56 protein-coding genes and 7 pseudogenes (1 of these 63 cut by a window edge) are annotated in these 55,120 nt (G+C 66.6%); 33 read left to right on the top strand and 30 right to left on the bottom strand.

The annotated features are described in order from the left end of the window. The 7 genes from JHW48_RS00315 to dsbD form a co-directional block, all read right to left on the bottom strand. On the bottom strand, nt 1-726 hold the 5' end (the start) of the coding sequence (locus JHW48_RS00315; protein WP_119886503.1) for an alkaline phosphatase. It extends 735 nt beyond the left edge of the window; 726 of the gene's 1,461 nt are visible here — the first part of the coding sequence; the start codon lies at nt 724-726; the stop codon falls past the left edge of the window. A gap of 108 nt (nt 727-834) precedes the next feature. Continuing rightward, a complete protein-coding gene (locus JHW48_RS00310) occupies nt 835-1,479 on the bottom strand; it encodes a DUF1007 family protein (RefSeq protein ID WP_170152307.1) in 645 nt (214 codons plus the stop codon). 55 nt (nt 1,480-1,534) lie between these two features. Beyond that, nucleotides 1,535-2,074: a L,D-transpeptidase gene (locus tag JHW48_RS00305; protein ID WP_119886501.1), complete on the bottom strand. Its 540-nt coding sequence runs from the start codon at nt 2,072-2,074 to the stop codon at nt 1,535-1,537. Between the two features lie 62 nt (nt 2,075-2,136). Continuing rightward, nucleotides 2,137-2,769, bottom strand: a complete 633-nt coding sequence (locus JHW48_RS00300; RefSeq protein WP_119886500.1) for a DsbA family protein — start codon at nt 2,767-2,769, stop codon at nt 2,137-2,139. After that, on the bottom strand, nt 2,766-3,368 hold the full coding sequence (locus JHW48_RS00295) for a L,D-transpeptidase (protein WP_272835668.1): 603 nt from the start codon (nt 3,366-3,368) through the stop codon (nt 2,766-2,768). Before JHW48_RS00295 ends, JHW48_RS00300 begins: the two co-directional genes overlap by 4 nt. A gap of 153 nt (nt 3,369-3,521) precedes the next feature. After that, entirely contained in the window at nt 3,522-4,316 is a 795-nt protein-coding gene (locus JHW48_RS00290) for a TlpA family protein disulfide reductase (RefSeq protein WP_119887933.1), read from the bottom strand. Then, nucleotides 4,313-6,016, bottom strand: a complete 1,704-nt coding sequence (gene dsbD / locus JHW48_RS00285; protein ID WP_272835667.1) for a protein-disulfide reductase DsbD — start codon at nt 6,014-6,016, stop codon at nt 4,313-4,315. Before dsbD ends, JHW48_RS00290 begins: the two co-directional genes overlap by 4 nt. 85 nt (nt 6,017-6,101) lie before the next feature. On the opposite strand from dsbD, the gene JHW48_RS00280 reads away from it, so the two are divergent. The 3 genes from JHW48_RS00280 to JHW48_RS00270 are packed head-to-tail and all read left to right on the top strand — an operon-like array spanning nt 6,102 to nt 8,756. Then, entirely contained in the window at nt 6,102-6,764 is a 663-nt protein-coding gene (locus JHW48_RS00280) for a winged helix-turn-helix domain-containing protein (protein WP_119887734.1), read from the top strand. Further along, complete coding sequence (locus JHW48_RS00275; RefSeq protein WP_240637975.1) at nt 6,764-8,086, top strand: ATP-binding protein; 1,323 nt, start codon at nt 6,764-6,766, stop codon at nt 8,084-8,086. The genes JHW48_RS00280 and JHW48_RS00275 overlap by 1 nt, the downstream gene beginning before the upstream one ends. Nucleotides 8,087-8,129: 43 nt before the next feature. Next, nucleotides 8,130-8,756, top strand: coding sequence for a DsbA family protein (locus JHW48_RS00270; RefSeq protein ID WP_119887732.1), 627 nt, complete (start codon nt 8,130-8,132; stop codon nt 8,754-8,756). On the opposite strand, the gene JHW48_RS00265 is transcribed toward JHW48_RS00270, so the two are convergent. From JHW48_RS00265 to JHW48_RS00245, 5 genes and pseudogenes are all read right to left on the bottom strand, one after another. Then, complete coding sequence (locus JHW48_RS00265) at nt 8,753-10,402, bottom strand: BCCT family transporter (protein ID WP_119887731.1); 1,650 nt, start codon at nt 10,400-10,402, stop codon at nt 8,753-8,755. The two genes, JHW48_RS00270 and JHW48_RS00265, sit on opposite strands and share 4 nt — an antisense overlap. An 80-nt stretch (nt 10,403-10,482) precedes the next feature. Continuing rightward, the gene (locus JHW48_RS00260) at nt 10,483-11,373 is read right to left on the bottom strand and encodes a YihY/virulence factor BrkB family protein (protein WP_240637974.1); all 891 of its coding nucleotides are present in this window, start codon (nt 11,371-11,373) and stop codon (nt 10,483-10,485) included. A 60-nt stretch (nt 11,374-11,433) separates the two neighbouring features. Then, nucleotides 11,434-12,137 (bottom strand): annotated as a pseudogene (gene dnaQ / locus JHW48_RS00255) (DNA polymerase III subunit epsilon). Beyond that, nucleotides 12,130-12,717, bottom strand: a complete 588-nt coding sequence (gene coaE, locus JHW48_RS00250) for a dephospho-CoA kinase (RefSeq protein ID WP_119886111.1) — start codon at nt 12,715-12,717, stop codon at nt 12,130-12,132. Before coaE ends, dnaQ begins: the two are co-directional and overlap by 8 nt. Next, complete coding sequence (locus JHW48_RS00245) at nt 12,714-13,568, bottom strand: shikimate dehydrogenase (RefSeq protein WP_119886112.1); 855 nt, start codon at nt 13,566-13,568, stop codon at nt 12,714-12,716. The genes coaE and JHW48_RS00245 overlap by 4 nt, the downstream gene beginning before the upstream one ends. 473 nt (nt 13,569-14,041) lie before the next feature. Between JHW48_RS00245 and JHW48_RS00240 the strand changes: the two genes are divergently transcribed. The 7 genes from JHW48_RS00240 (at nt 14,042) to JHW48_RS00210 (ending at nt 21,289) form a co-directional block, all read left to right on the top strand. After that, nucleotides 14,042-14,488 carry a CopD family protein gene (locus JHW48_RS00240; protein ID WP_119886113.1) on the top strand — a complete coding sequence of 149 codons (447 nt, stop codon included), beginning with the start codon at nt 14,042-14,044 and terminating at the stop codon, nt 14,486-14,488. A 129-nt stretch (nt 14,489-14,617) separates the two neighbouring features. After that, nucleotides 14,618-15,889: a transcription termination factor Rho gene (gene rho, locus JHW48_RS00235; protein ID WP_119886114.1), complete on the top strand. Its 1,272-nt coding sequence runs from the start codon at nt 14,618-14,620 to the stop codon at nt 15,887-15,889. A 10-nt stretch (nt 15,890-15,899) separates the two neighbouring features. After that, nucleotides 15,900-17,168 (top strand): tRNA uridine-5-carboxymethylaminomethyl(34) synthesis GTPase MnmE, encoded by a 1,269-nt coding sequence (gene mnmE, locus JHW48_RS00230; protein WP_119886115.1) that lies wholly within the window; start codon nt 15,900-15,902, stop codon nt 17,166-17,168. A 3-nt stretch (nt 17,169-17,171) separates the two neighbouring features. After that, complete coding sequence (gene mnmG / locus JHW48_RS00225) at nt 17,172-19,028, top strand: tRNA uridine-5-carboxymethylaminomethyl(34) synthesis enzyme MnmG (RefSeq protein ID WP_205961899.1); 1,857 nt, start codon at nt 17,172-17,174, stop codon at nt 19,026-19,028. After that, a complete protein-coding gene (gene rsmG, locus JHW48_RS00220; RefSeq protein ID WP_119886116.1) occupies nt 19,025-19,627 on the top strand; it encodes a 16S rRNA (guanine(527)-N(7))-methyltransferase RsmG in 603 nt (200 codons plus the stop codon). Before mnmG ends, rsmG begins: the two co-directional genes overlap by 4 nt. Beyond that, nucleotides 19,608-20,402 carry a ParA family protein gene (locus JHW48_RS00215; RefSeq protein WP_240637827.1) on the top strand — a complete coding sequence of 265 codons (795 nt, stop codon included), beginning with the start codon at nt 19,608-19,610 and terminating at the stop codon, nt 20,400-20,402. Before rsmG ends, JHW48_RS00215 begins: the two co-directional genes overlap by 20 nt. After that, a complete protein-coding gene (locus JHW48_RS00210; protein ID WP_119886118.1) occupies nt 20,402-21,289 on the top strand; it encodes a ParB/RepB/Spo0J family partition protein in 888 nt (295 codons plus the stop codon). The genes JHW48_RS00215 and JHW48_RS00210 overlap by 1 nt, the downstream gene beginning before the upstream one ends. Nucleotides 21,290-21,523: 234 nt before the next feature. Here JHW48_RS00210 and JHW48_RS00205 read toward each other — a convergent pair. From JHW48_RS00205 to JHW48_RS00195, 3 genes and pseudogenes are all read right to left on the bottom strand, one after another. Continuing rightward, nucleotides 21,524-21,856, bottom strand: a pseudogene (locus tag JHW48_RS00205) (DDE-type integrase/transposase/recombinase); the annotation flags it as partial. A gap of 79 nt (nt 21,857-21,935) precedes the next feature. After that, a complete protein-coding gene (locus JHW48_RS00200; RefSeq protein WP_170152280.1) occupies nt 21,936-22,364 on the bottom strand; it encodes a helix-turn-helix domain-containing protein in 429 nt (142 codons plus the stop codon). Beyond that, nucleotides 22,361-22,987, bottom strand: a pseudogene (locus tag JHW48_RS00195) (integrase core domain-containing protein); the annotation flags it as partial. The gene JHW48_RS00200 and the pseudogene JHW48_RS00195, both read right to left, overlap by 4 nt. A gap of 64 nt (nt 22,988-23,051) precedes the next feature. On the opposite strand from JHW48_RS00195, the gene JHW48_RS00190 reads away from it, so the two are divergent. Then, nucleotides 23,052-23,809, top strand: a protein-coding gene (locus JHW48_RS00190) for an IS5-like element ISPaes2 family transposase (RefSeq protein ID WP_119886121.1) whose coding sequence is annotated in 2 segments (ribosomal slippage) — nt 23,052-23,376 and nt 23,376-23,809 — 759 coding nt in all. Because the reading frame shifts where the segments join, the coding sequence is not laid out codon by codon here. An 18-nt stretch (nt 23,810-23,827) separates the two neighbouring features. Here JHW48_RS00190 and JHW48_RS00185 read toward each other — a convergent pair. The 5 genes and pseudogenes from JHW48_RS00185 to rph all read right to left on the bottom strand — a co-directional run. Continuing rightward, nucleotides 23,828-24,001, bottom strand: a pseudogene (locus JHW48_RS00185) (IS5/IS1182 family transposase); the annotation flags it as partial. A 105-nt stretch (nt 24,002-24,106) separates the two neighbouring features. Then, nucleotides 24,107-24,460 carry a YbaN family protein gene (locus JHW48_RS00180; protein ID WP_119886139.1) on the bottom strand — a complete coding sequence of 118 codons (354 nt, stop codon included), beginning with the start codon at nt 24,458-24,460 and terminating at the stop codon, nt 24,107-24,109. Between the two features lie 4 nt (nt 24,461-24,464). After that, nucleotides 24,465-25,619, bottom strand: a complete 1,155-nt coding sequence (gene hemW / locus JHW48_RS00175) for a radical SAM family heme chaperone HemW (protein ID WP_119886122.1) — start codon at nt 25,617-25,619, stop codon at nt 24,465-24,467. Beyond that, on the bottom strand, nt 25,619-26,236 hold the full coding sequence (gene rdgB / locus JHW48_RS00170; RefSeq protein ID WP_119886123.1) for an RdgB/HAM1 family non-canonical purine NTP pyrophosphatase: 618 nt from the start codon (nt 26,234-26,236) through the stop codon (nt 25,619-25,621). Before rdgB ends, hemW begins: the two co-directional genes overlap by 1 nt. Beyond that, complete coding sequence (gene rph, locus JHW48_RS00165; RefSeq protein ID WP_119886124.1) at nt 26,233-26,946, bottom strand: ribonuclease PH; 714 nt, start codon at nt 26,944-26,946, stop codon at nt 26,233-26,235. Before rph ends, rdgB begins: the two co-directional genes overlap by 4 nt. 87 nt (nt 26,947-27,033) lie before the next feature. On the opposite strand from rph, the gene hrcA reads away from it, so the two are divergent. From hrcA to JHW48_RS00110, 11 genes are all read left to right on the top strand, one after another. Continuing rightward, nucleotides 27,034-28,089, top strand: coding sequence for a heat-inducible transcriptional repressor HrcA (gene hrcA, locus JHW48_RS00160; protein ID WP_119886125.1), 1,056 nt, complete (start codon nt 27,034-27,036; stop codon nt 28,087-28,089). Nucleotides 28,090-28,095: 6 nt separating this feature from the next. Further along, nucleotides 28,096-28,626 carry a nucleotide exchange factor GrpE gene (locus JHW48_RS00155; RefSeq protein ID WP_119886126.1) on the top strand — a complete coding sequence of 177 codons (531 nt, stop codon included), beginning with the start codon at nt 28,096-28,098 and terminating at the stop codon, nt 28,624-28,626. A 125-nt stretch (nt 28,627-28,751) separates the two neighbouring features. Next, complete coding sequence (gene gfa / locus JHW48_RS00150) at nt 28,752-29,336, top strand: S-(hydroxymethyl)glutathione synthase (protein WP_119886127.1); 585 nt, start codon at nt 28,752-28,754, stop codon at nt 29,334-29,336. 96 nt (nt 29,337-29,432) lie between these two features. Further along, complete coding sequence (locus tag JHW48_RS00145; protein ID WP_119886128.1) at nt 29,433-30,563, top strand: S-(hydroxymethyl)glutathione dehydrogenase/class III alcohol dehydrogenase; 1,131 nt, start codon at nt 29,433-29,435, stop codon at nt 30,561-30,563. An 82-nt stretch (nt 30,564-30,645) separates the two neighbouring features. Next, a complete protein-coding gene (locus JHW48_RS00140) occupies nt 30,646-31,284 on the top strand; it encodes an ATP-dependent Clp protease proteolytic subunit (RefSeq protein ID WP_119886129.1) in 639 nt (212 codons plus the stop codon). Then, on the top strand, nt 31,281-31,802 hold the full coding sequence (locus JHW48_RS00135) for a GNAT family N-acetyltransferase (RefSeq protein ID WP_119886130.1): 522 nt from the start codon (nt 31,281-31,283) through the stop codon (nt 31,800-31,802). Before JHW48_RS00140 ends, JHW48_RS00135 begins: the two co-directional genes overlap by 4 nt. Continuing rightward, a complete protein-coding gene (gene fghA / locus JHW48_RS00130) occupies nt 31,792-32,625 on the top strand; it encodes an S-formylglutathione hydrolase (protein ID WP_119886131.1) in 834 nt (277 codons plus the stop codon). Before JHW48_RS00135 ends, fghA begins: the two co-directional genes overlap by 11 nt. A 169-nt stretch (nt 32,626-32,794) precedes the next feature. Next, on the top strand, nt 32,795-34,597 hold the full coding sequence (locus JHW48_RS00125) for a methanol/ethanol family PQQ-dependent dehydrogenase (protein WP_119886132.1): 1,803 nt from the start codon (nt 32,795-32,797) through the stop codon (nt 34,595-34,597). 116 nt (nt 34,598-34,713) lie between these two features. Beyond that, a complete protein-coding gene (locus tag JHW48_RS00120; RefSeq protein ID WP_272835664.1) occupies nt 34,714-35,343 on the top strand; it encodes a c-type cytochrome, methanol metabolism-related in 630 nt (209 codons plus the stop codon). Then, nucleotides 35,343-36,167 (top strand): quinoprotein dehydrogenase-associated putative ABC transporter substrate-binding protein, encoded by an 825-nt coding sequence (locus JHW48_RS00115; RefSeq protein WP_119886133.1) that lies wholly within the window; start codon nt 35,343-35,345, stop codon nt 36,165-36,167. Before JHW48_RS00120 ends, JHW48_RS00115 begins: the two co-directional genes overlap by 1 nt. Beyond that, nucleotides 36,053-36,670: a PQQ-dependent catabolism-associated CXXCW motif protein gene (locus JHW48_RS00110; protein ID WP_119886134.1), complete on the top strand. Its 618-nt coding sequence runs from the start codon at nt 36,053-36,055 to the stop codon at nt 36,668-36,670. Before JHW48_RS00115 ends, JHW48_RS00110 begins: the two co-directional genes overlap by 115 nt. A gap of 21 nt (nt 36,671-36,691) precedes the next feature. On the opposite strand, the gene JHW48_RS00105 is transcribed toward JHW48_RS00110, so the two are convergent. Together JHW48_RS00105 and JHW48_RS00100 are read right to left on the bottom strand one after the other, a co-directional pair. Beyond that, entirely contained in the window at nt 36,692-37,243 is a 552-nt protein-coding gene (locus JHW48_RS00105; protein ID WP_119886135.1) for an SRPBCC family protein, read from the bottom strand. Beyond that, complete coding sequence (locus JHW48_RS00100) at nt 37,240-37,749, bottom strand: DUF3280 domain-containing protein (protein WP_240637829.1); 510 nt, start codon at nt 37,747-37,749, stop codon at nt 37,240-37,242. The genes JHW48_RS00105 and JHW48_RS00100 overlap by 4 nt, the downstream gene beginning before the upstream one ends. A 161-nt stretch (nt 37,750-37,910) precedes the next feature. Between JHW48_RS00100 and JHW48_RS00095 the strand changes: the two genes are divergently transcribed. The 10 genes and pseudogenes from JHW48_RS00095 to JHW48_RS00050 form a co-directional block, all read left to right on the top strand. After that, nucleotides 37,911-39,110: an ABC transporter substrate-binding protein gene (locus JHW48_RS00095; protein ID WP_119886136.1), complete on the top strand. Its 1,200-nt coding sequence runs from the start codon at nt 37,911-37,913 to the stop codon at nt 39,108-39,110. Further along, nucleotides 39,107-40,081, top strand: coding sequence for a YVTN family beta-propeller repeat protein (locus JHW48_RS00090; protein ID WP_240637830.1), 975 nt, complete (start codon nt 39,107-39,109; stop codon nt 40,079-40,081). The genes JHW48_RS00095 and JHW48_RS00090 overlap by 4 nt, the downstream gene beginning before the upstream one ends. A 180-nt stretch (nt 40,082-40,261) precedes the next feature. Next, on the top strand, nt 40,262-40,738 hold the full coding sequence (locus tag JHW48_RS00085) for a cupredoxin domain-containing protein (protein WP_419182421.1): 477 nt from the start codon (nt 40,262-40,264) through the stop codon (nt 40,736-40,738). Then, entirely contained in the window at nt 40,735-41,457 is a 723-nt protein-coding gene (locus tag JHW48_RS00080) for an ABC transporter ATP-binding protein (RefSeq protein ID WP_119886137.1), read from the top strand. Before JHW48_RS00085 ends, JHW48_RS00080 begins: the two co-directional genes overlap by 4 nt. Beyond that, complete coding sequence (locus JHW48_RS00075) at nt 41,454-42,290, top strand: ABC transporter permease (protein WP_272835663.1); 837 nt, start codon at nt 41,454-41,456, stop codon at nt 42,288-42,290. The genes JHW48_RS00080 and JHW48_RS00075 overlap by 4 nt, the downstream gene beginning before the upstream one ends. Continuing rightward, nucleotides 42,287-42,877: a hypothetical protein gene (locus tag JHW48_RS00070; RefSeq protein ID WP_119887807.1), complete on the top strand. Its 591-nt coding sequence runs from the start codon at nt 42,287-42,289 to the stop codon at nt 42,875-42,877. Before JHW48_RS00075 ends, JHW48_RS00070 begins: the two co-directional genes overlap by 4 nt. A gap of 84 nt (nt 42,878-42,961) precedes the next feature. Further along, a complete protein-coding gene (gene rfbC, locus JHW48_RS00065; protein WP_119887809.1) occupies nt 42,962-43,516 on the top strand; it encodes a dTDP-4-dehydrorhamnose 3,5-epimerase in 555 nt (184 codons plus the stop codon). Next, the gene (gene rfbB, locus JHW48_RS00060; protein ID WP_119887806.1) at nt 43,513-44,550 is read left to right on the top strand and encodes a dTDP-glucose 4,6-dehydratase; all 1,038 of its coding nucleotides are present in this window, start codon (nt 43,513-43,515) and stop codon (nt 44,548-44,550) included. Before rfbC ends, rfbB begins: the two co-directional genes overlap by 4 nt. Further along, entirely contained in the window at nt 44,550-44,735 is a 186-nt protein-coding gene (locus JHW48_RS00055; protein ID WP_119887805.1) for an SDR family oxidoreductase, read from the top strand. The genes rfbB and JHW48_RS00055 overlap by 1 nt, the downstream gene beginning before the upstream one ends. A 13-nt stretch (nt 44,736-44,748) precedes the next feature. Beyond that, nucleotides 44,749-45,036 (top strand): annotated as a pseudogene (locus JHW48_RS00050) (sugar phosphate nucleotidyltransferase); the annotation flags it as partial. Here JHW48_RS00050 and JHW48_RS00045 read toward each other — a convergent pair. From JHW48_RS00045 to JHW48_RS00035, 3 genes and pseudogenes are all read right to left on the bottom strand, one after another. Then, a pseudogene (locus JHW48_RS00045) lies at nt 44,981-45,795 on the bottom strand (integrase core domain-containing protein). The pseudogenes JHW48_RS00050 and JHW48_RS00045 sit on opposite strands and share 56 nt — an antisense overlap. Nucleotides 45,796-45,918: 123 nt before the next feature. Further along, complete coding sequence (glf, locus tag JHW48_RS00040) at nt 45,919-47,067, bottom strand: UDP-galactopyranose mutase (RefSeq protein ID WP_272835661.1); 1,149 nt, start codon at nt 47,065-47,067, stop codon at nt 45,919-45,921. Continuing rightward, on the bottom strand, nt 47,060-48,040 hold the full coding sequence (locus tag JHW48_RS00035) for a glycosyltransferase (protein WP_272835659.1): 981 nt from the start codon (nt 48,038-48,040) through the stop codon (nt 47,060-47,062). Before JHW48_RS00035 ends, glf begins: the two co-directional genes overlap by 8 nt. 226 nt (nt 48,041-48,266) lie before the next feature. Between JHW48_RS00035 and JHW48_RS00030 the strand changes: the two are divergent. Beyond that, nucleotides 48,267-48,561, top strand: a pseudogene (locus tag JHW48_RS00030) (transposase); the annotation flags it as partial. Between the two features lie 129 nt (nt 48,562-48,690). On the opposite strand, the gene JHW48_RS00025 reads toward JHW48_RS00030, so the two are convergent. The 5 genes from JHW48_RS00025 to dnaA form a co-directional block, all read right to left on the bottom strand. Beyond that, nucleotides 48,691-48,960 carry a hypothetical protein gene (locus JHW48_RS00025; RefSeq protein WP_272835658.1) on the bottom strand — a complete coding sequence of 90 codons (270 nt, stop codon included), beginning with the start codon at nt 48,958-48,960 and terminating at the stop codon, nt 48,691-48,693. Beyond that, complete coding sequence (gyrB, locus tag JHW48_RS00020; RefSeq protein ID WP_119885687.1) at nt 48,957-51,392, bottom strand: DNA topoisomerase (ATP-hydrolyzing) subunit B; 2,436 nt, start codon at nt 51,390-51,392, stop codon at nt 48,957-48,959. The genes JHW48_RS00025 and gyrB overlap by 4 nt, the downstream gene beginning before the upstream one ends. An 87-nt stretch (nt 51,393-51,479) precedes the next feature. Next, nucleotides 51,480-52,556 carry a DNA replication/repair protein RecF gene (gene recF / locus JHW48_RS00015; protein ID WP_119885686.1) on the bottom strand — a complete coding sequence of 359 codons (1,077 nt, stop codon included), beginning with the start codon at nt 52,554-52,556 and terminating at the stop codon, nt 51,480-51,482. Further along, nucleotides 52,553-53,671 carry a DNA polymerase III subunit beta gene (gene dnaN / locus JHW48_RS00010; RefSeq protein ID WP_119885685.1) on the bottom strand — a complete coding sequence of 373 codons (1,119 nt, stop codon included), beginning with the start codon at nt 53,669-53,671 and terminating at the stop codon, nt 52,553-52,555. The genes recF and dnaN overlap by 4 nt, the downstream gene beginning before the upstream one ends. Nucleotides 53,672-53,755: 84 nt before the next feature. Continuing rightward, nucleotides 53,756-55,120 carry a chromosomal replication initiator protein DnaA gene (dnaA, locus tag JHW48_RS00005; RefSeq protein WP_170152254.1) on the bottom strand — a complete coding sequence of 455 codons (1,365 nt, stop codon included), beginning with the start codon at nt 55,118-55,120 and terminating at the stop codon, nt 53,756-53,758.

Genomic DNA, 55,120 nt, shown 5'->3' with positions numbered 1-55,120 from the left:
GTCCTGGCTGCCGATGAAGCGATAGGCGTCCTCGGCCACCTCCTCGATGCGCTGGCCGTTCACGTCGTAATGCGGATGGCCCGCGCCCATGACGACGGTGGCCAGCTCGCTGTCGACGATCTGCGCGCCGATGCCCGCGTAATCGTTGCGCGAGGCGTTCTGCGCCAGGAAGGTCGCGGGCGTCGCATGCGAGACCTGCACCGAGGTCACCACCCCGAGCGCGCGGCCGCTGTCGACCACGTAATCGCCGATATGCCGGATCGGCTGGTCGTCATTCGACCAGTTCACCGCGTTGTTGTAGGTCTTCTGCCCCGAGGCCAGGGCCGTGCCGGCCGCCGCGCTGTCGGTATAGTCGCGGCGCGCATAGTCATAGCCCGCGAAGAACCCCGGATAGCTGGTCAGGTTGCCCTGATGGCCGCCATCCTCGCCGGATTCGGCATCGTCGAACAGGTCGGCCACATCAAATTCCACCCGTCCGTCATCCGACAGGGTCGGCGTGCTGGAGGTGTTCAGCGGATGGGTCGCGATGAAGGTCTGGACCTCGAAATCGTCATAGACCTCGTGACCCGTCGCACCGTGGCGGAAATAGCTGGCGGCGCGGAAGGTCTCGATTCCCGCGCCGTCGGTGATCATCAGGATGACGTTGCGCGCCTCCTGGGCCATGGCCGGGGCGGTCAGGGCGGAACTGGCCAGCAGGGCCAGGACGGCCGGTTTCACGATGCGCATGTCTCAATCCTTCTGTCTTGATCGGTTGCCGCCCCAATAGAGCGCGCAAAAGACAGCGGAACAACGAAAAGGCGACAATTCGGTGACGTTCGCAACCGCGGGGGCGGGTCAGGGCCCGCAGGTCAGGGTGATGCGGTCCGCGCCCACCGCGCCGATGCTGACGGCGGGGGTGGTGCCCATCTCGCGCGCAAGTGCGTCGCGCAGGGCGCTGTCATAGGCGCTCTGCTGGGCTGTGCCGTCGCCGGGCTGGCGGGTCACGCGACAGTCCCGGCGACCGCGCAGGGTAACCTGGGCCGGCATGGTCACGTCCACATACCAGGTCGGATCATAGAGCCGGATGCCGATGGGCGCATCGGCCGCGACCGGCGCTGCCGGGACATGGCGGCGGCGCGAGACCAGCCTGTGACCCTCGAACCCGGTCGAGAGATGCTGGGACCGCAGGGCCACGGGCCGGCCCGCGCGGTCCAGCGACAGGGCCGCCCCCGCGACCGGGTCCCAGTTCGGATCCGCCCCCGCCAGCGCGATCAGCGCGCCGCCCTGCAGGCCGCCCGGGCCGGGATCGCCCGTCTCGGTCAGGACCAGCAGGGAATAGAGCTCGTCATGGACCAGCGCCTCGTCGATGGCGGCCAGCCGGCCCTGGTCGTCGAAGACAACGGTCAGCGCGGCATCGGCGAAGACATGCGGATGCGCCCGCGCCATCCCCGGCAGGGCCAGCGCGGTCGCGATCATCAGGGCGGGCAGGGTCCGGGTCATGCGCCCAGTCTGGGGCCTGCGGGGGCGGTTGCGCAAATCACCTCTGCGGCAGGGATCAGATGATCCGGACCTGGGTGCCGATGGGGCATTTGCCGAACAGCTCCTCGATGCCCTCGTTATAGAGGCCGATGCAGCCATCCGACGACAGCCGCCCGATCTTGCGCGTGTCATGCGTGCCGTGGATCAGATAGGCGGGCCAAGTCAGATACATGGCATGGGTGCCCAGGGGGTTGTCCGGGCCGGGGCCCATGGGGCGGTAATGGGGAAAGCGTTCCATCATGGACTGGGTGGGGGTCCAGCTGGGGCCCTCGACCTTGCGGACGATCTCGGTGCGGCCGCGCTTGGTCAGCTCCTCCGAGATGGGGACCGAGGTGGGATAGACCTTGTAGGTCTGCCCGTCGCCCGACCAGAAATGCAGCGCGCGCGAGGTCACGTCGCAGACGATCACGCCCTTCCCCAAGCTGTCGAAATGATCCTGCCAATGCTGCATGGTGAAGCTGCTGGCATTGCGGTCCTGCGCGCGCAGGATGGTCGGCGTCACCAGCCCTGCGGCGGCGATCAGGCCAAGCGTGCTGCGACGTGTCAAACGGGTCATGTCCCTGCTCCTGTTCCGGTTTTTCCTTGGGCCGATGCTGGGCCGTGCGGCTTAAGCCAGCCTTAAGCGGCGGCGCGGGCCTGGGCAATCGCCCCACGCAGACGTGACCGGTCCAAGGCGCCGGCATGGATGGAACGGCCGATGATGAAGGCGGGCGTTCCCTGCAGGCCCAATGCGGCGGCCTGCGCGCCGTTCCTGGCCATCAGCCCGTCCCATCTGGCCCGGTCCGCGCGATAGGACAGGATCAGCGCATCCGGGTCCAGCCCCGCGCCCGTCAGGGCGGCGCGGACCTGATCCTCGGTCAGGCGGGCGGGGGTGGCCATCAGCGCCTTTTGCGCCGCCGCGTATTCGCCGCGCGCATGCCCGCCCAGCACCATCTGGGCCGCAAGCGCCGAGGCGCCGCCGAAGATGGGCCAGTCCTTCATGATCAGCCGCACGCCGCCATCGGCCGCGACCTCCTCCAGCAGGGCGTCATGGCCGCGCTTGCAGAAGGGGCATTGGTAATCGAAGAACTCGGCCACGGTCACGTCGCCCTCCGGGTTGCCGAGGACCGGCTGGTCGGGGTCGAACAGCACCTCGGCAGGGTCCGGTCCGTCCCCGGCGGGGCGGGTGGCCATCAGGGTCAGGCCGATGCCGCCGAAGGCCAGGATGCCGAGGCCCGCGCCTCCGGCCAGGATCGCGCGTCGATTGGTCATGCGGGGCCTCCGGTGATGCTCGCGGTCTCGTAGGCGGTGGATGCGGGGGCATCCGCCGGGCGCGCGGTGCCGGGCGGGGTGGTGCCCATGCCGCGCTGCGCCTGCGTCAGGACGACGACCTTGGCCATGCTGCGGGTGTTCTCGGCCAGGTGGATGATGTCCTGGTTGAACAGCCGGATGCAGCCCGCCGATGACGCGGTGCCGATGGATTCCGGGTCCGGCGTGCCATGGATGCGATAGAAGGTGTCGCCCCCGGAATTGTGGATATAGAGCGCGCGCGCCCCCATTGGGTTCATCAGCCCGCCATCCACGCCCCCGGCCGAGGGGCCGTACATGTCGGGGTTCTCGGCCAGCATGGTGTCGGTGGGGGTCCAGCGGGGCCAGTCGCGCTGATAAGGGGTATGGGCCTCGCCCGCGAAACCGTAGCCCGCAGCGCCCACGCCGACCGTATAGCGCATCGCGGTGTCGCCCGCGCGCACATGATAGAGCCGCCGGTCATAGGGATCGACGATGATCGTGCCCACCGGGTGATCGGTCCAGTAGGGCACGATCTGGCGGGCCTTGTCCTCGGACAGCATGTTCAGCGGGATGCCCGGCACGGTCAGATCGCCGTCGGGCTGCGCGGCATAGATCGCGGCGGTCTCGGCGCTGACCGGGGGCGGGGCGGGTGCGGTGGGGGTCTCGGTCTGCGGGGGCTGGGCTGGCAGGCGGCCAAGGCCAGCGCGGCCAGCAGGGGGATCAGGGGGTTCATGTCATTCCTCGGCTGTGTCGATCATGGCGCGCAATGCGGCGCGGGAAATCTCGCCCGTATGGCTGCCGCTGAGGTTGCCCTCGGGGTCGAAAACCATGGTGGTCGGCATGCCGACGGCCCGCAGGCGGCCCATCAGATGGCTGGATGGATCGCGCAGCATCCCCGCGAAGGGCAGGCCCTCGGCGGTCAGAAAGGCGAATATCCGCTCGGCCCCTTCGCCTTGGTTGGCGAAGATGAAATCGACCTCGGGCAGTTCGGCGGCCAGTTCGGTCATCATCGGCATCTCGCGCCGGCAGGGCGGGCACCATGTGGCCCACAGGTTCAGCACGACGACCTTCTCGCGTCCGGCAAGCTGGACCGCAGAGCCATCCATCGCCATAAGCTGCACCGTCGGCAGTGCCATGGCGGGACGCGGCAGGGCCGAGACCGCGGCCTGATGGGCGACGCCGGTGATCGCCGCGGCAACGAGCAGGGGGCGAAGGACGTGGTGATGACCGCGCAGCGCGGCGATCAGCAGCACCGCGCCGCCGGCAAACCATCCCGTCCGGGCATGAAAGCCGCCCTGCCAGACCCGCAGCGCGTCCAGCGGCTGGCCCGCGAAATCGGCCCAGTTCAGCGCGATAAATCCGATCCGCGCGCCGATCAGCCAGCCGAGGACCGCCCAGCTGGCCCAGGCCTCGATTCCCGCGCGCTTGCGGGCCATCACCCCGGCCACGACCGAAAACACCAGGAGCGCGACGACCGCCGCCAGCCGTCCGGCTTCGAAAACGAATGGTCCGATCGCCACCGCAGTCATTGCGCCACCTGCCGGGCGGATGCGACCATGGCCTCGGCGCTGGCCTCGCCGATCAGGCGGCTGCCGGGGGCCTCGGCCCTTGCGGCATCGACAAAGACCATGGTGGGCGGACCCGCGGCCCCCAGATCGGCCAGCAGGGCCTGGGATTCGGCGCCGAACTCGGTGACATCGACCTTGATGCGGATCAGGTCGTCCAGCGCGGCGGTGACCTCCGGGGTGGCCATGGGGCCACGCTCGATGGCGCGGCAGATGGTGCACCAATCGGCGGTGACATAGATCAGCGCCGGGCCGTCCTGCTGCAGCGCCTGCGTCAGCCCGGCCTGGGTCGAGACGGTGTGGAAATCGGCCGCCTCAACCGGCGCGCCCGCCAGGGGCGCCAGCGGGCGCAGCGGATCGTCGCCGCCCAGTGCCGCGCCGACCCCCTGGATCACCCCGCCGGTGATCAGGACCAGCCCCGCCGCGGCGGCGGGCCTGCGCCCTGCGCCGATGATGGCGCCCGTCCCGATCAGCAGCACCGCCCAGAGCGCCAGCACCACAGGCCCCGGCAGGATCCGCCCCGCCAGCCAGATCGCCAGCCCCAGAAACAGGATGCCGAAGGCGATGCGCACACGCTCCATCCAGGCGCCGCGCTTGGGCAGGATGCGCGGCCCGAAGGCGCCCACCGCCAGCAGCGGCACCCCCTGTCCCAGCCCGAGCGCGAACAGCGCCGCTGCCCCCAGCACCACGTCGCCGGTCTGGGCGATGTAGATCAGCGCCCCGGCCAGCGGCGCGGTTACGCAAGGCCCCACGATCAGCGCCGATCCGAAGCCGAGCGCCGCCGCACCCCCCACCGTGCCGCGCCCGGCCTGCGCCGCGCCGAGGCGCACCTGCCAGGCGGCTGGCATCTGGATCTGGAACAGGCCGAACATCGACAGGGCCAGCAGCACGAAGACCCCCGCGATCAGCCCGATCGCCAGCGGCGATTGCAGCGCCACCTGCAGGTTCGCCCCCGACCAGGCCGCGACCACCCCCAGCATCCCGAAGGCCGAGGCCATCGCCGCCACATAGGCCCCGGTCAGCACCAGCCCCCGCCGCGCGGTCAGCCCCGCCCCCTGCCGTGTCAGCATGCCCGCGACGATGGGCACCATCGGCAGCACGCAGGGCGTCAGCGACAAAAGCAGCCCGAAGCCGAAAAAGCCCAGCACCACCAGCGCCGCCCCTCCGCGCCCGGCGAGGCCCGCGACCATTCCCTCATCCTGGGCCAGGGCCAGGCCGGAGCCCGCGCTGGACCAGTCGGGCAGGGCGGTGTCGCGCGCGGGCTCGGGCAGGGGCATGCCATCGGTATCCAGCCGGACCTCTTGCGGCGCGTAGCAGATGCCGTCCTGCTGGCAGCCCTGCCAATGCAGCGTCACCGGGCCTGCGGGCGCGGGGATCGCGGTGCCGACGGGCTGGCGATAGATCACGTCCTCGCCCATCCAGGGGTCGTCATAGACCTCGCCCTCGGGCAGAGTCAGGGGGATGGGGGCGCCTTCCCCCTCGGCCGCGATCTTGCTGCCATAGAGGTAATAGCCCGGCTGGACATCCCACAGAACGGCCAGATCGCCCGAGGGATCGGGCGTAACGGTCAGCGCAAAGGCCTGATCCGGGTGCAGGGGCGCCGCCGCCACAGGGGCGGAAAACAGGGTCATCGCGGTCGCGGCCGCGGCAAGAATCCGTATCATCATGAAGGGCCTGCTAGGACGGTCAGCTTAAGCGGGGCTTAAGCTTGGCCTGTCACTTTGCCCCGGTCAGGGATAAGGAACCGCCATGCGCCTGCTGATCGTCGAGGATGACCCGGTCCTGTCCGATGGCCTTGCCGTGGGGCTGGGCCTGTCGGGATTCACCTGCGATGCGGTGGGCACGCTGGCCGATGCCCGCGCGGCACTGCGCGATCACGAATTTTCCGCCATGGTGCTGGACATCATGCTGCCCGACGGGGCGGGGACGGATCTGCTGGCCCAGATGCGGGCGGCGGGGAACCGGCTGCCGGTCCTGCTGCTGACGGCGCGGGACCGGGTGCGCGACCGGGTCGAGGGGCTGGATGCGGGGGCCGACGATTATCTGGGCAAGCCCTGCGATCTGGACGAGCTGGCCGCCCGGCTGCGCGCCATGCTGCGCCGGGGCGCGGGGCGGGCCACGGCGACCGTCGCTTGGCGCGACATCGTGATGGACCCCGCGGCGATGACCGCCACGCGCGGCGCCGATGTCCTGCGCCTGTCGCGGCGCGAATTCGCCATCCTGCAAGCGCTCTTGGACCGCCCCGGCCGCATCCTGTCGCGCGCCCAGCTGGAGGAACGCCTCTATGGCTGGCAGGAGGATGTCGAAAGCAACGCGGTCGAGGTCCATATCCACCACCTGCGCGCCAAGCTGGGCCGGGACGCGATCCAGACGGTGCGCGGCGTCGGTTACCGCGTGGCGGAGGGCGGGTGATGTCGATCCGCCTGCGCCTGATCGTCGTGCTGACCTTGGCCGCCTGCATCCTGTGGCTGTCGGCGGTGCTGTGGATCGCGGGATCGACGCGGGCGCAGGTCCAGCGCGTGCTGGATGCGCGGCTGGCGGAATCGGCGAACATGGTCAGCTCGCTGATCTCGGACCAGCGGATCGCGGTGGGGACCGAGGGGCCGGTGACGGTGCCGATGCCTGCCACGACCGACCTGTCGCGGCAGCTGTCCTGCCAGATCTGGTCGCTGCGGGGCGATCTGATCGGTGCCTCCTCGGGGGCGCCGGACGAACGCATGGCGCTGGCCGAGGGGTTTTCCGACACGATGATCGACGGGGTGCCGTGGCGGGTCTTTGCGGTCCATAACGACGATCTGGGCGTGCGGGTGATGGTCGGCGACCGGGCGGATGTGCGGGGCGGGCTGGTCGCGGGCGTGGTCCGGGGCCTTCTGTGGCCGGCGGCGGTGCTGTTTCCGCTGTTGGCGGGGCTGATCTGGCTGTGCGTGGGGCGCGGCCTTGCGCCGCTGGAACAGCTGGCCGCCCATCTGCGCGCCCGCCGGCCCGGCGATCTGCGGCCCTTGCCCGACGCCCCCGCCCCGCGCGAGATCCGCCCCGTGCGCCGGGCGCTGGACAGCCTGTTCCAGCAGCTGGACCATGTGCGGCGGACCGAACGCGACTTCACCGCCTTCGCCGCGCATGAGCTGAAGACCCCGCTGGCCGGGCTGCGCATCCAGGCGCAGGTAGCGCGGCGGGCGGGCGACGCGGCCACGCGCGACCGGGCGCTGGACGCCATCGCCCTGTCGGTCGATCGCAGCGACCGGATGGTGCGGCAGCTGCTGGACCTGGCCGCCATCGACAGCGACGGGGCCAGCCCCGAGGCGCTGGACCCCGCCGCCCTGATCGCCGAGATCGCCCAGGACATTGCCCCCCAGGCCCGCGCCGCCGGGGTGGAGCTGGCGGTGCAGGCCCGCGACCTGCCGCCCCTGCGCGCGCCGCGTGTCCTGATCCACAGCACGCTGCGCAATCTGGTCGAAAACGCCATCCAGCATTCGCCCCAAGGCGGCACGGTGACCATCGCCGCGCGTCACGACGCCCAAGGCCTGACCCTGACGGTCAGCGATCAGGGCCCGGGCATCGCCGATCTGGGCCGCGCCACCGACCGCTTCTGGCGCGGCGGCGCGGGCGGGCAGGGCAGCGGGCTGGGCCTGGCCATCGTCGCGGCGGCGGTCGACCATCTGGGCGGCAGCCTGCATCTGGACCCGCCGGACGGCGGGCAGGTGGTGCGCATCACCCTGCCCTTAAGCCCCGCTTAAGCCGGGCCGGGCAAAGCGGGCGCAAACAATGATCGGAGACGCCATGCAACGCCGCCTTTTCCTGACCGCCGGGTCCGCCATGCTGACCCTGCCGATGATCGCCGGCGCCCAGCCCGCCCGCGACAACGCCATGCCAGAGGAGCTGCGCCAGGCCTTGGAACGCGACCCGACCGCGCCGGTCCTAGGCAATCCCGACGGCAACATCACCCTGACCGAGTTCTTTGATTACAACTGCCCCTTCTGCGCGCAGATGGTCGAGCCGATGCACCGCCTGATCCTGGAGGATCCGCAGCTGCGCGTGGTGTTCCGAGAATGGCCAACCTTCGGCCCCGACAGCGAGGCCGCGGCGCGGGTCTCGCTGGCATCGCTGCAGCAGGGCCGCTACTGGCAGGTCCATACCGGCCTGTTCCGCATGCGCGGCCGCGCCACGGGCGAGACCGCGCGCCGCGCCGCGCGCGAGGCCGGATTGGACATGGATCGGCTGGAACGCGACATCCTGTCCGATCCCGTCGAGCGCCACATCACCATGAGCTTTCTGCTGTCCGACCATGTGGGCCTGGTCGGCACGCCCAGCTTCATCGCGGGCGACGAGGGCGCCTTCGGCGGCCTGACCCTGGAAGAATTGCGCGGGCTGGTCGCCCGCGCAAGACAAACCATGGGCGTCGGCTAGGGCGCCGACGGCGGCTGGTCCGGGTCCGGATCGGAATGGAATTCCGACAGGGCCGGCCGCTTGCCGATGGTGATGTGGTCGATATCCTCGGCCGCGAAGCCGCGGATCAGCGCCGGGATCATCATGCAGACCAGGATGAAGATCGGCAGCCCCACCACGGTGATGACCTGCTGCAGCGCGGTCAGGCCCGCCTCGCCCGCCAGCAGGATCAGGGTGGCGGCGATGGCGCCCTCGGCCAGGCCCCAGAAGACGCGCTGGCGCACCGGGCCGGCCTTGGCATGGCCCGAACAGAGCATGTCCACCACCAGCGACGCGGAATCCGACGAGGTCGCGAAGAAGATCGCCACGACCAGCACCGCCAGCCCCTGCATCAGCGGCGCCCAAGGCAGCTCGGCAAAGAAGGCGAACATCGCCAGCGGCACCGATTCCGACACGGCCGCGCTGATCGCGCCCGCGCCCGCCCCCATAGCCGCGCGCGCATCCGGGCCCAGCCCGTCCAGCGCCATCGCCTGCCAGCCGAAGACCGCGAACCAGATCACCGTGAAGAGCGACGGCGCCAGCAGCACCCCGAAGACGAATTCCCGCACCGTCCGCCCGCGCGAGATCCGCGCCACGAACAGCCCGATGAAGGGCGACCATGTCACCGTCCAGGCCCAGTAGAAGACCGTCCAGTCCGCCTGCCAGCCCCAGGTCCCGGTGCCCATGCCTTGCCCATGCAGCATGTCGTTCCAGAAGGCCAGCCGCGGCAGGTTCGACAGGTAAAGGCCCACCGTCTCGACGATGCCGCGCAGCAGGAACAGCGTGGCCCCCGTGACCAGCACGAAGATCATCAGCCCCACCGCCATGCCGATATTGATGTTCGACAAGAGCTTCACGCCCTTGTCCAGGCCCGCCACGATGGACAGCGTCGCCACAACCGTCAGCGTGCCCAGGATGGCCAGCCGCAGCGTCGTGTCATCGGTCCAGCCGAACAGCGCCGACAGCCCCGCCGCCACCTGCGACGACCCCAGGCCCAAGGACACGGCCACCCCGAACAGCGTCCCCAGAATCGAGGCGATGTCGATGGCCTTGCCGATCGGCCCGTGGATGCGCTCGCGCAGCAGCGGATAGAAGACCGAGCTGACCCGCACCGGCAGGTCGTAGCGGTTGATGAAATAGGCGAAGGCCAGCCCCGGCAGCGCGAAGATCGTCCAGGTATGCAGCGCCAAGTGATAGAGCGAGATCGAGATCGCGTCCTGGGCGGCCTGCAACGAATAGGGCTCGACCCCCGGCAAGGGCGGGGCCTGGTAATGGCTGATCGGCTCGGCCACGCCCCAGAACATCAGGACGGTGCCGATGCCGCCCGCGAACAGCATCGTGAACCAGGACAGGTTGGTGTATTCGGGCCGGGAATTGCGCGGCCCGAGCCGGATATGGCCGTGCCGCGACATGGCCGCATAGAGCAGGAAGCCCAGCCAGACATTCACCCCCAGGATGAAGAACCAGCCCAGATTGGTGACGATCCAGGCGCGGCTGCTGGCAAAGACGCCGCCGATCTGTTCGGGCGCCGCGACCAGCGCCACGACGAAGATCAGGCTGATGCCCGCGGATACGAAAAAGATGGTCGGATCGACCCTGAGGCCCAACCTGTCGGCCAGATTCTGCATGTCTGTCCCCCTTGTCGCGTTCTGTGACGTTCAAGGGTCAAGTCCGGGGGGCGGGTATCGTTCCCCCTGGGGCGAAGGGGTCAGCGGGATTTCTCGGCCAGGATGGCGTTGAAGCCGCGCCGTGCCTCGCGCGCGGCCCGCATGCGGCGGCGGCGGGCAAGTTCGACATTGATCAGCGCGCCCAGCAGGACCGAGAAGCCCGCAAGATAGAACCACATCAGCAGTGCGACCACCGTGCCGATCGACCCGTAGATGCGGTTGTAGCTGTTGAAGCTGCCCAGATAGGCGGAAAAGGCGATGGATCCGGCCGACCACAGCAGCGCCGCGAACAGCGCGCCCCAGGTGAAGATCGGCGTGCGCGGCGTCTTGACGTTGGGCCCATAGCGATAGAGCACACCGATGGTCACGATGACCAGCACGAACATCCCCGCCCAAGGCAGCACCGTCAGCAGCCCCGCCCGCAGCGGCGCGAAGACGACGAAGTTCAGCACGACGGGCACCACGACGATCGTGGCCAGCCCCGCCAGCGATATCCCCACGATGACCAGCGTCAGCAGATAGGCCAGCAGAAAGCCGAAGACCGTCGAATGGGCCCGCACCCCATAGGCCGCGTTCAGCCCCCGGATCAGCGCGTCCACCCCCGCCCGCGCCGCCACCGTGGCGATCAGGAACGAGATGAAGGACGCCCAGCCCACCGATGTGCGGCCGTTCTCGGTCAGGGTGGTGACCTGGTCGTCGACGATGTCGGACGCGCCCGCGGGCAGGAATTCATGCGCCACGTCCAGATAGGTCAGCACGACCAGCGGGTCGAACCACAGGCTCCAGAGCGCGATGATCGCGGCCAGCCCGGGAAAGACCGCGAACATGGCATAGAAGGCGACCCCGGCCGCGATCAGCGTCATGTGGGTCTTGTCCATCCGTTCGAAGATGGCACCCCAGAAGGACCCGATATCGCGCAGCCAGTTCAGCATCCCACCCCGCATTGCTTTTTGTCACAATGATGGGCGTGCGACCGATCCGCAAGGCTGGCGTCAGGGGGTGACGTAACGCGACCAGACCGAGGCCTCGCCCAAGGCGGCGGTGAATTCGGCATGGGCGCGGGCCTCGTCCTCGGTGATGCGGCGGGCCAGGGGCGGGGCCGGGGCGCGCGGCGGGCGGGCTGGCCCGCGGCATCGGTCGCCTGCGCGCCCCGCGCGGGGCCGGCCAGGACCAGGTCCGGCTGGCGCCCGCCGATCAGTTCCAGATAGACCTCGGCCAGCAATTCGCTGTCCAGCAGCGCGCCGTGCAGTTCGCGCCCGGAATTGTCCACGCCGAAGCGGCGGCAGAGCGCGTCCACCGACGAGGGCGAGCCGGGAAATTTCTCGCGCGCGAGGGCCAGCGTGTCCAGCGCCCGCGACCACGGCAGGGTCGGGTGGCCCGCGCGGGCCAGCTCGGCGTTCAGGAATTTCATGTCGAAGCTGGCATTGTGGATGACCAGCTTGGCGTCCGGGCCGATGAAATCCAGGAATCCTTGGGCGATGGCCGCGAATTTCGGCTTGTCGCGCAGGAAGTCGTCGCCTAGGCCATGCACCTCGAAGGCGCCTTGGGGCATGCTGCGTTCGGGGTTGATATAGACGTGGAAGGTGCGCCCGGTGGGCAGGTGGTTCACCAGCTCCAGCGCGCCGATCTCGACGATGCGGTCGCCGCCCTCGGCCTCGAAGCCGGTGGTTTCGGTGTCCAGGACGATCTCACGCATGGGATGTCACCTCATCGATGATGCGGGCCACGGCGGCGGCGGCGGTTTCGGGCGTGTCGGTCGGGATGATCCAGTCGGCACGGGCGCGCTTTTCGGCATCGGGCATCTGGCGGGCCAGGATCATGGCCAAGGTCGCGTCGGTCATGCCGGGACGGGCCATCACGCGGGCGCGCTGCGTGGCCGCGTCGGTGGAGACGACGGCGACCCCGTCCAGCCCCTCGGGGCGGCCGCCCTCGAACAGCAGGGGGATGTCCAGCACGACCAGCGCCGCGTCATCATGACGCGCCAGGAAATCAGCGCGATCGGCCGCGACCAAGGGATGGACGACGGATTCCAGCCGCGACAGGGCATGGGGATCGGCGGCGATGGCGGTCTTGAGCGCGGCGCGGTCGATTCCCCCGCCGACCAGCGCCGCCGGAAACAGCGCCGCGACCGGCCCGACCGCCGCCCCGCCCGGCGCATAGAGGCGATGCACCGCCGAATCCGCGTCCCAGACCGGATGGCCATGATCCGCAAAGAGCCGCGCGGTCGTGGATTTCCCCATGCCGATGCTGCCGGTCAGTCCAAGGCGGAAGGTCATTCCAGCGCGATCCTGCGGGTGTCGTCATCGACCTCGGGCCGGTGGCCGAACCAGCGTTCGAAGCCCGGCGCGGCCTGGTGCAGCAGCATGCCCAACCCGTCGACGATGCGGCAGCCGCGGGCCTGGGCCTCGGTCAGGAAGGGGGTCATCAGGGGGGTATAGACCAGGTCGGTGACCAAGGCATCAGGGGACAGCGCATCCATCGGGACGCGCAGCGGCTGTTTCCCCTGCATCCCGAGCGATGTCGCGTTCACCACGGTCGCGGCCCCGTCCAGCATGTTGCCGACCTGCGCCCAGTCATAGACGACCAGCCGCGCGCCGAATTCGGCCTTGATCTGTTCGGCGCGCAGCCGGGTGCGGTTGGTGATGCGCAGCTCGCGCACGCCGCTGTCCAGCAGCGATGCGACCACCGCCCGCGCGGCGCCCCCCGCGCCGATCACCGCCGCCGGGCCGCGATCGGGCTGCCAGTCGGGGGCGTTCTGGCGCAGATTGGCGATGAAGCCGTAGCCGTCGGTATTGTCGGCATGGATCTTGCCGTCGGGGCGGAAGATCAGCGTGTTGGCCGCCCCGATCAGCGCCGCGCGGTCGGTGACCGTGTCGGCCAGGGTCAGCACGGCCTCCTTATGGGGGATGGTGACATTGGCGCCGACGAAGCCCATCCGGGGCATGTTGCGCAGAACCTCGGCCAGGTGTTCTGGCATGACGGGGATCGGGACGTAATGGCCCGCCAGCCCGTAACGGTCCAGCCAGTAGCCATGCAGGCGCGGCGACCGGGAATGGGTAATGGGCATGCCGATCACCCCCGCCAGCGGGGCATGATGGATCTGGGCAGGCGGCAGGTCGTCGGACATCGGGCGATCTTGGCTGGGGGCGTTCATCACAGATTAGGCAGGGAACGGCCCGGACGAAAGCCCCCATGACCCATCCACCCCCCGCGACCCCTGTGGACAAGTGGCGGGGGGAATCGGTGCGGGCCTTGGTGACAAGGCGCGTCAAGCCCTGAAGGCTGTGAATCCATGCCTGGAACGAAGCGGAAACGACATGCGGTCATCCACAGGTGGACAAGCGGGGGCGGAAAATCTGTCCAGATGTGGATAATCCATGACCCCGATCATTATCCGCAAAGTTATCCACATATCATTTCATTGACAGGACAGGTTTTTTTCGATGCGTTGCGGTTTTCGCACATCATTGTCCACAAGCTCGATTCCAGTGGGGGAATCGGGGGGCCGGTTCCAGATTCCGGTATCCACAGGCCCTACTTCAACTACATTCCTTTCTTCATTCTTTCTTATTAAGAGGGAGAGGACGAAAGGTTTGCGCGATGACCGACTGGCTGCCCCTGATCTATCCCTACGTGAAGGCGTTTCACGTGATGGCCGTGATCTCGTGGATGGCGGGTCTGTTCTACCTGCCCAGGCTGTTCGTCTATCACTCGGAACGGCGCGCCGGATCGGCCGAGCCGGTGGCCAGCTTCGTCATCATGGAACAGAAGCTGCTGCGGCTGATCATGAACCCGGCGATGATCGCCACCTGGATCAGCGGGCTGCTGCTGGTCATGACGCCGGGGATCGTGTCCTGGGCGATGGTCTGGCCCTGGGTCAAGGCGGGCGGGGTGATCGGCATGAGCGCCTTTCACATGTGGTGCGCGCGCGAGCGGCGCCAGCTGGCCGCAGGGGGCGGTCGGGCGGGGCGCAGCTATCGCATGGCCAATGAGGTGCCGACCCTGCTGATGGTGGCCATCGTCAGCGCCGTGATCGTCAAGTTCTGATCGAAAAGATTGACTCCCGGCGGGTCGGGGCGTATCTGCGGCCCCAACCCCGGCCGTCCGGCGCGGGATTCCCATCGACACCCGTTTTTCCGTGCCCCGATCCCCGTGCGGCCGAAAGTATGCCCTGATATGACCGAAGACCGCCTGAACCTGTCCGACCTGAAGGCCAAGAGCCCCGCCGACCTGCTGTCCATGGCGGAGGAATGGGAGATCGAGAACGCCTCGACCATGCGCAAGGGCGAGATGATGTTCTCGATCCTGAAGGAGCATGCCGAGGAGGGCTGGGAGATCGGCGGCGGCGGCGTGCTGGAGGTCGTGCAGGACGGATTCGGCTTCCTGCGGTCGACCGAGGCGAACTATCTGCCCGGTCCCGACGACATCTATGTCAGCCCGGACATGATCCGCCAGCATTCGCTGCGCACCGGCGACACGGTCGACGGGGTCATCCGCGCGCCGGGCGAGAACGAGCGCTATTTCGCGCTGACCAAGGTCGAGAAGATCAATTTCGAGGATCCCGAGAAGGCGCGCCACAAGGTGGCCTTCGACAACCTGACGCCGCTTTATCCCGACGAGCGGCTGAAGATGGAGATCGAGGATCCGACCATCCGCGACCGCAGCGCCCGGATCATCGACCTGGTCGCGCCGATCGGCAAGGGCCAGCGGTCGCTGATCGTGGCGCCGCCGCGGACCGGCAAGACGGTTCTGCTGCAGAACATCGCCCATTCGATCGAGAAGAACCATCCGGAATGCTATCTGATCGTCCTGCTGATCGACGAGCGCCCGGAGGAGGTGACCGACATGCAGCGCAGCGTGCGCGGCGAGGTCGTGTCATCGACCTTCGACGAGCCCGCCAGCCGGCACGTCGCCGTGTCCGAGATGGTGATCGAGAAGGCCAAGCGCTTGGTCGAGCATAAGCGAGATGTTGTGATCCTGCTTGATTCGATCACAAGACTTGGTAGGGCCTTCAACACCGTCGTGCCGAGCTCGGGCAAGGTTCTGACGGGTGGCGTGGATGCGAACGCGTTGCAGCGGCCCAAGCGGTTCTTCGGCGCGGCGCGCAATATCGAGGAAGGCGGCAGCCTGACCATCATCGCCACCGCGCTGATCGATACCGGGTCGCGCATGGACGAGGTAATCTTCGAGGAGTTCAAGGGCACCGGCAACAGCGAGATCGTGCTGGACCGCAAGGTCGCCGACAAGCGCGTCTTCCCGGCCATGGACATCCTGAAATCCGGCACGCGGAAGGAAGAGCTGCTGGTCGACAGCAAGGACCTGCAGAAGACCTATCTGCTGCGGCGGATCCTGAACCCGATGGGCACGACCGATGCGGTCGAGTTCCTGATCTCGAAACTGAAGCAGACCAAGAGCAATTCCGAGTTCTTCGATTCGATGAACGCCTGACGGAGGTCGCATGGAACTGATCTTTGCCGAAGCCACCCCGCCAGGGCGGGGGGGCGTTTCGGTCATTCGCCTGAGCGGGACGGATGCGCGGGTCGTGGCCGAACGGCTGGTCGGGCCGATGGCCCGGGCGCGGCATGCCTATTTCCGCGATCTGGCGCATGAGGGCGAGGTGATCGATCAGGTCCTGGCGATCTGGTTCGAGGCCGGGGCGAGCTTTACCGGCGAAGAGGTCGCCGAGCTGCATCTGCATGGTGCGCCGATCATCGTGCGGCGGGTCTCCGAGATCCTGTCGGGGCTGGGCGCGCGTCCTGCCGTGGCGGGGGAGTTCACGCGGCGGTCATTCCTGAACGGGCGGATGGGCCTCGCGGAGATCGAGGGTCTGGGCGATTTGCTGGCGGCCGAGACCGAGGCGCAGCGCAAGCTGGCGCTGCGGACGGCGCGAGGTGAGTTGGGCCAGAAGGCCGGCGCCTGGCGTGCGATGCTGGTCGAGGCGGGGGCCTTGGTCGAGGTCAGCGTCGATTTCGCGGATGAGGATGTGCCGGAGGAGATTCCGTCCAAGGTGTTCGATCTGACGGCGGCTTTGAAGGCCGAACTGGAGCGCGAGCTTGCGGGGTTTCGCGCGGCGGAACGGGTCCGGCTCGGCTTCGAGGTCGCGATCATCGGGCCGCCGAATGCGGGAAAAAGCAGCCTTTTGAATGCTTTGGCGCGGCGGGATCTGGCCATCGTCTCATCGATTGCCGGGACGACGCGGGATGTGATCGAGCTGCGCTATGATCTGAACGGTTTGCCTGTGGTGTTTCTGGATACGGCCGGGATCCATGAAGCCGGCGACGAAGTGGAGGCGATCGGGATTTCGCGGGCGCTGACGCGGGCCGAGGAGGCAGACCTTAGGATCCACCTGTCGACGGCAGGGGAGGCGGTTGCAGGGCTCTATGTCGACGGGGATATTGTCGTTCGGAGCCAAGCGGATCGTGCGCCGGGCCTGGGATCGGAATTGGCCGTGTCGACGGTCTTAGGGGAGGGGATCGAGGAGTTGCTGCGGCGCGTTGCAGACATCGTGTCGTCGCGGACGATGGAGGCCGGTGTGATCAGTCACGAACGGCAGCGTTACGAGTTGGCGACGGCGGCCGATGCGTTGGTTGGTCTCGAGGCCTTGCCGGTCGAGATCGTGGCGGAGCGGATCAGAGCAGCGGGATTCAGTTTGGATCGGCTTATTGGAAAAGTCGGTTCGGAGGATTATCTTGACGTCATCTTCTCATCTTTCTGCATTGGGAAATAGGACATGTTTCACGTGAAACAATGCGACGTGGTCGTTGTCGGCGGAGGACATGCCGGTGTCGAGGCTGCTTGCGCGGCATCGCGTATGGGTGCTTCGGTCGTGTTGGTTACGTTGGATGAGAATGATATCGGCAGTTTGTCCTGTAATCCGGCAATTGGCGGGTTGGGGAAGGGGCATCTGGTTCGCGAAATCGATGCCTTGGATGGCGTAATGGGCCGGATTGCAGATGCGTCGGGAATTCAGTTCCGGCTTCTGAACCGCAAAAAAGGACCGGCCGTTCAGGGGCCGAGAGCGCAGATGGATCGCGCGGAGTATCGGCGGAATGCGCAGGATGTTGTAATCAATGACTATGGTATTGAGGTCATCTACTCAGCAGTGGAACGGTTGATCAGAACTGAAAGGGCGGTGTCCGGCGTCGTCTTGGAGGACGGAACCGAGATCCGAGCTGCAGCGACCATCATCACGACAGGCACCTTCCTGAACGGGGTGATCCATATCGGGGATGTCAGCCGGCCCGCCGGCCGTTGGGGAGGACGGTCCGCTACCGGTCTCGCTGCGTCGCTATTGTCTCTGGGGTTGCCATTGGGACGGCTGAAGACGGGGACGCCTCCGCGCATCGCGATGGATTCGATTGCCTGGGACGATTTGGAGAAACAGCCGGGTGATGAGGTGCCGACCGTTTTCTCGTATCTGAACTCGGCGCCGATGCTGCCGCAGATCTCCTGCGCGATCACGCATACCAACGAACGGACCCATCAGATCATCACCGACAATCTGGAAAGATCGGCCATGTACGGAGGGACGATCACTGGCCGCGGCCCACGATACTGCCCGTCGATCGAAGACAAGGTCGTCCGGTTTGCCGACAAAGCGTCGCATCAGGTTTTTCTTGAGCCGGAGGGATTGAACTCGGACCTCGTTTATCCCAACGGCATATCCACGTCTTTGCCCGAGGACGTGCAATTGGCCTATGTCCAGACGATGGCAGGGATGGAGAACGCCCGGATTGTTCAACCAGGCTATGCGGTCGAATATGACTACATTGATCCCCGCGCGTTAGATGCGGGCTTGTCGGTGAAATCGACCGAGGGACTATACCTTGCAGGGCAGATCAACGGAACAACGGGATACGAAGAAGCTGCCGCCCAGGGTCTGGTCGCTGGCATCAATGCCGCAAGACGGGCATCTGGCGGGCAGCCAATTCATTTCAGCCGGGCAGACAGCTACATCGGCGTCATGGTCGATGACCTCATTTCCCGCGGCGTTTCAGAGCCCTATCGAATGTTCACATCTCGAGCCGAGTTCCGGCTCACCCTTCGCGCCGACAACGCCGACACGCGCCTGACGCCTGTCGGCATTGCCGCCGGGTGCGTTTCCCCTTCGCGCGAGGCTACTTTCGATGCATCACGGGCCCGATACGCCGCGGCAGAACATGTGCTGCGAGAGACTGTGTTCACGCCGACAGAGCTTCAGCGACTCGGCGTCTCTGTCAGGCAGGATGGACGCCAACGGTCGCTCTATGATCTTTTGGGCGCTCAAGGCACGATAGACTCGAAGTTGCTGTATGATATGCCCGGCGTTCAGGACCTGGACCCCGTTGCCGTTGAACGCGTTTCTATTGACGCGCTTTATAGCCAGTATACCCGCCGTCAGGAGGCCGATGCGGCGGCGCTGAAGCAGAACGAATCCGCCGCACTTCCTGTAGATCTCGATTACGCATCAATCGGCGGGCTTTCGAACGAACTCTCGCGCAAGCTCGCCGAAACCAGGCCGACGACGCTGGCACATGCCGCGGCGATCGACGGCATGACACCGGCGGCGTTGACGCGCCTCCTCTATCACACGAAAGCTGCCTCATGACGGCCGATGATGGTGTTTCACGTGAAACAATCGAACGCTTGGATGCTTACGTCGCCCTGATTGAAAAGTGGAATCCAAAGATCAACTTGGTCTCTCGCGATGCCTTGAATTTCCTCAGGTCGCGTCACATACACGATTGCACGCAGCTCGCTTCCCTCGCAGCAACGCAAACCGGAGCCTGGCTTGATCTCGGCTCTGGCGGTGGGCTTCCCGGGATCATCATCGCCATCAATCGGCAATCAGCAGGCTCCCCGACAATCATGATGGAAAGCGACCAACGAAAAGCCGTCTTCCTCCGAACCGTCATTCGCGAACTCAACCTATCACAGACCACCGTCCAGACCGCCAGGATCGAAGACGCACAACCGTCGGCGGCGCACCACATCTCTGCCCGCGCACTGGCGCCCCTTCCCAAGCTCCTCGGCTTCGTTCACCGCCACCTCCACCCCGATGGCACCGCCTGGTTGATGAAGGGCCGAAGCTGGCAAACCGAGGTCGACGAGGCGCAACGCAGTTGGTTCTTCAATCTGGATGTGATACCCAGCATTACCGATCCCGAAGCCGGGATCCTCAAGATCCATGGATTACGGCATGCCTAACCACATCATCGCGGTCGCCAATCAGAAGGGTGGGGTCGGCAAGACCACTACCGCCGTCAATCTGGGTGCAGCCTTGGCCGAGATGGGCCACAGCGTGATCATCATCGACCTCGACCCACAGGGAAACGCCTCGACCGGGCTTGGAATTGCGCCTGATCAACGCGACCAGACCGTTTATGACCTCCTTACCGGCGATACAGACCTGATCTCGGCGGCGGCCATAACCGATATCCCCGGACTTCGGATCGTCCCCTCGACCTCGGACCTGGCCTCGGCGGATGTCGACCTTTCGGATGTCGCCGACCGCACGAGTCTTCTACGCAAACAGACGGAACGCGCCGAACCTGGCACGATCATCCTGATCGACTGCCCCCCGGCACTCGGCCTGTTGACCGTCAACGCAATGGTCGCCGCGACCAGCGTTCTCGTTCCCCTGCAGGCGGAATTCTACGCCTTGGAGGGTCTGTCCCAACTGCTCTCGACAATCCGGCAGGTCCGGCAAGGCGCCAATCCCGACCTTCGCATCAGCGGCGTGCTTGTCACCATGTCGGATTACCGCAACAACCTTGCCCAACAGGTCGAGGCCGATGTCCGCGCGACCCTCAAGGACCTCGTCTATACCACGGTTATCCCCCGCAATGTCCGCGTGTCCGAGGCCCCTTCGCATGCCCAGCCCGTCCTCGCTTACGATCCGGCATCCAAGGGCAGCGCCGCCTATCGGAACTTCGCCCGTGAATTCGCGGAAAAACTAAAGCTCAGCCCGGAGACCGTGTGATGTCTGAAGCAAAGGCCGCCAAGCGGGGTCTGGGTCGCGGTCTCTCCGCGCTGATGGCCGATATGGATGTGACCGAAACCACCGGATCGCCTAATGCCAAAGACCGCCAGGTCCTGCCCATCGAACAGATCACCGCAAATCCCGACCAGCCGCGCCGCAGCTTCGACCCCGATGCGTTGCAGGAACTGGCCGCCTCGCTCTCGCAGCGCGGCATCCTCCAGCCGCTGATCGTCCGTCCGCATCCGCGGGACGAAGGCCTCTACCAGATCGTCGCCGGTGAACGCCGCTGGCGGGCCGCCCAGATGGCCCAGCTGCACGAGGTCCCGGTCATCATCCGCCAGATGTCGGATACCGAGGTCCTCGAAGTCGCGATCATCGAGAACATCCAGCGCGCCGACCTGAACGCCATCGAGGAGGCCGCCTCCTACCGCCAGCTGATGGACAAGTTCGGCCACACCCAAGAACGCCTGGCCGAGGCCCTGAACAAGAGCCGCAGCCATATCGCCAACCTGCTGCGCCTGCTGAACCTGCCCGACGGCGTGCAGGACATGGTCAAGGACGGCAAGATCAGCGCCGGCCATGCCCGCGCCCTTATCACCGCCCCGAATGCCGCCCAATTGGCCCGCAAGGTTGCCGAAAAGGGCCTTTCCGTACGCGAGACCGAGGAGATGGTCCGCAAACTGGGCCAGACCGAATCCGCTGCCAAACCCATGCGCGGCGCCCCGGAAAAGGATGCCGACACCCGCGCCTTGGAGGGCGATCTGTCCGCCCAGCTCAAAATGCGTGTCCAGATTAACCACGCACGACAGGATGGTGGTCAAATGGTCATTACCTATCGCGACCTGAACCAGCTGGATCGTCTTTGTCAGATCCTTTGCGGTAGCTGATCAAGATGTAGTGGTACAAGGTGCCTCTTATACTACGGAGATGCTTCCCTTCATTTAGACCGGATCTGGCGCTTTTTAAGCTTTGATCTGTTTCTACTGATCGGGTTGCGTCTCTTCGATGCGCAGGGAGCAGACCACCGCGGGTGGTTTGCCGGCAACGGCCCTGTGTAGGCGGCAATGATTATGGAACTCTATCCACGTCCGAGGACCCGCGCGGGCTTGAGATCCGGTCTCTCAAGCGTGTAGATAGACGCATTCGTATTCAAGGGTGCGCATAAGCCGCTCGATGTAGATGTTTTCCAAGTAGCGACCCTTCCCGTCCATCGATATGCGCCCGCCCGAGCGATGCAAGCGGTCTGTCCATGCAAATGAGTTGAACTGCGATCCCTGATCGCTGCTCATGATGTCAGGTGGCCAGAACCGATAGATGGCCTTACTCAGCGCCTCGACGCAGAAGTCGGCATCCAGCGTGTTGGAAATCCGCCACGCTCGATACATCCGGATGTGCCAGCCCATGATCGCGGCAAGGTACAAAAGGCCCCGTCGCATTGGCAGATAGGTGGTGTCAACGCGCCAGACCTAGTTTGGTCGGTCAAAACGCAGTCCTCGCAACAAATAGGGGTAGGTTTTGTGACCTTTCGCCGGCCTACTGGTGTTGGGCTTCTGATGGATCGGCAGTGAGGAGGGTCAGAAAACGGTCCGGGGGACCGTTCTCCCGACGAACGCCCAGCAGGCCCATGAGCCGTCGGATAAGCTTCTCGTTCACTGCATGTCCATCGTTGCGCAGGTGCCACGTCATCTTTTGAACGTCTAAGAACGGTGTGACCAGGAAGTGCACATCGATCAACCGCATCAGCGCAAGGTTCTGCCTTGTCTGTCCCTGTGGGGCATAATCGAACGACGTCCGCGGGACCTGTAGCAGCGCACACTGCTGACTGATCGATAGGTCAGGATGGTCGTGTTCGAACATACCGCGCCTCACCTCCAGCCCCAGGCCTGAGCTTTCTTTCCAAAAAAGAGTTGGCCACTGCCAGCTCACCGAGCTTGACGTGCTGACCTGCCACTGGTCTTTCATCGAGCCAAGACCCGAGCCTGGAGGTCATTTAGGCCTGTTGGCGCGAGTTGAACAATCGCCCGGCGCGCGGAACTTTCATCGCGTGCAGCGGGTCGGGCGATTGCGGTGGTCAGATGGAGGGCAAAGCCTGCGGGGGTCTGGTAGCCAAGCGCGGAATGCGGCCGCGCGGTGTTGTAATCGGTGAGCCAGGCCGCCAGCAGATCACGGGCATGGGCGAGGTTGCGTAACAGCGTCTCGTTCAGAAATTCGTCCGGCATCCGGCCGTCGAAACTCTCGACGAACCCATTCTGCATCGGCTTTCCCGGCGCGGTGGAGTGCCACTCGATCTTGGTCTCAGCGCACCACTTCAAGACCGCATTCGAGGTCAGTTCCGTCCCGTTATCGGAGACGATCATCCCGGGTTTCCCACGCCGTTCGATCAACGCCGTCAGTTCCCGGGCTACGCGGCGCCCCGAGATCGAAGTGTCGGGGATCGCGGCGAGGCACTCGCGCGTGACGTCATCCACCACATTCAGCACCCGGAACCGCCGTCCGCAGGCGAACTGATCATGCACGAATTCCAGCGACCAGCGGGCGTTTGCACGGGCTTCGACCATGATCGGGGCCCTTGTGCCAAGCGCCTTAGGCTCCAGACCCATTGATCTTACGGTCTTTGCATGATTCAGGCTCCTCAAGGAGACCTGATCGATGAGTAATCTTTACTGGCTGAGCGACGCCCAAATGGAGCGTCTGAAACCGTTCTTTCCCAAGAGCCATGGCAAGCCCCGGGTCGATGATCGTCGCGTCCTCAGCGGCATAATTTTCATCAATCGTAATGGGTTGCGGTGGTGTGACGCGCCGAAGGAATACGGCCCGGCCAAAACCCTCTACAACCGCTGGAAGCGCTGGAGCGATAACGGGGTTTTTGCCCGGATCATGGTCGGCCTTGCCGCCGAGAGCGCCGAGCACAAGACGATCATGAATGACGCGACCTATCTCACGGCACACCGCACGGCCTCGAGCCTTGGGGTGAAAAAGGGGGGCGCGGGCGCCAGATCGGGCGCACCAAAGGCGGTATGAACACCAAGTTGCACGCTGTCGCCGATGCGAAGGGGCGGCCGATCGGGTTCTTCATGTCGGCCGGCCAGGTTAGCGATTACACCGGCGCGGCGGCGCTGCTGGGCAGCCTGCCGAAGGCTGAGTGGCCTCTGGCCGACAGGGGCTACGACGCTGACTGGTTCAGAGACGCTTTGAAAGACAAGGGGATAAAGGTTTGCATCCCCGGACGGAGGTCCCGCAAGAAGGCCGTCAAATACGACAAGCGGCGTTACAAAAGGCGTAACCGCATCGAAATCATGTTCGGACGTCTGAAGGACTGGAGGCGCGTCGCAACCCGTTATGACCGCTGCCCGGAAACGTTCTTCTCAGCGATCATGCTCGCCGCAACCGTCTTGTTCTGGCTGTGAAACTTAATGAGTCTGGAGCCTAGCGGGACCGTATTCCTTTGGCGCGTCGCACCTGCGCAACCCAGTGCAAGTGATAACGATCATGTCGATGAGAACGCGATGATCATCAATACGCGGCTTACCACGGCTCTCGGGCAGGATGGGCTTCAGGCGCTCCATTTGCGCCTCGGTCCGCCAGAAAAGGTTGCTGATCGATCGGGGCCATTTTGAAGAGCCGGAACCACGCCGACAGCCTGAAATCAATGGGTCTGGAGTGTAGCTTCTGTCAGTGATCGAATTTCACGGGGTAGCTCATACCTATCGTTCAGGCCGCGTCGCCAAATACAAGGCCACCACGGCGCAGATCCCCCCCTGCGTCGCCACGACCCAATGCGGCATCCCTGCGAACCAGGAAATCGCGACGCCCACGGTCATCGCCGATATGGCCCACAGCTTGGCCAGCCGTCCCACGGCGCCGCGTTCCTGCCATGCGCGGACGGACGGGCCATAGGTCGGGTGATCCAGGATCCGCTGCCGCAGCGCGGGCGACGACCGGGCAAAGGCCCATGCCGCCACCAGCAGAAAGGGCACGGTCGGCATGACGGGCAGGGCGATGCCGATGACCCCCAGACCCACAAAGAGCCATCCGATCCCCAGCCAGAAGTGTCGCATCATATCAGTCAGCCAATTCCCTCAGCACCGCGTTCAGAACCGGCCGCCCCTCGCGTGTGGTGGCGACGCGGCCCCCGGTGACCTCGACCATCCCCATTGCCTCCAAGGCCCGCAGGCGGTCCCGGTTCAGGGGCCGGGGGGCCAGCCGGTCATAGCGGTCGATGTCCAACCCCTCGGCCAGGCGCAGCGACATCAGCAGGTATTCGGTGGCCTGTTCGCCCGCCGGGATCAACTCGCGCGGCAGCTCGCCCGTTCCCGTCCGCTCGACCGCATCCAGCCAGGCCCCGGGCTGGCGCAGCGCCTCGGTGGCCACCCGGCCCCCGTCCAACGTCAGCCGCCCATGCGCACCGGGCCCCACCGCGGCCCAATCGCCCTGCCGCCAATAGACCAGGTTGTGACGGCTCTCGGATCCCGCGGGGGCGTGGTTCGACACCTCGTATCCCGGCATCCCCGCCGCCTCGCAGATCTCCTGCGTGTCGTGATACATGTCCGCCGACAGATCGTCATCGGGCAGGTCGCGCAGCTTGCCCGCCTCGGCCCGGGCGCCAAAGGCCGTCCCCGGCTCGATCGTCAGCTGATAAAGCGACAGGTGATCGACCGCCATAGACAGCGCCTCGGACAGCTCGCGCCGCCAGGACGCGCGGTCCTGCCCCTGCCGGGCATAGATCAGATCGAAGCTGACCCGCCCGAAACAGCCGCGCGCCACGTCGAAGGCAGCCCGCGCCTCGGCCGCCGAATGCATCCGCCCAAGCCGCCGCAGATCCGCGTCGTTCAGCGCCTGGATGCCCATTGACAGGCGCGTCACCCCCGCCTGCGCATAGCCCTCAAATCGGGTCTTCTCCACGCTGGTCGGATTGGCCTCCAGCGAGATCTCGATGTCATTGGCAAAGCCCCACCCGGCCCGCGCCGCGGTGATGACCGCATCGACCGTCTCGGGCAGCATCAGCGACGGCGTTCCGCCCCCGAAGAAGATGCTGCCCAGATGCCGCCCCGGGGTCTGGGCGGCCAGCCGCGCGATCTCGGCGCTCAGCGCCCGGGCCCATCGCGCCTGGTCCACATGGGCGGTCACATGGCTGTTGAAGTCGCAATAGGGGCATTTGGCCGCGCAGAACGGCCAATGGACATAGAGCCCAAAGCCCCCTGCGCGCCAATCCTCCATCAGCGCGCGGGATCGAAGCAGGCCTCGATCATCCGCCGCACCGCCAGGGCGCGATGGCTGAGGCTGTTCTTGGTCTCGGTGCTCATCTCGCCCATGGTGCGGTCATGGCCGTCGGGCATGAAGATCGGGTCATAGCCATGGCCCTGCGCGCCGCGCGGCGGCCAGACGACCTGGCCGGGCAGCACGCCCTCGAAGATCTCGTCATGCCCGTCCGGCCACATCAGCACCAGCGTGCAGCGGAACTGGGCGTGATGCGGGGCAGGGGCGCCGGTCGCGGCGATGGCATCATGGCTGCGCTGCATGGCCATGGCGAAATCGCGGCCTTGCCCGGTCTCGGCCCAATCGGCGGTCTGCACGCCCGGCGCGCCGTCCAGCGCGTCGATGCAGATGCCGCTGTCATCGGCCAGCACGGCCAGCCCCGTCGCCTCCATCGCCGCGCGCGCCTTGATGCGGGCATTGCCGGCAAAGGTGGTCTCGGTCTCCTCGGGCTCGGGCAGGTCCATCTGCGCCGCGCCGACCACCTCGACCCCATAGGGCTCCAGCAGGGCGCGCATCTCCTCCAGCTTGCCGGCATTGTGCGTGGCCACCAGCATCCGCGTCTCGGCAAAGCGCCTCATGCCAGGGCCGCCTTCTGCGCGGCGACCAGGTCGGCCATGCCCGCCTGCGCTAGGTCCAGCAGCCGGTCCATCTCCTCGCGCGAGAATGTGGCCCCCTCGGCCGACATCTGCACCTCGATCAGCCGGCCCGCGCCGGTCAGGATGAAGTTCCCGTCCACGCCCGCCTCGCTGTCCTCGGCATAGTCCAGGTCCAGCAGCGGCTGGCCGGCATAGATGCCGCAGCTGACCGCGGCCACATGGTCGATGATCGGGTCGCTGGCGATCGCGCCCGCCTTCAGCAGCTTGTTCACCGCCAGGCGCAGCGCGACCCAGCCCCCGGTGATCGAGGCGCAGCGCGTCCCGCCATCGGCCTGGATCACGTCGCAATCGATGCTGATCTGGCGCTCGCCCAAGGCGCTGCGGTCGATGCCCGCGCGCAGGCTGCGCCCGATCAGGCGCTGGATCTCCTGGGTGCGGCCCGATTGCTTGCCCTGGGCCGCCTCGCGGCGGTTGCGGCTGTGGGTCGCACGGGGCAGCATGCCGTATTCCGCGGTGACCCAGCCCAGTCCGGTGCCCTTCAGAAAGCGCGGCGGATTGTCCTCGATCGTGGCGGTGCACAGGACATGCGTGTCGCCGCAGCGGATCAGACAGGACCCCTCGGCATGCCGCATCACCCCGGTTTCGATTGAAATCGGGCGCATTTGGGCTAGATTCCGGCCAGAAGGGCGCATGACTATTCCTTTTTCGAGAAGACAGCTGCCCCATACCGCCCGAGGGCAGCCTCACGCAACCCCAAGCGGGGTCACAAGACAGGGGCCATGACCCAGGAATCGCTGCTGAACGAGCTGAACGACCGGTCCCGCGAGGTGTTTCGCCGGGTCGTCGAATCCTATCTGGAAACGGGCGAGCCGGTGGGCTCGCGCACCCTGACGCGGGCGCTGTCGGAAAAGGTCAGCGCCGCGACCATCCGCAACGTGATGCAGGACCTGGAATTCATGGGCCTGCTGGACAGCCCCCATGTCAGCGCGGGGCGGCTGCCCTCGCAGCTGGGGCTGCGGCTCTTCGTCGACGGCATGATGGAGGTCGATTCCCTGACCGCCGGCGACCGCGCCGCCATCGACCAGACATTGGGCAATGACGACCCCGAGACGGGCGTGCTGCTGGACCGGGTCAGCACGGCGCTGTCGTCGATCACCCGGGGCGCCTCGCTGGTGCTGATGCCCAAGCACGAGGCGCCCATCCGCCATATCGAATTCGTCAGCCTGGGCGCGGACCGCGCCCTGGTCGTGCTGGTCTTCGCCGACGGCCATGTCGAGAACCGCATCTTCACCCCTCCGCCGGGCCAGACGCCCTCCTCGATGCGCGAGGCGGGCAATTTCCTCAATGCCATGGCCGAGGGCCGCACCCTGGCCGAACTGCGCAGCCATCTGGCCCATCAGATCAGCGCCCGGCGGCGCGAGCTGGACGTGCTGGCGGCCGCGCTGGTCGAATCGGGCCTGGCGCAATGGGGGGCCGAGGCGACCGATCCGCGCCTGATCGTGCGGGGCCGGTCGCATCTGCTGGACAGCGAGGTCGCGGATCTGGACCGCATCCGCATCCTCTTCGACGATCTGGAACGCAAGCGCGACATCGTGGAATTCCTGGAACTGACCGAACGCGGCGAGGGGGTGCGCATCTTCATCGGCTCCGAAAACAAGCTTTTTTCACTTTCGGGTTCCGCTCTGGTGGTTTCCCCCTATATGAATGCCGACCGTAAGATAGTGGGGGCGGTGGGTGTCATCGGTCCGACCCGGCTGAATTACGGCCGGATCGTGCCGATCGTCGATTACACCGCCCAGCTGGTCGGCCGGGTGCTGTCCGGCCGGAAAGGATGAAACAGGATGACCGATCAGAACGAACCGCAACAGGACCAGTTCATGGAAGACCCGCTGGCGCAGGACGATGACGAACTGGCCCGGGTTTCGGCCGAACGGGACGAATTGCGCGACAAGTGGATGCGCGCCCTGGCGGATGCCGAGAACTCGCGCAAGCGCGCCGACAAGGACCGCCGCGACGCCGAGCAATATGGCGGATCGCGCTTGGCCCGCGACCTGCTGCCGGTCCATGACGCGCTGACCCGCGCGCTGGACGCGGCCACCGACGAACAGCGCGCCGGCGCCTCGGCCCTGATCGAGGGGGTCGAGCTGACCCTGCGCGAGCTGTCCAACGTCTTCACCAAGCACGGCATCACCATCATCCGCCCCGAACCGGGCGAGAAGTTCGACCCCGCCATCCACGAGGCCATGTTCGAGGCCCCCGTGCCCGGCACCGTGGCCGGCAATGTCATCCAGGTGATGGATAACGGCTTCCGCCTGCATGACCGGCTGCTGCGCCCGGCCAAGGTGGGCGTCTCCTCGACCCCGGCATCCTGAACGCCCGCGGGCGCGACCCCGATCCAGCCCGGCCGCGGCCGGGCTGCTACAACCTTCCGCTGACTTGCCCATCATCCCCGCAGCGGCGACCTTGGTGATCGCCCGGTCAGCCGAGGGAGAGGATGATGACCAGCACCCAAGGCGTGCCTATCCACCCCGCCGTCGATCACGGCGTCCCCAAGGCCCGGCCGGGCTTTTCGGGCGGCGTGCTCAGCTGTCACTGCCCCGCCGACCCGGTGCGCGTCCATGTGGGCGCCCAGACCGCGCATAACCATGTCTGCGGCTGTACCCGATGCTGGAAACCGCCCGGCGCGGCCTTTTCGCTGGTCGCGGTGGTGCCGCGCGACGCGATCCGGGTCATCGACGGCCAGGACCTGCTGGAGGTCGTGGATCCCGGTGCCGCCATCCGCCGCCATCGCTGCCGCCGCTGCGGGGTCCATATGTATGGCCGCATCGACGACAAGGACCATCCCTTCTACGGGCTGGATTTCGTCCATACCGAACTGTCGACGGACCAGGGCTGGTCGCCGCCCGAATTCGCGGCCTTCGTCAGCTCGGCCATCGAAGGCGGCGTGGATCCGTCGCGGATGGACGGCATCCGGTCGCGCCTGCGCGAGCTGGGGCTGGAACCCTATGATGCCCTGTCACCGGCCCTGATGGACGCCATCGCGACCCATCTGGTCCGACGCTCGGGTGCGCTGCCCGCTTGACGCCGGGCCCGCCCGGCTGGAACAAACCCCCAAAGGGGCCGCATTCCGGCCCCTTCGCCCTGACCAGCATGCCGGAAGGCAGAAGGAGAAGACCATATGAGAACCCGTGCCGCAGTGGCCCTCGAGGCCGGCAAACCGCTGGAAGTGATGGAGGTCAACCTGGAGGGCCCCAAGGCCGGCGAGGTCCTGATCGAGATCAAGGCCACCGGCATCTGCCATACCGACGAATTCACCCGATCGGGCGACGACCCGGAAGGCATCTTTCCCGCCATCCTGGGCCATGAGGGCGCGGGCATCGTGCTGGAGGTGGGCGAGGGCGTGACCTCGGTCAAGCCGGGCGACCATGTCATCCCGCTCTATACCCCCGAATGCCGCGAATGCGCGTCCTGCCTGTCGGGCAAGACGAACCTCTGCACCAAGATCCGCGCGACCCAAGGCAAGGGCCTGATGCCCGACGGCACGACCCGCTTCAGCATGCTGGATGGCACGCCGATCTATCACTACATGGGCTGTTCGACCTTCGCCAACCACACGGTCCTGCCGGAAATCGCGGTTGCCAAGGTCCGCGAGGACGCGCCTTTCGACAAGATCTGCTATATCGGCTGCGGCGTCACCACCGGCATCGGCGCGGTCATCAACACCGCCAAGGTCGAGATCGGCGCCAAGGCCGTCGTCTTCGGCCTGGGGGGAATCGGGCTGAACGTGATCCAGGGCCTGCGCTTGGCAGGGGCCGACATGATCATCGGCGTCGATCTGAACAACGACAAGAAGGAGATGGCCGAACGCTTCGGCATGACCCATTTCGTCAACCCCAAGGAGATCGACGGCAGCATCGTCAACCACATCGTCGAGATGACCAAGACCCCCTTCGACCAGATCGGTGGCGCGGATTACAGCTTCGACGCCACCGGCAGCACCAAGGTCATGCGCGACGCGCTGGAATGCACGCATCGGGGCTGGGGCGTGTCGGTCATCATCGGCGTGGCGGCCGCAGGGGCCGAGATCAGCACCCGCCCGTTCCAGCTGGTCACCGGCCGCGTCTGGAAGGGCACAGCCTTCGGCGGCGCGCGGGGCCGGACCGATGTGCCCAAGATCGTGGACTGGTACATGGACGGCAAGATCGAGATCGACCCCATGATCACCCACACCATGCCGCTGGAGGACATCAACAAGGGCTTCGACCTGATGCATCACGGCGAATCCATCCGCTCGGTCGTCCTTTACTGATCCTTCACGGCTGCTTAGGTAAAAGAACGGCGGGGCCCGCGTGCCCCGCCGTCGCCATAAGAATGAACGAAGGAGCAGGCCCATGCGCCACCAGTGGCTGGACGACGACGACGATCACGAGGAAGACGACGACCGCCAGCCCAAGGGCGACAAGGATGGCGGCCTGGGCCTTCCCGAAGGCGACAAGATCGGCAAGCTGTACTTCAAGTCGCGCACCGTCATCGTGGCGGGCGCCATCAACGACAAGCTGGCGCAGCGCACCGTGGCCCATCTGCTGGCCTTGGCCGAGGACAGCGACCGGCCCATCAATATGCTGATCTCGTCCCCCGGCGGGCATGTGGAATCGGGCGACATGATCCATGACGTGATCAAGTTCATCCGTCCGACCGTGCGCACCATCGGCTCGGGCTGGGTGGCCTCGGCCGGCGCGCTGATCTTCGTCGCGGCGAAAAAGGAAAACCGCTACTGCCTGCCCAACACGCGCTTCCTGATCCACCAGCCCTCGGGCGGGATCGGCGGCACGTCGTCGGACATGATGATCCAGGCCGAACAGGTCCGCCTGATGCGCGACCGCCTGAACCAGATCTTTGCCGATGCGACCGGCCAGTCGGTCGAGCGGATCGAGAAGGACACCCATCGCGACTTCTGGCTGAACACCCAGGAGGCGCTGGATTACGGGCTGCTGGGTCAGGTGATCCGCAGCGTGGACGACCTGAAATGACCGCAGCGGGCGGTGTGACGATCCGCCCGGCCACGGCGGGGGATGGCGACGCGATCTGGTCGATCCTGCACCCCGTCTATCGCGCGGGGCAGACCTACTGCATCCCGCGCGACATCACCCGCGACGAGGCGCTGGAGGACTGGTTCGCCCGGCCCTTCACCGTCTTCGTGGCCGAGGTTGACTGCCGCGTCGTGGGCACCAGCCATGTGGGCGAGAACCGCCCCGCCGGCGGATCGCATGTGGCCAACGCCTCCTTCGCGACCGATCCGCAGATGCGCGGGCGCGGGGTGGCACGGGCCTTGGTCGATCATGCCAAGACCTGGGCCCTGGGCCACGGTTTCGCGGCGATGCAGTTCAACTTCGTCGTCTCGACCAATGCCGATGCCGTCCATTTGTGGCAGAAGGCAGGATTTTCTGTTGTCGGGCGGCTGCCGGGCGCGTTTCGTCATCCCCAGCTTGGGCCGGTCGACGCGCTGGTCATGTTCCACACCCTGAAGGGAGAGACGAATGAGCCTTGAGACCCTGTCCGAGACCCGCAGCTTCGGCGGCACCCAAGGCGTCTATCGCCACAAGTCGCAGGCGACCGGCACCGACATGACCTTCGCGGTCTACCTGCCCGAGATGGCGCTGCACGGCCCGGTGCCGGTGCTGTGGTACCTGTCGGGCCTGACCTGCACGCATGAGAACGCGATGACCAAGGCCGCCGCCCAGCAATGGTGCGACGAGGCCGGCATCGCCATGGTCTTTCCCGACACCTCGCCCCGCGGCGAGGGCGTGGCCAATGACGAGGCCTATGACCTGGGCCAGGGCGCGGGTTTCTATGTCAACGCGACGCAGGACCCGTGGAAGCCGCATTTCCGCATGTGGGATTATGTTGTCGAGGAGCTGCCCGCGCTGGTCTGCGACAATTTCGCGGTCGATGGCGATGCGATGGGAATCACCGGCCATTCCATGGGCGGGCATGGCGCGCTGACCATCGCGATGACCCATCCCGACCGCTACCGCACCGTGTCGGCCTTTGCGCCCATCGCCAATCCGACGGAATCGGATTGGGGCCGCAAGCAGTTCACCGCCTATCTGGGCGACGACGCCCAGGCCTGGCGCGCCCATGACGCCACCCTGCTGATGACCGAACGGGGCTTTCCGGGCGAGGTGCTGATCGACCAGGGCGCCGCCGACCAGTTCCTGGACCTGCTGCGCCCCGAGGCACTGGCCCATGCCATGACCGCCCGCCGCCAGCCGGGCCAGTTCCGCATGCATGCGGGCCATGACCACAGCTATTTCTTCGTGCAGAGCCTGATGGCCGACCACGTCTTCTGGCATGCCGAACGGCTGGTCTGACGGGCTTGCCGAACATTCCCGGCGCCGCTGCCATTTGACCATCAGACTTTAGGGGCAAATGGCAGGGGCGTCGATTGACGCAACCCCATGCGCCCCCAAGACTGCCCCATGGACGGCCGCCGGAGGAGGAACCCGCGGCCCATGATCCAGGCAGCGGAGGAGCACTTCAATGAAATATCTTCTGAACAGCGCGGCGATCGCGCTGCTTCTGACCGGCGGGGCGGCGCTGGCGAATGAAAGCGTCCTGACCGAAACCGGCAAGCCCGAACAATGGGCGATCCAGACCGGCGACTATGCCAATACCCGCTATTCCGAGCTGGACCAGATCACCCGCGAGAACGTGGGCGACCTGCGCGTGGCCTGGACCTTCTCGACCGGCGTCTTGCGCGGGCACGAGGGCGGCCCGCTGGTGGTGGGCGACATGATGTATGTCCACACGCCCTTCCCCAACAACATCTTCGCGCTGGATCTGTCGGATAACGGCAAGATCGTCTGGCGCCACACCCCCCAGCAGGACCCCGAGGTGATCGCGGTCATGTGCTGCGACACCGTCTATCGCGGCGTGGCCTATGCCGACGGCATGATCATCAGCCACCAGGCCGACACGACCCTGGTCGCCCTGGACGCCATGACCGGCGAGGAGAAATGGTCCGTCCAGACCGGCGATCCCGCCATCGGCGAGACGAACACCGCGACCGTGATGCCCGTGGGCGACAAGGTCCTGGTCGGCGTGTCGGGCGGCGAATACGGCGTGCGCGGCCGCATCACCGCCTATAACCTGTCTGACGGATCCGAGGCCTGGAAGGCCTATTCCACCGGCCCCGACGACGAGATGCTGGTGAACCCCGAAACCACCATGCATCTGGGCCAGCCGGTGGGCGCGGACAGCTCGCTCAACAGCTGGGAAGGCGATCAGTGGAAGATCGGCGGCGGCACGACCTGGGGCTGGTTCAGCTATGACCCGGACCTGAACCTGGTCTATTACGGCACCGGCAACCCCTCGACCTGGAACCCCAGCCAGCGTCCGGGCGACAACCGCTGGTCGATGACCATCATGGCCCGCGACGCCGACACCGGCGAGGCGAAATGGTTCTATCAGAAGACGCCCCATGACGAATGGGACTATGACGGCGTCAACGAGAACATTCTGGTCGACAAGGAGATCGACGGCGAGGAACGCAAGCTGCTGGTCAACTTCGACCGCAACGGCTTTGCCTACACGCTGGATCGCGAAACGGGCGAGCTGCTGGTCGCCGAAAAGTTCGACCCGGCGGTGAACTGGGCGACCGAGGTCGACATGGACCCCGATTCCGACACCTATGGCCGCCCGATGGTCGTGGCGGAATACTCGACCGCCCAGAACGGCGAGGACGTGAACACCACCGGCGTCTGCCCGGCGGCGCTGGGCACCAAGGACCAGCAGCCGGCGGCCTATTCGCCCAAGACCGGCCTGTTCTATGTGCCGACCAACCATGTCTGCATGGATTACGAACCCTTCCGCGTCGCCTATACCGCGGGCCAGCCCTATGTCGGCGCGACCCTGTCGATGTATCCGGCCCCCGACAGCCATGGCGGCATGGGCAACTTCATCGCCTGGGACGCCGTCGAGGGCGAGATCAAGTGGTCCCTGCCCGAACAGTTTTCGGTCTGGTCGGGCGCCTTGGCCACCGCGGGCGACGTGGTCTTCTACGGCACGCTGGAAGGCTTCCTGAAGGCCGTCGACGCCGAGACGGGCGAGGAGCTCTACAGCTTCAAGACCCCCTCGGGCATCATCGGCAACACGATGACCTACGAACATGACGGCAAGCAGTACATCGCGGTCCTGTCGGGTGTCGGCGGATGGGCGGGCATCGGCCTGGCGGCCGGTCTGACCAACCCCAATGACGGTCTGGGTGCCGTGGGCGGCTATGCAGCCCTCAGCGACTATACCGAACTGGGCGGCCAGCTGACGGTCTTCGAACTGCCGGGCTGAGACCTCATACTTAGGTTCCGCACGCGCGAACTTGATCTGTGAAAGGGCCGCCCCAGGGATAGACTGGGGCGGTTCTGTCTGAGGAGAGCAGGCAGTCAATTGGGAGGATATCCAACATGAAAGCGATCACCGGCCTGACCGCGCTGGTCCTTGGTGCATCCCTGGCCGGCATGGCGCTGGCCCAGGCCGAGGCACCGCCCGCCGAGGCAGGCGCGGGTGCCGCCGCCGCCGTCTCGGGGACCGATGCGGCCCCCGCCGATGCCATGCCCGAGGAGGAGCCGGTCGAACTGGCCCAAGGCAACACCGTCATGCCGAGCGGCCATGACATCACCCCGGTCGAGATGGAGGACGGCCGCTGGCGCAATGACGAGGGCATCCCGACCTTCAACGTCGAGGACGGCGTTGTCGATTTCGCGACCTTCAACGGCTTTCGCCGCTATCACGCGGAATGCCATGTCTGCCACGGCCCGGACGGCGAAGGGTCGACCTATGCCCCCGCGCTGAAGAATTCCGTGCTGCGGATGGATTACTACGACTTCATGCAGGTCGTGGCCTCGGGCAAGCAGGGGACCAATTCGGTCATGCCCGCCTTCGGCACGAACAAGAATGTGTGGTGTTACATCGACGACATCTATGTCTATCTGCTGGCCCATGGCACGGATACGATCGGCCGCGGTCGCCCGGCTCAACGCGCCGACAAACCCGATGAATACACCGCGCAGGAAGATGCCTGCATGAGCAGCTGATGGCCCGCATTGCCCGCCTTGCCGCCGGCCTTCTGGCCGGTGCGCTGGCCCTGCCATCCGCCGGGGCGGCCCAGGTGGCGGATCTGCGGTCGACGACCCAGTTCCGCGTCTGCGCCGATCCCGCCAACGCCCCCATGACCACCCGCGAGGATACGGGGTTCGAGAACCGCCTGGCCGATTACTTCGGCGAATTGCTGGATCTGCCGGTGAGCTATACCTGGTTTCCGTCGGGCATGGGCTTCATCACCCGCACGCTGCGGGCGGGGACCTGCGATGTCGTGATGGGCTATGCCCAAGGCGACGAGCTGGTGCAGAACACCAACCATTACTACACCTCGGTCTATGGGCTGGTGACGCGGCGTGACGGGCCGCTGGCCGATGTCGACCGGCTGACCGACGCCGCGCTGCGCGATCACGACATCGGCGTGGTCGCGGGCACGCCGCCCGCCAGCCATCTGGCCCGGGCGGGCTTGGCCGCGCGGATGCGGGGGGCGGACCTGTTCGTCGACCGCCGGGTCGAGGATCCGATGGGCGACCTGCTGGAGGGGGTGCGCGACGGCACTCTGGGCGCCGCGGTGATGTGGGGGCCCTTGGCGGGGCCGCGAATCAAGGACGATCCCGACCTGCAGTTCACCGCCCTGCTGCACGAGGAATCCGGCCCGCGGCTGTTCTATCGCATCACCATGGGCGTGCGGATGGAGGAACAGGAATGGAAGCGTCAGCTGAACAGCCTGATCCGGCGCAATCAGGACGAGATCAACCAGATCCTGCGCGAGGCCGGGGTGCCCTTGGTCGACGATTACGGGCGGGCCTTGCTGGACTGATCCTGGCACTGGCCCCCGGCCTTGCCGCGGGCCAGCCCGTCCCCGAACCCGACGGATACCGGGGCGAACCCTATCGCGCCCCGGTCCCCGACACCCTGGCCGGGGCGCAGGTCATCGATACCGCGGGCGCGCTGGCCCTGCATGCGGATGGCGCGGCCTTTCTGGACGTGCTGCCCCGCAAGGCCCGCCCCGAGGGCCTGCCCCCCGACACGATCTGGAACGAGCCCGCGCATCTGTCGATTCCCGGCGCGGTCTGGCTGTGGGATACCGGATACCAGGCCTTGTCCCCGCCCGAGGAGGCGCGCCTGCGCGACGGCCTGACCCGCGCGCAGGCAGACGATCCCGACCGCCCGCTGGTGATCTTCTGCCGCGCCGATTGCTGGATGAGCTGGAATGCCGCGCGCCGCGCCGTGGAATGGGGCTTTGCCCCGGTCCTGTGGTTCCCCGGCGGCACCGAGGCCTGGCAGGAGGCCGGGGGCGATCTGGTGCCCCTGACCCCCTGAAAGCAGAACCCCTGATCGGGATCAGTCGACCCGGCCGAAACGCTCGGCCAGGGCGTCCATGCCCGCCTGATAGACGCCCTCGACCGCGGCGGTGGCGGCGTCGTCATTCTGGTCGGCGGGGGGATCGTTGTTCGGGAAACCCCGGTAATAGCCCGCGCGCCACAGCACCTCGGCCCGGCCGTCCCGGTTGCTGACCTGCAGCGTCGAGGAATAGTTCGTCACCGGCAGCACCGCCGGATCGACCTGGGTGATCATGTAGCGATACTGCATCCCCTCGGGGTCGATGCGGGTCAGCGTCTCGGTGATCTCGCCGCCCGATCCCAGGACCAGCAGCCGGGTCGATTCCTCGGGCTGGTCGGCGGGCGCGCCTTCGGGGACCATCCGCGTCTCGGCGATGGCGGGGTGCCAGCCCATGTCGTCGAAGCGGCCGATCGCCTCCCAGACCTCGGCGGGGGTGGCATCCAGCAGCACCGTCATCTCGGTCTTCAGCCGCGACGGGCCATGCGCCCATGCGGCCCCGGTCATGGCCATCGCCGCCGCGACGGCCCCGGCCAGCAGCCTTCCTGTCCTCATTCCTTCCGTTCCTCCCGAAAGATCACGTTTCTCAGCAGATAGCCGTAGCCGCGGCGGAACGCCTCGTCGGTGTTGCCGCGGATTTCGACCGATCCGGCGCGCAGGGTGCGGCCGGTCTCGGCATCGCGCAGATGCAGGTTGATCGACTGGATCAGATTCGACACCTTCTGGACCTCGCCCGCGATGACATAGTCGCTGCCCATCTTGCGCGCGATGCGGGCATCGGCGCCGTTGGAATGGACGGGGTTGCGGATGCGGGCTACGGCCTCGGGCGGCGGGGCGGTCAGCACGAAGCCCCGCGCGGCCAGGTCCTCGGCGATGAAGGCCTCGGTGGCGGCGATGCGGGCGGTCTCGTCGGCGCGGATGCCGTTGATCTGGCCCTCGGTCGATGTGTCGATGAAATGCAGGCCGAACCAGGTCGCGCGGCCCGGTTCGGGCGCCTGGGCGGCCGCGGGCAGGGCGGTCAGGCCCAGGACGAAGGCAAGGATCAGGCCGTGGCGCATCATGGGACAGACCATGCGCCCGACCGCCCCCGCCCGTCTATCAGACAAAAGCCCTAGGCCCTTGGGTGCGGGCGGGATGGGAAACCTTCCCGAACGCCGCGGGAACAATAACCGGCTTGCCGGATCGGCGAATCTCTGCCCACCATTGCCCCAGGGAGAGAGACATGTTCAAGCGATTGACGGCCATTCTGGTCGGTGCCACGGCACTGGCCCTGCCGCTTGCGGCCACGGCCCAGGACCCCGTCGTGATCCGGTCCGCCGTGCTGCGGGTGGACGATCCGGGCCTGCCGCCCATTTCCCGGCTGGAGCTGCCGCCCGCCGATCTGGGCTTTGCCGGCGCCCGCCTGGCGATCGAGGACAATGACACGACCGGCCGCTTCATGGGCCAGGATTTCGAGGCCGGGGAGGTCGCGGCCAGCCCCGACACCGCCGCCGAGGCGCTGGAGACGCTGCTGGCCGACGGGGTGCAGTTCATCGTGATCATGGCCGATGACGACACGACCCTGGCCCTGGCCGATCAGGCGGGCGACCGGGCGATGCTGTTCAACGCCCTGGCGCGCGGCGACAACCTGCGCGGCGCGGATTGCCGGTGGAACATGATCCATGTCGCCCCGAGCCGCGCGATGCTGGCCGACGGGCTGGCCCAGTTCCTGATGTGGAAGAACTGGCCCCGCTGGTTCCTGATCCATGGCAGCCACCCCCAGGACCAGGCCATGGCCGAGGCCTATCGCCGCGCCGCCACGAAATTCGGCGCCCGCATCGTCGAGACCCGCGAATACGAGGATACCGGCGGCGCGCGGCGCACCGACAGCGGCCATGTCCAGGTCCAGGCCCAGATGCCCGTCTTCACGCAGCGCGCGGCCGATCATGACATCGTCATCACCGCGGACGAGGCCGGGGTCTTTGCCGCCTATCTGCCCTATCTGACCTGGGATCCGCGCCCGGTCGCGGGATCGGCGGGCCTGGTGCCGCGCAGCTGGCATCCCGCGATGGAGGCCTGGGGCGGCACCCAGTTCCAGACCCGCTTCGAGCGCCTGGCCGAACGCCCCATCCGCGAGGAGGACTATCAGGCCTGGCTGTCGCTGCGCATCGTGGGCGAGGCGGCGACCCGCACCCAATCGGGCGATCCGCAGGTGCTGCGCGACTATATCCTGTCGGATGATTTCGACGTGGCAGGGTTCAAGGGCCAGGCCCTGACCGTGCGCGACTGGGACCACCAGATGCGCCAGCCGATCCTGCTGACGACGGGGCTGCTGACCACCTCGGTCAGCCCCCAGGACCAGTATCTGCACCAGACCAGCCAGCTGGACACGATGGGCCTGGACCGGCCCGAAACCGAATGTCAGTTCCCGGAGGCACGATGAGAAACCTGACCTGCGCCGCGGCCATGGGGCTTGCCCTGATCCTGGCCGCCGATCCCGCCTTGGCCAACCGCGTCTTCGTGACCAATGAACGCAGCAACGACGTCACCGTGCTGGACGGCGAAAGCTTCGAGGTGATCGGCACCTATCCCGCCGGCAACCGCCCGCGCGGCATCACCATCAGCCCCGACGGGACCGAGCTCTACGTCTGCGCATCGGATGACGACCTGGTGCGGGTCTTCGACCCCAACACGATGGAGGAGATGCACACCCTGCCATCGGGCCCCGACCCGGAGCTGTTCGTGCTGCACCCCTCGGGCAACCCGCTCTATATCGCGAACGAGGATGACAACCTGGTCACAGTGGTCGACGTCAAGACCCGCCAGGTCCTGGCCGAGATCCCGGTCGGCGTCGAACCCGAAGGCATGGGCGTCAGCCCCGACGGCCGGGTGGTGATCAACACGTCGGAAACGACGAACATGGCGCATTTCATCGACACCGAGACCTTCGAGATCACCGCCAATGTCCTGGTCGACAGCCGCCCGCGCTTTGCCCAGTTCACCGCCGACGGCACCAAGCTCTATGTCACCTCCGAGATCGGCGGCACGGTCAGCGTGATCGACCCCGAGACCCAGACCATCACCAAAAAGATCACCTTCGAGATCCCCGGCGTCCTGCCCGAGGCGATCCAGCCGGTGGGCGCGCGGGTGACCTCGGACGGGGCCAAGCTCTATGTAGCGCTGGGGCCCGCGAACCGGGTGGCGGTCATCGACGCCCGCACGGACGAGGTGATGGATTACCTGCTGGTCGGCCAGCGCGTCTGGCAGCTGGCCTTCGATCCCGATGAACGGTTTCTCTATACCACCAACGGCAATTCGAACGACGTGTCGATCATCGACGTGGCGCGCGACGAGGTGGTGCGATCGGTCCAGGTGGGCCAGCAACCCTGGGGCGTCGTCGTCGCCCCCAACTGATCCCCGACAGATGAAGGAAATTCCGACATGACCATGCTGAGCAAGCTGATGTCCGGCGCCGCCCTGGCGCTGATCCTGGCGGTCCCCGCCACCGCCCAGGACGCGCCCGCCGACCAGGTCCCCGGCGGCGATGCCGTGGTGGGCGAACCCGCCGAGCCGGGCACCCAATCGGGCGAGGCCGTGACCTCGGACGATCAGGACGACGACGATGATGACGACGACGACGACGATGGCGCGGCGGCCCCCGCCGGCGATGACGGCGGCGTCCACGAGGCGCAGGGCAAGTTCGATTACGGCTTTTCCGGGCTTCTGGCGCGCGACAATCGTACGGATCTGGCGCCGCTGACGCTGGCATCGGGCCAGCCGGTGGCATCGGCCGAATACACGATCAAGTCCGGCGGCTACTACCGGATCGAGATCACCGCCGATGGCAGCCAGGAACTGTCCCTGTCGGGCGGCGACTTCTTCCGCGCCATCTGGATCAACGAGATCGTCATCGAGGATATCGAGATCCGCCCCATGGGCGTGCACAGCATCGAATTCGACAGCGCGGGCACGGCACGGCTCAGCTTCATCGCGGTCCTGCCGGGGCGCTACACCCTGTCCGTCCCCGGATCCAGCGGCGACACGATGCAGGCCGTCTTCAACATCCAGTGACGCCCGCCCTGCAGATCGACCGGGTCAGCCACAGCTTCGGCGCCGTCCAGGCGCTGGAGGATGTGTCGCTGACCGTCCCCCGGGGCGGGTTCACCGCCCTGCTGGGGGTGAACGGGGCGGGCAAGACGACGCTCTTTTCGCTGATCACGCGGCTTTACGACAACCGGTCCGGCACGATCCGGGTCGGCGGCCATGACCTGCGGCGCCGGCCGTCGCAGGCCCTGGCGCGGCTGGGCGTGGTGTTTCAGTCCCGCGCCATGGATGCTGACCTGACCATCCGCCAGAACCTGACCTATCACGCCAGCCTGCACGGCATTCCCGGCCGCCTGGCGCGTCCCCGCATCATGGCGGTGCTGGAACAGGTCGATCTGGCCGACCGCGCCGATGCGCGCATCACCGCCTTGTCCGGCGGCCAGTCCCGCCGGGCCGAGATCGCCCGCGCCCTGATCCACAGCCCCGACCTGCTGCTGCTGGACGAGGCGACGGTGGGGCTGGACGTCAAGTCCCGCGCCGAGGTCCTGGCCCTGACCCGCCGCCTGATCGCCGATGACGGGGTCTCGGCGCTCTGGGCCACGCATATCATGGACGAGATCGAACCGGATGACGACCTGGTCATCCTGCATCGCGGCCGGGTGCTGCGCCATGGCAGGGCCGGTGCCATCGCCGGGCAGGCCGGGCTGACGCGCGCATTCCTGGACCTGACCGGGGTGGCGCCGTGACCGCCCCCACCGCCCGCCCCACCGCCCGGCCCGGCGCCTGGGTCACGGCCTTTCTGGGCATCGCCCGGCGCGAGACGCTGCGCTTCGTCAACCAGCGGGGCCGGTTCCTGGCGGCGCTGGTGCGGCCGCTGGTCTGGCTGTTCATCTTCGCCGCCGGGTTCCGGGCGGTGCTGGGCCTGTCGATCACGCCGCCCTATCAGACCTATGTCCTCTACGAGGTCTATGTCACGCCGGGCCTCGTCGCGATGATCCAGCTGTTCAACGGCATGCAATCCTCGCTGTCGATGGTCTATGACCGCGAGACGGGGGCCATGCGCACCCTGCTGGTCAGCCCCTTTCCGCGCTGGTTCCTGCTGGGGTCCAAGCTGGTCGCGGGGGTGATCGTGTCGATCATCCAGGTTGCGGCCTTTCTGGCGATCGCCTGGTTCTGGGGCATCCGCCCGCCCGCCTGGGGCTATGTCACGGTGATCCCGGCGCTGATCCTGGCGGGGCTGATGCTGGGGGCGATGGGGCTGTTTCTGTCCAGCGCCATCCGCCAGCTGGAGAATTTCGCGGGCGTCATGAACTTCGTGATCTTCCCGATGTTCTTCGCCTCCTCCGCGCTTTATCCGCTGTGGCGGATGCGCGAAAGCTCGCCCCTGCTCTATGACATCTGCCGCTTCAACCCCTTCACCCATGCGGTCGAGCTGATCCGCTTCGCGCTCTACATGCAGGTGAACTGGGGGGCCTTGGCGGTGGTCCTAGGATGTTTGGCGGGGTTCTTCGGGGCGGCGGTCTTCATGTATGATCCGCAAAAGGGCCTCTGGGCCCGCCGAAAGGGAGGACCCGCATGATCCGCTTCACCCTGGCCCTGGCGCTGATGGCCGCGCCCGCCCTGGCCGCGCCGGGCACCGACCCGGACTGGCCCTGCATCCAGCGGCTGCAGCCGCATCTGTCCCTGGGCCAGGTCTGGTCCGGCCCCGCCCCGGACGAGGGCATGGCCGATCTGGCGCGCGAACCCGCCATCGCCCGCCTGGCCGACCGGCTGGAACAGCGCCGCCTGCCCCTGGAGGAGGCCGAGGCCGACATCGCCGCCTTTGCAGACGGGGCCGATGCGGATCGGATGGTGGCGCTGATGCAGGCGGTCTTCGACCGGATCGACCGCGACCGCGCGGCGCTGATCGCGGGCATCTCGCGCTATGGCCGGGCGCAGCTGGCGCTGTCGGAACGCATCGACGCCCGCCGCGGCCGCATGGCCGAACTGGAGGCCGCCGAGGACCCCGATTTCGACGCGCTCGACGCCGAGGAGGCCGCGCTGGACTGGGACACCCGCATCTTCACCGAACGCCAGCAATCTCTGACCTATGTCTGCGAGACGCCGGTGATCCTGGAACAGCGCGTTTTTGCCTTGGGCCGGGTGATCGCGGGGCATCTGGACTAGATCGCATTTTCAGCGAGCCATGGGCAGACAGGTCCGCATGCCGGTGCTAAGACTGCGACATCCCTATCGCCGTATCGAGTGCCCATACAGATCGACCCCACCCCCTTGCCCGGCGTCGTTGTCCTGACGCCCGCCCGCCACGGCGACGACCGCGGCTTCTTCTCGGAAAGCTGGAATCGCCGCACGCTGCGCGAGGCGGGGCTGGACCTGCCGGATATCGTCCAGGACAACCATTCGATGTCGATGCGCGCGGGCACGCTGCGGGGGCTGCATTACCCGGCCCCGCCCCATGCCCAAGGCAAGCTGGTGCGCTGCGGCCGCGGCAGCCCGTTCGACGTGGCGGTGGATGCCCGGCGGGGCAGCCCCACCTACGGGCAATGGTTCGGGACCGAGCTTAGTTTCGCCGATGGCCGCCAGCTGTGGATCCCCGCGGGCTTCCTGCACGGCTTCGTCACCCGCGCCCCGGAGACCGAGGTGATCTACAAATGCACCGCCCATTACGACCGCGCCGCCGACGGGGCGGTGGCATGGGACAGCCTGGGCATCGATTGGGGCGTCCGCGATCCGGTCCTGTCGGAAAAGGATCGCGCCGCGCCCGCCTTCGCGGACGGGACCAGCCCCTTTGCGAGTGACGCATGAGGATCCTGATCACCGGCGGCGCCGGCTTCATCGGATCGGCGGTGGTGCGGCTGGCCGTGGCGCGCGGCCATGACGTGGTGAACCTGGACACGCTGACCTATGCCGCGAACCTGGAGAACGTGGCCTCGGTGGCGGGTTCGGACCGCTACGCCTTCGAACATGCCGACATCCGCGACCGCGCGGCCTTGGACCGCATCCTGGCCCGGCACCGCCCCGATGCCATCCTGCACCTGGCCGCCGAAAGCCATGTGGACCGGTCCATCGACGGGCCGGACAGCTTCATCCAGACCAATGTGATCGGCACCTTCACCCTGCTGGAGGCCGCGCGCGCCTATTGGACCGCCGCCGGGCGGCCGGAGGGGTTCCGCTTCCACCATGTCTCGACCGACGAGGTCTTCGGATCCCTGGGCCCCGAGGGCCGGTTCAGCGAGACGACCCCCTATGATCCGCGCAGCCCCTATTCGGCCAGCAAGGCGGGCTCGGACCACCTGGTCCGCGCCTGGTCCGAAACCTATGGCCTGCCGGTCCTGCTGACCAACTGCTCGAACAATTACGGGCCGTTCCATTTTCCCGAAAAGCTGGTGCCGGTGGTGATCCTGCGCGCCTTGGCCGGCCAGCCGATCCCCGTCTATGGCGACGGGCTGCATGTGCGCGACTGGCTCTATGTCGAGGATCACGCCGAGGCGCTGCTGACCGTGCTGACCCAAGGCCGCCCCGGCCGCAGCTATGCCATCGGCGGCGAGAACGAGGTCGCCAATATCGACCTGGTGCGGATGATCTGCGCGCATATGGACCGGCTGCACCCCGAGGGCGCCCCCCATGACCGGCTGATCGCCTTCGTGCCCGACCGGCCCGGCCATGACCGGCGCTATGCCATCGACCCTGCGCGCATCCGGTCCGAGCTGGGCTGGCGCCCCTCCGTCTCGGTCGACGAGGGGCTGGGCCGCACGGTGGCCTGGTATCTGGACAACCGCGACTGGTGGCAGCCGCTGCTGGCGCGCGACGGCGTGGGCCGGCGCTTGGGGACGGGCTGATGCGGGGGCTGCTGGTCTTCGGGGCGACGGGGCAGGTGGCGCGGGCCTTGGCGCCCTTGGCGCCGGGGGCGCGGTTTCTGGCGCGGTGCGATGCCGACCTGATGGATCCGGGCGCATGCGGCGGGGCGATCCTGGCGGAACGACCCCACGCGGTTCTGAACCTGGCCGCCTGGACGGCGCCCTAGCCGATGATTCGATATGACGCAGCGCAAGGGCATCATCCTGGCCGGAGGCTCGGGGGCGCGGCTCTATCCCATCACCATGGGCGTGTCGAAGCAGCTGCTGCCGCTCTACGACAAGCCGATGATCTATTATCCGCTCACGGTGCTGATGCTGGCCGGCGCCCGCTAGATTGCCATCATCACCACGCCGGAGGACCAGGCCCAGTTCCAGCGACTGCTGGGCGACGGCGCGCAATGGGGACTGGATTTCACCTGGATCGTGCAGCCCGCGCCCGACGGGCTGGCCCAGTGTTCAGTCCCGGCATCTGTTGGATCGGATTTGGGATGAATCTGTCTGGCTCAGATGTCCAGATCTTGCGGATGTATTCGTAGGGTGTGAGCCCTCCAAGGGTCTTGAGCCGGCGGGCGAAATTGTAAGCGGCCATGAAGTCGGCGAGGTGAGTGCGGAGCTGGTCGTGATCGTCGTAATGGAAGCGTTTAACGGTCGCGTCCTTGATCGTTCGGTTCATTCGCTCGACCCGGTCGTTGGTCCACGGGTGGTTTGGCTTGGTGAGACGATGTTCGATACCGCTCGACCATTGTCCTCGGACCAATGGCGGACAAGGTCTCGCCCTTGCAGATCATGTCGAAGCGCATGGGCCGAGAATAAACGGTGTTGCGGTTCCGGGGGCTGCTCGGCGAACTGAATGCTCCTCGCCATCGGGCTTGAACCGGTGGCGCCGCAATGGCTCATCGCTGCAGACACCGATGGAGCGCTGAGCGTGTCACGTGCGGGATGGATGGCTGCAGGGCATAGAGGCGTTCTGCGCTACAAACGATCCCCCGGATCGTTTGCTTCACGCTTGAACTCCCGCGGCAGCAGCGTGTGCCGTCGGAAAGCGACGATGGTCGCCTCCTCAGCCTCGGTCAGGATCGTCGAGCGCGGTTCTCTCGGCCCGGTCTTGAGGTCCTCGACCGTCTGGCGCTTGCGCCATTTCGCAACCGTCTTCGGGTTGATCCCCAGATCCCGGCTCAACGTCGCAAGCGAAGCTTGCGATCGTTCGGGCCAAGCCCTCGGACCGATAGCGAGCCGGCCCTCATTATTGCAGCTCTGACGGCGTGCGTGCTCATGGCGCTCCCGTGACGAACCTGGCCCATAATGCTTCCTTCCATTCCTGCGAAAGGATCGCACCATCAAACCGTGGGATCAAACAACTAGGGGCGGGCGCAGAAAGGTGGGCATCGCGCCCCCGGACCGCAGGAACAGATCGGCCATGTCCAGTGCCTCGCGGATGGTAACGTCCATGTCCAAGTAGCGATAGGTGCCAAGCCGTCCGACGAAGGTCACCCCCGGCGTGGCGTGGGCGAGGTCGATGTACTGCTCCAGCAGCGCCTTCTCCTCGACCAGGCGGATCGGGTAGTAGGGCGTGTCGCCCGGCTCGGCCGCGCGGGAATATTCGCGATAGCAGACCGTGCCTTCGTGGCTTTCCCAGGGGCTGAAATGCTTGTGCTCGGTGATGCGGGTATAGGGCACGTCGCGGTCGCCGTAGTTCATCACTGCACAGCCCTGATAGTCGCCCTTATCGCTGAACCGCTCGAAATCCAGCGTGCGATAGCCGAGCCGGCCAAGCCGATAGTCGAAATACCCGTCCAGCGGTCCCGACCAGAAGACGTGATCGGCCTCGGCCGCCATCTCGGGGCGGTATTCGGTGTTCAGCTCGACCGTGATGCACGAATGGTCCAGGATCGCCGCGACCATGGCGCTGTAGCCGTCCTGCGGCATCCCCTGGAAGCGGTGGAAGAAGTAGTTGTCATCGTAATTGAACCGCACCGGCAGGCGCTTCAGAATCGATGCGGGCAGCTCGGTCGGCGAACAGCCCCACTGCTTTTCGGTATAGCCCTTGAAGAAGGCCTCGTAGAGTTCGGGACCGACGAAGCGCAGTGCCTGCTCCTCGAAGGTCTGCGGATCGGTGATGCTGGTATCGGCCTTGCTCTCGATGAAGGCGCGCGCCTCGTCGGGGCGCAGGGTCGTGCCGAAGAACTGGTTGATCGTCAGCAGGTTGATGGGCAGCGAATGGACACGGCCCTGGGCCGTCGTCTTGACGCGGTTCTGATAGGGCAGGAACCGCGCGAAGCGGTTGACGTAATCCCAGACCCCCTCGTCATCGGTGTGGAAGATGTGCGGGCCATAGACATGCAGCATGACGCCCGTCTCGGCGTCGCGCTCGGTATGGCAGTTGCCGGCGATGTGGGGCCGCGCGTCGATGACGATGCTGGGCCGGCCGGCCTCGGCCAGGCGGCGGGCCAAGACCGCGCCCGACAGGCCCGCGCCGACGATCAGGACCGGATCAGCCATGACCGGCCAAGGCCAGGACCCGGTCATGGGGCCGGTCCAGCCGCCCGGCCAGCCCGTCGCGCACTGCCTGGTCCAGGATGGTGCGGAACAGCGCCGCATCGGGCCCGTAATCGCCCGCCTTGCGGCGCCATTTGCGCAGCAGGACCGGGACCAGTGGCCAGAACCACGGCCCCGCCGCCACGCGATAGGCGATCAGCGCGTTGCGATACATGTAATAGACCTTCCAGATCGGCCGCAGGACCAGGCCGGTGCTGCCCTGCAGGGCCTGGGTGTCATGGTCGAAATGCAGGTCCGGGGCAAAGCCGATCCGCAGCCCCATGCGCCGCATCCGCAGGGTATGCAGCTGATCGTCGCCATAGATGAACAGGCGCGGATCGGGCAGGCCCGCCCGCATCAGCGCGTCCCGCGACAGAAACAGCCCGACGAAGCTGGTCATGTCCACCGCCCGCATCGGCGCGCCGGGGACGTAATCGGCGTCGCTCAGGTGAAACCCCTGCCGCCCGCGGCCCAGGGGCATGCGCGCCAAGGTCCGCAGAAAGGCGCCGGGGTTCCAGAACGGGTTGCGATAGGGGCGGTTCATCTCGCAGATGGTGCCGTCCGGATGGCGCACCGCGGCCCCGACCGCGTCCCAGCCCCGCAGGTCCATGCCGCGGAACCGCGCGAAAGCGCCCGGCGCGGGGCGGCCGTCATCATCCATCACCGCGACCCAATCGGCGCGCGTGTCGTCCCGGGCGATCTGCATCGCGCGCGAGAACCCGCCCGCCCCGCCCAGATTGGTCGCGCTGCGCCGCAGGATCAGGCGCGGGTCGTCCAGACCCGTCAGCCAGTCCCATGTGCCGTCGCCCGAGGCATTGTCGATGACGATCACGTGATCGACCGGCTCGGCCAGCAGGCGGTTCAGCGTGACCTTCAGCTTGTCCAGCCGATCATGGGTGACGACGGCGGCGGCAAGGGTCAGGCGGGTCTGGGCCATCTTCACAGTGCTTTTGCAACTCACTTAGTTTCTAGTATCGGGCGGGTAGCATGGCCCTAAATACGCATTCAACAACAATAATTTTAGGGCTTGACGCTGCAATTTGTCTCAGCTTTCGATAGGGAATACCTCAAGCGGAGATCATTCGGGCGCGAGGTTTCATTCTTAGGCCCTGTTGACAGCAGTAATTCACCGGCCGTGTTGATCTTAACTAAACCTGGCATCTATGATAGATACCAGCTTCGCACGAAACCTGATGTCGAACGACGAGCGGGCTCCATCATGCGTTTCCCCTCACCATCCGCGCCGGAAACGGAAGCAAGCCCACCAACCACCGACTTTTCCTTGATGCGGTTTTAGGAAATGAGGCGTGAGCCGCCACTGGTTCAAGGCCATGCTGAATGCAAACTGACGCTCCATGGCGGGATCTGCCGTAAGAGTTTGGAAAGTGGTCAAGCGTCTATCGCCAATTCCGTCGTTGGTCACTGGCGGGGATTTGGGAAAAGATCATGGACGCTCTTGAACAAACAAATCCTATCGCATAGTCGGACCAGCGTCCAGCGACGGAACTGGCGATAGATCGATAACCATTGGCTAAAATTCTCCGGAAGGTCATGCCATGGAGAACCGGCGCAAGAAATTAGGGAAAGCTATTCAAAAACGAGCCGATGATCAGTGGGGTAGCGGCTGTTCGGGGACCGGAGCGCCAAGATAAAATGCTTGTTAAACAAATATTTTCGTCCGATATCATATCTTGTGTCAATCTGGCCTCCATCGCACATCCCAGCTTGAATTCCAGCCAGACCGCCCTGTGGACCCCTTTTCTCGATGCGGCCTAACATGTCGTTATTACCGTCGACACGAAGTGGCAATTCAGGGCAGTCGACAATCGGCCCGTTCTGCCAGAGCCAGTTGATCATGTGTCCAGGTTCTCGACGTTCAGGGCGTTCTGCTGGATGAAGTCGCGGCGCGGTTCGACCACGTCGCCCATCAGCTTGGTGAACAGGTCCTCGGCCTCGGCCACATCCTCGATGCGCACCTGCAGCATGGTGCGGGCATCGGGGTCCAAGGTCGTCTCCCACAGCTGGTCGGGGTTCATCTCGCCCAGGCCCTTGTAGCGCTGCAGCGACAGGCCCTTCTCGCCCTCCAGGAAGATCGCCTGCAGCAGGGCCAAGGGGCCGTGGATCATCTGGTCGCGATCCTTGCGCATCAGCCGTGCCGGGCGGGCATAGATGTCCTGAAGCGCCCGGGTCATCTCGCCCAAGCGGCGGCTTTCGCCGCTGCGCAGCATCTGGCCGTCGAGGACGCGATTCTCCTCGACACCGCGCAGGGTGCGGGACAGGCGGATGCCGGCATCCTGGGTCGGGCGGCCCAGCCAGCCGCGCTCGTATTCCTCGGCGATCAGGTCCAGCCGGGCGGCGATGTCATCGGCCACGGCCTGGGCATCCTCGTCGATCCGGCCGGGCACCAAGGCCCCGGCGATCGCGGCCTGTTCGGTGATGTGCGGCGGGTAATGGGTGGGATAGGCGCGCAGGATGCGGCGGGCGGCGCGGGCCTCCTCGACCACGCGGGCTAGGTCGTTGCCGCTGATATCCTCGCCCGTGGCCAGGCGCAGGGTGGCGCCGTCCACGCCCTGCTGGATCAGGTAATCCTCCAGCGCGGCCTCGTTCTTCAGATAGACCTCAGACCGCCCGCGCCCGACCTTGTAGAGCGGCGGCTGCGCGATATAGAGATGCCCCGCCTCGATCAGGTCGGGCATCTGGCGGAAGAAGAAGGTCAGCAGCAGGGTGCGGATATGCGCGCCGTCCACGTCGGCGTCCGTCATGATGACGATCTTGTGGTAGCGCAGCTTCTTCAGGCTGAATTCATCCCGCCCGATCCCGGTGCCGAGCGCGGTGATCAGCGTGCCGATCTGGTCCGAGGACAGCATCCGGTCGAAGCGCGCGCGTTCCACGTTCAGGATCTTGCCGCGCAGGGGCAGCACGGCCTGGTTCTGGCGCGACCGGCCCTGTTTCGCCGATCCGCCGGCCGAATCGCCCTCGACGATGAACAGCTCGCTGAGCGCGGGGTCCTTTTCCTGGCAATCGGCCAGCTTGCCGGGCAGGGATGCCACATCCATCGCGGTCTTGCGGCGCGTCAGCTCGCGCGCGCGGCGCGCCGCCTCGCGGGCCAAGGCCGCCTCGATGATCTTGCCGACGATCTGGCGGGCCTCGGTCGGGTTCTCCTCGAACCAATCGGCCAGCTTTTCACCGACCAGCCCCTCGACCGCGGGGCGCACCTCGGAGGAGACCAGCTTGTCCTTGGTCTGGCTGGAGAATTTCGGGTCGGGCACCTTGACGGACAGCACGCAGGTCAGACCCTCGCGCGCGTCGTCGCCGGTGAAATCGACCTTTTCCTTTCTGGCAATGCCGCTGTCCTGGGCGTATTTGCCGATCACCCGGGTCAGCGCGCCGCGGAAGCCCGCCATATGCGTGCCGCCATCGCGCTGCGGGATGTTGTTGGTGAAGGGCAGCACCGTCTCGTGATAGCTGTCATTCCACCACATCGCGACCTCGACCCCGATGCCGCCCTTTTCGCCGGTGATGAAGATCGGCTCGGGCATGACGGCGGTCTTGGACCGGTCGAGGTATTTGACGAATTCCCGCACGCCGCCCTCGTAGAACAGCTCGGAGCGCTGGATCTCGGCATGGCGCTCATCCTCCAGGATGATGCGCACGCCGCTGTTCAGGAAGGCCAGTTCCCGCAGGCGGTTCTCCAGCGTCTTGAAGCTGTAGTCGAGGTTCGAGAAGGTCCCCTCCGGGTCGGTCTGCTTGTTCGAGGCCAGAAACCGCACCTCGGTCCCGGTCTGGCCGGGGGCGTCGCCCACCACGCGCAGCGATTCCACCGTGTCGCCGCGTTCGAAGCGGACGTAATGTTCCTTGTCGTTGCGCCAGATCCGCAGCTCCAGCCAGTCGCTCAGCGCATTCACCACCGACACGCCGACCCCGTGCAACCCGCCCGAGACCTTGTAGCTGTTCTGGTCGAACTTTCCGCCCGCATGCAGCTGGGTCATGATGACCTCGGCCGCGCTGACGCCTTCGCTGGCATGCATGTCCACCGGAATGCCGCGGCCGTTGTCGCGCACGCTGACGCTGCTATCGGCATGGATCTTGACCTGGACATAGTCGGCATGGCCGGCCAAGGCCTCGTCGATGCCGTTATCGACGACCTCATAGACCATGTGATGCAGGCCGGACCCGTCATCGGTATCGCCGATATACATGCCGGGCCGCTTGCGCACGGCCTCCAACCCCTTGAGAACCTTGATCGAATCGGCGCCGTATTCGGCGGGTTGGGCAGCGGTGTCGGTCATGTGTGGAATTTCCTGTACGTCATGCCCCGATATAGGCCTTCCGGCGGGCAAAGTCACGGCTTTCGCAGGGTTTTTCGCGTGCCCGGATCAGTCCTCGGCGGCGATGGCGGAACCCTGCGCGTCGCGCCGCACGGCCAGGTGGCGCGCGCGCGGCCCGAAGGCCGCGAACAGGTCGCGATCCGTGCCGGTCAGCAGGCTGCGCGCGGGCAGGTCGGTGATCCGGTCACAGAGCGCGGCGCGCCGGTCCGCGTCCAGATGGGCCGCCACCTCGTCCAGCAGCAGCAGCACCGGCTGGTCCGACAGCGCCCGCGCATTGGCCAGGATCAGCGACAGCAGCAGGGCCTTCTGCTCGCCCGTCGAGGACAGCGCGGCGGGCATGTCCTGCGGCCCCCAGCTGGCCCCCAGATCGGCGCGATGCGGGCCGGTCAGGCTGCGCCCGGCGGCCAGGTCGCGGGGCCGCATCGCCGACAGCCGGTCCGCGATGCTGGCGGCGTCGGCGTCATCGGCATGGCCGTCCTGGGCCAGCAGGACCAGCCGCGCCGCGGGGAAATCCGCGCCGCCATCCTGGGCGGCCATGATCGCGTCCAGCGCGGCCCGGCGGTTGCGGGTCAGGGCGGCGCCGGCATCGGCCATCTGCGCCTCCAGCGCGCGGTACCAGCCGGGATCACCCAGCTGGTCGCGCAGCAGGCGGTTGCGTTCGCGCATCGCCTTGTCATAGGCCAGTGACAGATCGGCGTGATCGGGATGCAGCGACAGGGTCACCCGGTCCAGGAAGCGACGGCGCGTCTCGGGCGTGTCGGTCCACAGCCGGTCCATCGCCGGGACCAGCCAGACCACGCGGACCAGCCGCGCCAGCCGGGTCTGCGGGACCGTCTTGTCATCCAGCGCGACCTGGCGCGACTGGCCGGGCAGGGCGGTGATGTCCACGCCGTGATCGCCCAAGGCGGCACGGATACGCCATCCCGCGCCTGCGTCCTGACGGGCCTGATCGGCGGGCGCGGCACCACGCAAGCCCCGTCCGGGGGCCAGCATCGACAGCGATTCCAGGATGTTCGTCTTGCCCGACCCGTTTGGGCCGAAGATCGCCAGCGGCCGGTCGTCCAGCGCCAGGTCCAGGCGGGGCCAGGACCGGAACTGGGACAGCCGCAGGTGATGCAGCGTCACACGCGCATCGGCATGACGACATAGACCGCGCTTTCGTCATTGCCCTCGCGGATCAGGGCGGCGTCGCCCGATCCGTTGAACAGGAAGACGGCATTGTCGCGATCGACCTGGCCCGCGATCTCCTGCAGGTATTTGGCGTTGAAGCCGATCTCCAGCGGGTCGTCGGCGAAGGCCACGATCAGCTCCTCCTCGGCGGCGCCGGCATCGGGGGCGTTCACCGACAGGACCAGCCGGTCCTGGTCCAGCGACAGCTTGACGGCGCGGGACCGTTCGCTGCTGACGGTGGCCACGCGGTCCACGGCGCGGGCGAAATCGGTGGCGTCCACCTCCAGCTTGCGGGCATTGCCGGTGGGGATGACGCGGCTGTAATCGGGGAAGGTCCCGTCGATCACCTTCGAGGTCAGGGTGATGGTCGGCGTGGCGAAGCGGATCTTGGTCTCGCTGACCGAAACGGCGATCTCGGCCTCGTCATCGTCCAGAAGCTTGCGCAGCTCGCCCACGGTCTTGCGCGGCACGATCACGCCGGGCATGTCGTCGGCGCCCATGGGCAGGGGCGCGTCGATCCGCGCCAGACGGTGCCCGTCGGTCGCCACGCAGCGCAGCACCGGCCCGTCGCCCGATTGCGCCACATGCAGATAGACGCCGTTCAGGTAATAGCGCGTCTCCTCGGTCGAGATCGCGAATTTCGACTTGTCGAACAGCCGGCGCAGCACGCCCGCGGGCGCCTTGAAATTGGCGCTGTATTCGCTGCTGGCCATGACCGGGAAATCGGCGCGCGGCAGGGTCGCCAGGCTGAAGGAGGACCGGCCCGCCTGGACCGACAGCCGCCCGGATTCCTCGTCGCTGGCGATCTGGACCAGCGCGCCGTCGGGCAGCTTGCGCGCGATCTCGTTCAGCATCACGGCGCTGACGGTGGTGGCGCCGGGGCGTTCCACCTGGGCGGGGGCGCGGTCCACGACCTCGGTATCCAGATCGGTGGCGCGGAAGCTCACGCCGTCCTCGGCCGCCTCGATCAGGACATTGGCCAGGATCGGGATGGTGTTGCGGCGTTCGACCACCGATTGCGCCTGAGACACGGCCTTGACCAGAACGGCGCGCTCGATCGAGAATTTCATCTGTTTCCCCTGTCCCATGGCTGTGCGGCCCTTGCCGGACCTGATGCATAGCCGCCCGCGCGGCGGGTCACAAGATTTTCGTGATCAGCCTTCCAGCATGCGCTTGAGCACGGCCACATCCTCGACCAGCGAGGAATCCTCGGCCAGCAATTCCTCGATCTTGCGCACGCCATGCATGATCGTGGTGTGGTCGCGCCCGCCGAAGCGGCGGCCGATCTCGGGCAGGGACCGGCTGGTCAGCTGCTTGGACAGATACATGGCGATCTGGCGGGGCCGGGCGACGTTGCGGGCGCGCTTCGGGCCCATCATGTCGGCCAGGCGGATGTTGTAATGTTCCGCGACCTTGCGCTGGATGTCGTCGATGCTGATCTTGCGGTCGTTCGTGCGCAGGATGTCGGCCAGGCATTCCTGCGCGACCTCCAGCGTGATCTCGCGGCGCAGCAGGCTGGCATGGGCGAAGAGACGCTGCAGCGCGCCCTCCAGCACCCGGACGTTGGTGCTGATGCGATGGGCCAGGAATTCCAGGACGCCCGCGCCGATCTCCAGGTCGGGCTGCTGGGCGCGGAAGACCTCGGTCTTGGATTGCAGGATGCCAAGGCGCAGCTCGTAGGTCGTGGGGTGCAGGTCCACGATCAGCCCGCAGGACAGGCGCGACTTGATGCGTTCCTCCAGGCCTTTGATCTCGGCCGGGGCGCGGTCGGCGGAGATCACGATCTGCTTGCCCTGATCGACCAGCGCGTTGAAGGTGTGGAAGAACTCCTCCTGGGTGCTGTCCTTGCCGGCGATGAACTGCACGTCATCGACCATCAGCATGTTCACGTTGCGGAACATGCTCTTGAAATCCATGATGGAACTTTCGCGCAGGGCCTGCACGAAGCGGTACATGAACTGTTCCGCCGACAGGTACAGAACCTGCGCCGCGGGGTGGCGCGTCTGATAATCATGCGCGATGGCGTGCATCAGGTGCGTCTTGCCCAAGCCCACGCCGCCATAGAGGAACAGCGGGTTGAAGCCCACGGGCCCGCCCTCGGCCACGCGGCGGGCGGCGGCATGGGCCAGCTCGTTCGGCTTGCCCACGACGAAATTCGAGAAGGTGTAGCGCGGGTCCAGCGGCGCGCCCAAATCGGCGCGGGGCGCGCGGGCGGTGGGGGCCTCGGGCGCGTGGCCCGCGGGGGCCGCGGCCTGCGCTGCGGGACGGGCCGCGGCCACGGCGCCCACATCGAATCGCAGCCGTTCGACCGGCGCGCCGTTGCGCGTCAGGACGGCCATGATCTCCTTGGCGAAATGCCGGTTCACCCAGTCCGAGATGAACCGCGTGGGGCTGGCGAAACGCGCGGCCCCGTCATCGATGGCGGTCAGGCGAAGCGGCTTGATCCAGTGGTTGTAGTTGTTCGGCCCCACGCTCTGCTCCAGCTCCGCGCATGCCTGTCCCCAGATCCTGTCCATCAT

The organism is Paracoccus aestuarii, assembly GCF_028553885.1.
Lineage (GTDB): Bacteria > Pseudomonadota > Alphaproteobacteria > Rhodobacterales > Rhodobacteraceae > Paracoccus > Paracoccus aestuarii.
The sequence above is the reverse complement of the archived record's forward strand: the minus strand, read 5'-3'. Positions and strand labels throughout refer to the sequence as shown.

Bases quoted from the DNA above. Each gene is read 5' to 3' on its own strand.
- JHW48_RS00310 (WP_170152307.1), bottom strand. From the start codon at position 1,479: ATGACCCGGACCCTGCCCGCCCTGATGATCGCGACCGCGCTGGCCCTG.
- JHW48_RS00305 (WP_119886501.1), bottom strand. From the start codon at position 2,074: ATGACCCGTTTGACACGTCGCAGCACGCTTGGCCTGATCGCCGCCGCA.
- JHW48_RS00300 (WP_119886500.1), bottom strand. From the start codon at position 2,769: ATGACCAATCGACGCGCGATCCTGGCCGGAGGCGCGGGCCTCGGCATC.
- JHW48_RS00290 (WP_119887933.1), bottom strand. From the start codon at position 4,316: ATGACTGCGGTGGCGATCGGACCATTCGTTTTCGAAGCCGGACGGCTG.
- dsbD (WP_272835667.1), bottom strand. From the start codon at position 6,016: ATGATACGGATTCTTGCCGCGGCCGCGACCGCGATGACCCTGTTTTCC.
- JHW48_RS00280 (WP_119887734.1), top strand. From the start codon at position 6,102: ATGCGCCTGCTGATCGTCGAGGATGACCCGGTCCTGTCCGATGGCCTT.
- JHW48_RS00275 (WP_240637975.1), top strand. From the start codon at position 6,764: ATGTCGATCCGCCTGCGCCTGATCGTCGTGCTGACCTTGGCCGCCTGC.
- JHW48_RS00270 (WP_119887732.1), top strand. From the start codon at position 8,130: ATGCAACGCCGCCTTTTCCTGACCGCCGGGTCCGCCATGCTGACCCTG.
- JHW48_RS00265 (WP_119887731.1), bottom strand. From the start codon at position 10,402: ATGCAGAATCTGGCCGACAGGTTGGGCCTCAGGGTCGATCCGACCATC.
- JHW48_RS00260 (WP_240637974.1), bottom strand. From the start codon at position 11,373: ATGCTGAACTGGCTGCGCGATATCGGGTCCTTCTGGGGTGCCATCTTC.
- coaE (WP_119886111.1), bottom strand. From the start codon at position 12,717: ATGACCTTCCGCCTTGGACTGACCGGCAGCATCGGCATGGGGAAATCC.
- JHW48_RS00245 (WP_119886112.1), bottom strand. From the start codon at position 13,568: ATGTCCGACGACCTGCCGCCTGCCCAGATCCATCATGCCCCGCTGGCG.
- JHW48_RS00240 (WP_119886113.1), top strand. From the start codon at position 14,042: ATGACCGACTGGCTGCCCCTGATCTATCCCTACGTGAAGGCGTTTCAC.
- rho (WP_119886114.1), top strand. From the start codon at position 14,618: ATGACCGAAGACCGCCTGAACCTGTCCGACCTGAAGGCCAAGAGCCCC.
- mnmE (WP_119886115.1), top strand. From the start codon at position 15,900: ATGGAACTGATCTTTGCCGAAGCCACCCCGCCAGGGCGGGGGGGCGTT.
- mnmG (WP_205961899.1), top strand. From the start codon at position 17,172: ATGTTTCACGTGAAACAATGCGACGTGGTCGTTGTCGGCGGAGGACAT.
- rsmG (WP_119886116.1), top strand. From the start codon at position 19,025: ATGACGGCCGATGATGGTGTTTCACGTGAAACAATCGAACGCTTGGAT.
- JHW48_RS00215 (WP_240637827.1), top strand. From the start codon at position 19,608: ATGGATTACGGCATGCCTAACCACATCATCGCGGTCGCCAATCAGAAG.
- JHW48_RS00210 (WP_119886118.1), top strand. From the start codon at position 20,402: ATGTCTGAAGCAAAGGCCGCCAAGCGGGGTCTGGGTCGCGGTCTCTCC.
- JHW48_RS00200 (WP_170152280.1), bottom strand. From the start codon at position 22,364: ATGAAAGACCAGTGGCAGGTCAGCACGTCAAGCTCGGTGAGCTGGCAG.
- JHW48_RS00180 (WP_119886139.1), bottom strand. From the start codon at position 24,460: ATGCGACACTTCTGGCTGGGGATCGGATGGCTCTTTGTGGGTCTGGGG.
- hemW (WP_119886122.1), bottom strand. From the start codon at position 25,619: ATGGAGGATTGGCGCGCAGGGGGCTTTGGGCTCTATGTCCATTGGCCG.
- rdgB (WP_119886123.1), bottom strand. From the start codon at position 26,236: ATGAGGCGCTTTGCCGAGACGCGGATGCTGGTGGCCACGCACAATGCC.
- rph (WP_119886124.1), bottom strand. From the start codon at position 26,946: ATGCGCCCTTCTGGCCGGAATCTAGCCCAAATGCGCCCGATTTCAATC.
- hrcA (WP_119886125.1), top strand. From the start codon at position 27,034: ATGACCCAGGAATCGCTGCTGAACGAGCTGAACGACCGGTCCCGCGAG.
- JHW48_RS00155 (WP_119886126.1), top strand. From the start codon at position 28,096: ATGACCGATCAGAACGAACCGCAACAGGACCAGTTCATGGAAGACCCG.
- gfa (WP_119886127.1), top strand. From the start codon at position 28,752: ATGACCAGCACCCAAGGCGTGCCTATCCACCCCGCCGTCGATCACGGC.
- JHW48_RS00145 (WP_119886128.1), top strand. From the start codon at position 29,433: ATGAGAACCCGTGCCGCAGTGGCCCTCGAGGCCGGCAAACCGCTGGAA.
- JHW48_RS00140 (WP_119886129.1), top strand. From the start codon at position 30,646: ATGCGCCACCAGTGGCTGGACGACGACGACGATCACGAGGAAGACGAC.
- JHW48_RS00135 (WP_119886130.1), top strand. From the start codon at position 31,281: ATGACCGCAGCGGGCGGTGTGACGATCCGCCCGGCCACGGCGGGGGAT.
- fghA (WP_119886131.1), top strand. From the start codon at position 31,792: ATGAGCCTTGAGACCCTGTCCGAGACCCGCAGCTTCGGCGGCACCCAA.
- JHW48_RS00125 (WP_119886132.1), top strand. From the start codon at position 32,795: ATGAAATATCTTCTGAACAGCGCGGCGATCGCGCTGCTTCTGACCGGC.
- JHW48_RS00120 (WP_272835664.1), top strand. From the start codon at position 34,714: ATGAAAGCGATCACCGGCCTGACCGCGCTGGTCCTTGGTGCATCCCTG.
- JHW48_RS00115 (WP_119886133.1), top strand. From the start codon at position 35,343: ATGGCCCGCATTGCCCGCCTTGCCGCCGGCCTTCTGGCCGGTGCGCTG.
- JHW48_RS00110 (WP_119886134.1), top strand. From the start codon at position 36,053: ATGGAAGCGTCAGCTGAACAGCCTGATCCGGCGCAATCAGGACGAGAT.
- JHW48_RS00105 (WP_119886135.1), bottom strand. From the start codon at position 37,243: ATGAGGACAGGAAGGCTGCTGGCCGGGGCCGTCGCGGCGGCGATGGCC.
- JHW48_RS00100 (WP_240637829.1), bottom strand. From the start codon at position 37,749: ATGATGCGCCACGGCCTGATCCTTGCCTTCGTCCTGGGCCTGACCGCC.
- JHW48_RS00095 (WP_119886136.1), top strand. From the start codon at position 37,911: ATGTTCAAGCGATTGACGGCCATTCTGGTCGGTGCCACGGCACTGGCC.
- JHW48_RS00090 (WP_240637830.1), top strand. From the start codon at position 39,107: ATGAGAAACCTGACCTGCGCCGCGGCCATGGGGCTTGCCCTGATCCTG.
- JHW48_RS00070 (WP_119887807.1), top strand. From the start codon at position 42,287: ATGATCCGCTTCACCCTGGCCCTGGCGCTGATGGCCGCGCCCGCCCTG.
- rfbB (WP_119887806.1), top strand. From the start codon at position 43,513: ATGAGGATCCTGATCACCGGCGGCGCCGGCTTCATCGGATCGGCGGTG.
- JHW48_RS00055 (WP_119887805.1), top strand. From the start codon at position 44,550: ATGCGGGGGCTGCTGGTCTTCGGGGCGACGGGGCAGGTGGCGCGGGCC.
- glf (WP_272835661.1), bottom strand. From the start codon at position 47,067: ATGGCTGATCCGGTCCTGATCGTCGGCGCGGGCCTGTCGGGCGCGGTC.
- JHW48_RS00035 (WP_272835659.1), bottom strand. From the start codon at position 48,040: ATGGCCCAGACCCGCCTGACCCTTGCCGCCGCCGTCGTCACCCATGAT.
- JHW48_RS00025 (WP_272835658.1), bottom strand. From the start codon at position 48,960: ATGATCAACTGGCTCTGGCAGAACGGGCCGATTGTCGACTGCCCTGAA.
- gyrB (WP_119885687.1), bottom strand. From the start codon at position 51,392: ATGACCGACACCGCTGCCCAACCCGCCGAATACGGCGCCGATTCGATC.
- dnaN (WP_119885685.1), bottom strand. From the start codon at position 53,671: ATGAAATTCTCGATCGAGCGCGCCGTTCTGGTCAAGGCCGTGTCTCAG.
- dnaA (WP_170152254.1), bottom strand. From the start codon at position 55,120: ATGATGGACAGGATCTGGGGACAGGCATGCGCGGAGCTGGAGCAGAGC.